We start from the raw sequence: 52,085 nt of genomic DNA, 5'->3' as shown, positions 1-52,085 counted from the left end.
CCGGGTAGGTGTAATCCTGATATTGTCCGGTCTGCGGATTTTTCAGCCGTTTGAAACGAACCATATTTTCAACAGCTAAGGCCGAATCGTGGTACAAATCAACCACGGGAAACTTTTCGGAGGTACCAATGTCTACGATGGTATTCGCTACCTGTTCCAGCGTTTGATCCATCTTGGGCTTGTACGATCCATACGCGTGATTCGAAGGATTATTGATATACACGAAATCTCCACGTTGCATGGGCGTAATAAGAATGATGCGGGCCTTTTTATTCAGGCTGCGGAATTTATCGATAATGGTTCGGAATGAGCCGTAAATCGTGCTATTTCCAGTCCTTTGTTGATAATCAGTTAAGGAGCCTACCCGCTTGCCCTGCCACCAGTCATTGGTTCCCAGAAAAACCGTGTACACATCTGCTTTGACCAACCCCAGCGATTCAATGCTTTCGGCGATTTTTACGGCAGTCCAGCCATTATGACCTTGATTGATGTACTCAACCTGGGGATAGCGTTCTTTGATTAAAGTTAGGTACCCCTTCGTAATCCGATTGCCCGTTTCGTTGGGATGATCATTCAAATACGTAATGGAATCGCCCAGAGCCAGCCAGGTAATCTTACGGGGAGCCGCACTTAGTAAAGTAATGAAGAGAACACACAGAATTAGAAATCTTTTCATAGGAATATGGAGGTTTTAGTAAAGACGGGTAATGAATTCTGAACACCCATTTTAGCCCTAAGAAAACAGATAATATAGCACAAATGCTATTAACGCCGAACCAGATTATAAAAAAAGACCTTTTCGTGAGAAAAGGTCTTTCGAAAACTAGTAACGACTTTATACACCCCTGATGAGTAGACAATCGGCCTATTCCTTACGCGATTACCTGCTGGTTTTTAAAAATGCTTTCAACGACGCAGGAGGAAGCCTCTTCGCAGAAATCCAGTCCTGAATAATCGGGATTATAGCCTCCGATGTACGGAACGGCCATGATATTAATGCGTTCGTTATAGGCCCCGTAAGCGTCCACTACCTGAAAATAATCGTTAATGGTAATGCCGTGTACCTTTAGGTAATACTCGCCGTCGGAGGCTTTATAAATATTTTCTTTATCCTTCTCCATCGCTTCCAGAGCCTTTTCCGCTGACTTAAATTTCAACCGGGCCGGACTAATCACGTGAGCTTCCTTCAAACTTTTAAATGGGAAAGCGGCATAGGGTAAATGGGGCTGTCCGACGCAGTTAACGAAGGTCTGGTAATACACACATTGTTCCTGACCGGCTTCGTCTGTGTAGGTGTAATTTGCCCCACCCTGCGGTTGTGGTTCTTCCTCGCCATCGGAACCTACTGTTACCATTTCGAGGCGGCCAGCGGCGTGTAAAACGAGTAACTCTTCGCAGGAACTTTGCGGTACGGCGGCAATGACAATGGAAATCAGGGGCATCAATACTTTCTGAAGCCGCATCATGTCTTCGGCGGAAAAGTATTTGGCTGGGTAATTCATGGCGAAACTCAGTTCAGCCAGCTTCTCTTTCCAATGAATGGATTTTCGTTCCTGAATGGATTGTTCGGCTTCCTTGTATTCCGCCAGAAATAACTCAAAAGGCTCACATTTTTCGCGGTAGCTCATCATGGTCTCCACGAATTCCTCCAGATTCATGTCTTTGATTTTGTCATAAAAAGCCGGATCTTTTTCAATAAAACTGGCTTTGAAATTGGAATCAAACACGTAATCCAGCGAAAGAAAACCATCATTAGTAGCCTTATTTTGCTCAACTTCCTGATCGCTCATTAACGAATCGCCGTTGACCTTGGGCTCTTCGAGGTGAAAACGGATGGCCGGCAACAGACCGTTACGTGAGTGCATAACGATTTTAAAATCAGGAGAATCTTCATTCACCTGATAACCGATAAGTTTGCCTTCCTCATTCGTCTGGAAACTTCCATTTTGTCGGGAAAGCGTTCGGATGGCGTCAATGGCCGTTAACGAAGCTCCCTTGATGGCTACGGCATGGTTCGCTTTGAACTGTAACTTTTTCGGCGGATAAGGCGAATCGTAATAGTTGGGAACAGAGCCTTCGTGTTTGATGGGCCATTGGTGCCCAGTGGTAATGATGACATGATCAAAAGACAGAATATCATTTGCTTCGGTCTTCACGCCTACTTCGCCCGTTTCCGGGTAATCAATCACATCCACCACCGTAGTGTTTAAGTGAAGCGTCGTCGGAAGTCCCAGGGCTTTGGCTTTATCGAGTAATAAATCAAATTGAGCGGAAAGATATTGTCCCAACAGCAAACGAGGGACTACTTTATATTCATTGAAAGCCTCCCGTTCAATAGCAAAGGTTCGTAAAGTATCGTCTGAAATAGTCTGAATCCATTCGCCAATGGATGTTACCAGATCGGGTACTTCAATGTCCGAAACATTACTGATGTGTTCCACATTGGCTCCGAGTTTGCTGTAAGGCATCCCTCCGCCTAACTGATATTGCGACTCAAAAATATCTATGGTGAAATCTATTCTTTCTAAATCAACCAAACGTTTGAATACGAATAATCCACTAGGGCCACCCCCTAAAATAGCTATGCGTTTATTAGTTTTTTCTGTCTTCATTTTGAGCTTTAGTAAGTAGCTCTGAATTAACAAGATTACTCCTGATTTGTTGTTAAAATAAAAAGGTCTGAGAAGAGTTTTCACTCTTTCCAGACCTTCGTCAATGGGTAACGGAAAAACGTCCAGTTTTACTTTACACTAGCATCAAAAACGCCCGTTAGTACTTTATTATTCCGCTTCACTTGAATCCAGATGCGGTAGTCACCACTTTGCGGAAAAGCGTAGGGAATGGAAAGATGATTATTCTCCTGACCGTGTTCCATTCCACCCATCGAAGCCATGTCCATGTTGGGCATGAGGAGATGATCGCGGGCGGCTTCTGGTAACTGAGCCAGCATCTGAATGACCTGATCGACACTGTCGCGGAATACCTTCGGAGGAGCAGGATTAGTGGCCAGACGTCTGGTTTCCGTAATGCGGTTTTCCAGAATCTGCTGAGAAGCACTGGAGAATGTTCCCGTAGGATGCAAGTGAATATATACCTGACCGTCATTTTTAAATACCGCCGCATGGCCCATCATACCGAGGTAGGGTTGCAGGGCGGCTGACTTACCGTTAGGATCGATGACGGAAAAATTCAGGGAATACACTTTGCCGGACTGAAAAGTCTGATTGGGCTGAGCTTCCCAAACAATGGTCGAGCCATCCTGAAGTTTGGTTTTAACGCCCGGTTTTCCACAAATCGTAATGTTCTGATCGCCTAGCAAAGGCTGCGTTTTGGTGATGGACGAAGTAACGGCAAAGGTATCTTCCGGGTCTGATTTTAGCGTTTTCGTTTGTGTTTTGGGTAAAACAGGAATCTCCAGCGTATCAGTTACTGTGTACGAAAATCCGTGGTAGCGAACCATATCCGCGTACAGCAGATACTTGCCGGGAGGTAAATCGGGCAGCGGAGCCTGGAATGTTAGAGAATCCAGTCGATTGGGATGGAGGTGTGCGAAGGCATCCATTGTTCCCTGACGAACCAGAAAAAGGTGCATCAGCTTTCCATGATCGGGCACCAGGTAACTCAGGGATCGTTGCTGAACGGAATTTGAATCAATTTGAAGGGTTAATACGGACTGACCCTCTTTCTGGTGAACGCTGGAGGTAGCCCGGTAAGGTTTATAGAGATAATCTTTATATTCATTCGCCCGGTCTTTCCACCAGTTATTACCGATGAAAATCAGCCCAAAACAGAACGTAGCTCCTACAATAGATCCGGTTACCCGTTTTCTTCGGGTTTGAGCCGTGTCAGCCTGTCCCGGTTTCATTAATCCATCACTAACGCTGGCCCCGAAAATGGTAATTAATAAGCCGATTAACAAGACCCCTAAACCTACCAGAACCCAGCCCGTAATCTCAGGCATCTGCCGGGTTGCGGTAGAAACGGCTACCATTGGAATCACGACGGTACCCGTACCTAAACTTCCCTTAATGGTTACCTGCACGCTGGCCGAACCCGTTTCCATAAACCACACCGAACCCTGAAACTGACCTGGCTCACCAGGAGCGGGCAAGGCGGGATCGGCCTGCGGAGAACCTTCGTCACCTGCCGAAAAATAAATGGGTTTGAGTTGAATGCTTTCAACCGTACCCTGTCCCACCATAACCGTCACCTGAGCTGTACCCGGAATAACGTCGGGGGGCTGAACAAAAACCTGTACGGGATACTTGCCCGCTTTACCTTCATAAACCACGCCCGAGCTACCTACGTGAGCATGGGTAATGATTGGAAAACTTAGGAAAAAAAAGAGATACTTGAGAAATTTCATGTTGGTTCTTTCGGAGAGTAAGGGTTATCGTACCACGCGTTGCATCCATTTGCCCCAAAGCAGAGCCAGTCGGGTAGTGGCTAGGGCGACCACAAGAGCAATGCCTAGTCCTTTAATCAAATCAGAGACTTTCTGGATGGATCGCGGACGGTATGCGTACCGGAACTCCCAGTTAGGATCGCTGCCGAAATACCAGGTATAACTGCCAAAAATTTTATTGCGGGCCAAGGGCGAAGTGAACAGAAATTCCGTGGCATACCATTGCGTCACAAAATAAACGAGCGAGAAAAGAAGCCCCAGAACCAGTGCCTGAATCCAGTCATTCCGGCCCTTGAGACGTGGACTAATCCAGTCGCAAACGAAAGAGGGAACGATTACCAAAACAGGGAAACCGTAGAACTGAAAATGGTCAACTGGATTGAGAATAGGACCGAGTAAGGGTTCGGCATGGAACTGTTGCATGATCCAATTCGTCACCAGCATGAAAGACATATACAGTCCGCTAATGATGGTACGCCCCCAGCGATGCCCCGATGCCCGGCCCGTGGAGAAGAGCAACAAAGGAAAAACAAAAGCGGAAATCTGGTAATAAAAGGAACGATGACCAGAGGAGTTGGATAAAAACTCTGAAGTAAATAAATGGACGAGTGAGATAAGCAGGCCCGCTGAAATCATGAATAGTAGGCGTAGCCGCTGGGTGCGACTTTCATTTTGTTCAGCCGTAAATCCGGGAATAACTTCTGCCCGATTGAGCATGGACATGACCACAAACATGGCACCTAATTGAATGGTGATTAGTCCCATTAACAAGACCGTATGGGGGGGCGTAAAAATCTCAACATCCAAACCGTAAGCGGCGTGCCACCAGTCGTCGAAAGGAGCGGAGGTAATAGCCGCCATGCTTCCCCAAATGCAAAAAAGCCCCCCTAGCGAACTATAAAAAAAGCCCCAGAAGTGAACGGATTTGCTTTTTTCCTGCGGTGTTCCCCAGAACGAGGTTTTTAAGCATTGGTAACCAGCAAAAGTTCCGGCAAAGACAGAGCCCAGATACATCAGCACGTGGGGAGCTGAAAATAACCCGTCGCGGCCAATGGTCATGTGCCAGGAGATATCCCAGAGTACGCCCACAAAAATATTGAGAGACGCAAACACGCAGATGTAAACGTAGAGGGGAATAGAGAGCAAAACCGACGTACGGCTCGGAGAAAACTCCCTGGCTTCAGGGATTGAAGCGAGACTTGACATAGAAAAACGTTAGAAGGAATGGAATAGCCAAGTTAAGGCTTTAATTCCGTTTAATTTTTGCCACTGTCAAGATTTTAGTTAGTGGTTAAATAATAGTATGTTAAGTTAGTTCTAAAGCTTAATCAGTTGAGCAAAAAGACCTTAAAGACTAAAGGCCAGGTAATAACCGCCCGGCTTATGTCCGTTTTTCGACCCTCCCACGGCCAATACGATGTATTGTTTCCCCTTCATTTGGTAAGTCATGGGAGTGGCAAAACCCCCGGCGGGTAACTGATATTCCCAGACTACTTTCCCCGTTTTTTTATCAAAAGCCCGAAATCGTTCGTCCTTGGTTGCAGCAATGAAGACCAGTCCCCCCGCTGTAACTAAAGGGCCACCGTAACTTTCGGTACCCGTTACGGGCATTCCCCGTTGAGTTAATGCCGGAAACTCGCCGAGCGGTACCCGCCAGAGGTATTCTCCCGTATTAAGATCGATGGCATTCAGCGTGCCCCAGGGGGGCTTGATGGCCGGGTAACCGTCAGGGTCAAGGAAGCGTTTCCAGCCCGTATTAACGTAGGGCGGCTCGTAGGGAAACGTACCGGGTTTTGGGGCTTTGGCAACGGGTTGGGCTGGGAGTTTGACTTTACTTTTCAGGTTCAGTAAATAGTCTGCAATGGCCTCACGGGTCTGGTCGGGAAGGTGCTGAAAAGAAGGCATTCGACCCCGCCCGGTTTTCATGATGTTTAGTAAATCCTGTTTCGTTAATCGGGAAGCGATGGCACTTAGATTAGGATATTCCGTGCCGGAGCCTTTTTTATCTCCACCGTGGCAAATGGAGCAGTTATCCAGGTAGAGAATTTCTGCTGAGGGCGGTCGATGGACCTGCTTTTTCCGCTCTTCCATCCCCAAATCCCAGATCATTTCGTTGGCATTCTGGTATAAAATACCGTTTTCGTCGATGGCACTGCCTCCCCATTCGGCTCCGCCGCCCATGCCATACATCAGCGTCCCTTCCTTACTAGGCGGGATGAACTTATTCCCCGAACGCGTTTCCCGAAAACGCTTCAGCACAAAGGCCCGGGCTTCCGGGGTTCGGTCGGTAATGTCCTCTTCCGTTAAAAATTGACGGGTTAGCGGAGCGGGTTTACTGGGGTAAAGTTGGGTGGGATAAGGTTTCTCGCCGGGCAAACCGTCGGTCGGAACGGCTCTTTCTTCAAGCGGGAAAAGAGATTCACCCGTATCCCGATTTAATACATAAACCAGCCCGTCTTTAGTGGTCTGTGTGACAACCTCCAGTTTTTTCCCTTGATGCGTAATTGTGGTCAGGTTGGGGGGGCAGGGAATATCCCGATCCCATAAATCGTGGTGAATGGTCTGGAAATGCCATTTTCGTTTTCCGGTTTCGGCATCTAAGGCCAGAATACAATCAGAGAATAAATTTTGACCTTCCCGAGCACCACCGTAGAAATCGCTGGAAGCCGAACCCGTACCCAGATAGACTACGCCCCGTTTTTCATCCAGCACCATACCGCCCCAATTGTTAGCTGCCCCAAAATACTTCCAGGCCTCTTTGGGCCAGGTATCGTAGCCAAACTCTCCCGGATGCGGAATGGTATGAAAAATCCAGGTCAGCTTTCCCGTTCTCACGTCAAAGCCACGAATGGAGCCGGGAGCGGCGTCGCCTCCTTCACCCACGCGGGAACCCAGCACCAGGGTATGTTTGTAGATGATACCCGGACTCGTGGCATCCACCGGTAAACCGTCTACATGATGGTCGAGGTGATCGCCTACGCCCACATGCAGATCAATGGACCCCCTTTCTCCGAATTCCTCCACGAGCTTTCCTGTTTCGGCTTCGAGAGCAAACAGTCTGGAGCCTGCGGTATAGAAAATGCGTTTCCCTTCGGGCCAGTAGGTAACGCCCCGGATGGGATGAAAAGTAGGAATCTGATTTTCGAAAGGATCAAATTTCCAGAGTTCCTCCCCCGTGTCCGCTTTTAGGGCAAATAACTTGAGCAGGGGAGTCGTGCCATATAAAATACCATTGACCATAATGGGCTGACACTGCATTTCAAAGGGATTTTCGCCCTTTGCGGCGTGGTAGGTCCAGGCTACTTTTAGCGAAGAAACGTTTTGTACATTGATTTCTCTTAACTCCGAATAGCGGTTGCCGGCAGCATTTCCTCCGTAAAAGGGCCATTCGGTAGTTTCGGTTTCTGAGGACTGATGGCAGTTACTAAGAAGGCACAAAAGGCCAAATAAGAGCAGGACAAATCTCAGCATAGGCGGCGAAGTCAGCAATCTGACCGAGCGAAGGTTGGATAAAGTAATAACGTCTGAACCTAGCTTTTTGATTAAAAAAGCGGATGAGTGTAGAATGAAATAAATTTCTAAAAGGCCTCTTGCTTCGCTTTAAACTAAAAAACGGAGGTGGCTTGGGATGTTTACTCCAGGCCACCTCCGTTCACTGAATGATCTACACTTAATAAATTCCACGCGGACTAGCCTTGCCGATGGCCGTGTCATGGGTATCTACAGGTTCTGATTTCCCTTTCCCATCGCTTTCCAGACGAGCGGCATCAATGCCAAAGTTTTTAGTTAGCGTCTGTTTCAATGCTTCGGCCCGACATGTGGACAAATCAAGGTTTTGCCGATTATAAACGGTCAAAATGTGGTTGGTAACGGAGATTTAAAGACTCATTCAGGCTCATTTAACAAAGAACTCATACTCAATTTTCCAGCTAAATTCCTGGCCGGGCTCTGCTTTGATCTGGATATAGGGTTCTGGACAAAGCGTATTTTTCTGGGACCAGTAAACGATTTTAGTAATAGGTTGATCGCCTTTGATCTGTACGCCTATCTGGTCATTTTCAACCCGGATGTTATAGTCTTTTGCCGAGTTACCAAAGCCTTTTAGAAAAGCCTGCGTACTGACTTTAGGCGGGACGGGTTGTTTATAAGTCCATTGGTTGCCCTTGATTGCTGCGATGTTGCCCAGACCTTCGGTGGGACCATCGGTGGTTAATTCAAAAGGAAACGTAACCCGATAGGAGGGCCCGGTTTCATGCTGATCGAATACAAAAAAATTATGGTCGTAGGCCTGCGTAAGAAGTGTTCGGGTTCCGGTGTTTTTCAGGCGATGTTCCAATACCAGGATGGGTTGGTCGGGTAAGAGACGAAGCGTTTTCTCGTATACGTAGGCATACCCCGAAGCATCCGTAAACGTGTGCGTGTAAATCGCCCGGTCTTTTTTTACTTCACTTTTCCAGATTCCTTTATTCACGTGTTCAAACGGTTCCCAGAAATGATAGGGTTGGTTACTGGTTTTCTTCAGCGTACCAACCCCTATTTTCAGAAAGGTTTCACCGGGTCGGGCTTCCGCGTAACCGATGGGCATAAATTCTTCTACGGGGCCGCTGATGCCATCATTACTTAAGGGATCGTGCGTTTCTCGCCAGGGACCGAAAAAAGAGTGACCTTTGTATTCAAGTTTGCCAATAACCCCCGACCAGTCAAATCGCTGAGCCCGGTAATACCCCTTTTCGGCATCGGGCAGATAAAGACTGGCTTTGATGAGGCCATTGGAAATTTCGGCTTTGGGAAAAGGAGTTTCCTGAAAACAAGTAATACCAGCCCAGGTCAGACTGAGGACAATCCAGGTTTTGATCATATGATAATCACAATTGAGTTCGTACGTTGAAAACCATAAAAAAGGGAGGTGAATCCTAAGATTTTGAAGGGATTAACTTCCTAATTCGGGGCAATTACGTCATGCTTTGGGGATTCTGCGAAAAACAAGATTTATTTTTCAACGTGCTCAGCTCAGGAAAAAGAGCTATACTTAACCTTTAAAACGATTAATAAAACGCTTTACAATGCCTACTAACGATGGCGTCCGACGTTATTTAGGAATTCATCCTGAAGAAACCCGTACCGTCTGGCTGTTTTTTCTCCACCATTTTTTACTTGGAATTGGTACGATTCAACTATACGTAGCAGCCAATGCCATTCTTCTTGAGAACGATCCCGAAGCCAATCTGCCCCTGGCTTACATCGCTTCGGCCATTGGAATGATTCTGGTTGGCAAAGTCTATGCTCACTATGAACATCACCTGGGCTTAAGCAAAGTGGCCGTTCGGGTGCTGGCAGTGGTAGCCGTAATGACCGTGCTGGTTATGCTGGTCGTCTGGCTCGGCCATTCCGTACTGGCAGCAATCGGAATCATGATTGGCTACCGGATTATTTACCTGCTGACCAGTCTGGAATTCTGGGGAGTTTCGGCTCTCGTTTTTGATACCCGGCAGGGCAAGCGTTTGTTCAGCATTATTAGCTCCGGCGATATGCCCGCTAAAGCTTTGGGGGCTGTCCTGGCAGCTTTGGTACACGCCCATGCCGATTTGCTTTCGTTACTGGGTGTTTCGCTGGCGGCTTTCTTAGGAGCACTGGCCACTTTACAATTAACCTTGCGTTCGCATGCCATTCGCACCAAAGAACGCCATTCGGCTCGCCGCCGGCCCCAGCCCCGCTTCATCCAGCAGCTTTTTGGAGGTAGCGAGCTGGTGTTTTTCATGTGTCTGAGTATTCTGCTGGTGGCTTGCTTTGCTACCAAAGTTGAATACAATTTCTTCATGGATGTCAAACACCGCTTCCATGATGAATCGGAATTGATCGCGTACGTAAGTTTCTGGTTAGCGGGTACTTATGTGCTGGCAATGCTGGTCAAATTGCTAATTTCCCGCCGCGCTCTGGATCGTCTGGGAATTAAAAATTCGTTATTACTATTGCCAATGGCCGCTCTGCTGGGCTTGTTGGGGTTAGCCATTGCCCGCACGGTTTCCCACGAAGAAACGACCTTTCTAATCGGAGCCTGTTTGTTGTACCTAACCATCGAGGTGATTCGTCGGTCTTTGTTTGATGCCGTTTTTCTAGTGTTATTTCAGCCCCTCACGCCTCATCAGCGACTAATGGGGCATACGCTGGCAAAAGGACTCTATGAACCGTTGGGCCTGGGACTGGCTGGCTTGTTCCTGTTTTTGAGTCGAGTATTAGCCATACCCGAAGCAACAGCCGTTTGGGGCTGGCTGGTTTTTCCAGTGCTGATGATTTTGTTCGTTTTACGGGCGTATCGATTCTATTTGCAGACCCTGGGAGAAGCTTTATCGCGACGGTTTTTACCCGGCGAAGAAGTAGCCTTACCCGGCGAAATTGCTCTGGCAGCCGAACAGGATTTATCAAGTCCTTTGGCTCCCCGCGTGGTAAAAGCTCTGGATTGGTTTAATGAGAACCAACCCGCCCAATTTGACGAAAAAGCACTTCCTCTATTACGTCATTCGGATGCCAGCGTTCGTTTGCACGTGCTGGAGTTATGGGCAAAACAATCAGCGTCGAAAGACCGGCCTCTAGAAAATTTATTGAATGATCCGCATCCGCAAATTCGGGAAAAAGCGGCTCAGTTGAAGGCTCGACAGGCTAGCTCTATTGCGGAATTACTGAACATTCAGGATCTGGAAATTCAAAAGGGAACCCTTCGCGGACGACTGGAAGTAGATCCTAAGGATGGGGCGGCTCGTCAGCAATTAGAGCAGTGGATGAATGTTCCCGCTACACAACCATTGGCTTTAGAATTGATAGAGACTTTAGCTCTGAAGGAGTATGATGCTTTCGTTGAAAAGAGCCTGAAAGCAGACGATTCGGAGACGGTGAAGGCTGCCATTCGGGCGGCGGGTTCTTTGCCTAGTCAGGTATTAACCCAACATTTGCTGGCGTTATTAGCCCATCGTCAGTACGGACGGGCTGCATTGCGAAGCCTGCGGGAACAGGGTGAAGTAACCTTAACTTCGCTACAGTCGCTGGCGAAAGTTACCCCGGAGCAGCAACGGTTGATGGCTCAGTTATTGGGCAGTATCCAAACGCCGCAAAGTGAGCAATTACTGGTGACGATGGCTCAACATCCCGACCGGGCTCTGCGGGAAACGGCCTTGTATGCCCTGAGACACTTCCCGGTTTCAGATAACCAGCGAGAGTTATTTGAAATACTATTAACCGATGATTTACGCTTAGCCGAACGAATTCAGGCGGGACAATACGCCGCGATGGATCCCGAATGGCGAACGGCAATGGGTTATGAAACGGATCGGGTTTTGAAGCGAATCCTGCGAATTTTAGGTCGGTTGTATGACCCTGAAATCATTACTCAGGTACAGAGTGGCTTGAATCATGCTTCGCAGGAACGGAGTGCCAATGCCCTGGAAATGCTGGAAAACCTGGTGCCCCGGCCCGTTTATACCTTATTCAGAAGCCAGTTGGAAGCGAAAACTTCCGTTTACTCGGAGTCTATGGCCGACTCAGTGGCCTTTATTCTGAAAGAAGGAACGTCAGTTTTTACGGAATGGACCGTTAGTGTAGCCCTGCGTCGCTGGAATTCCTGGGTAGGCGAACCTCAAATGGTAACGGCTTATGTCAATCATCCGGTATCCATTCTGGCTGAAAGTGCCCACTTAACGCTTACTTCGATTGAAAAAAATACACCCTTTATGCATACTCATGCTTCGTCTTCGCATTCGTCACTGGAGTTGGTGCAGATTTTGAAAAATACGCCTCTGTTTGCGAGTACGGCTGAAAACGTACTGGCCAGCATTATTCCCATCATGAAGCAGGTGCACGTCGCGGCGGGCGATGCCATCATCCGCAAAGGCGACCTGGGTGATAGCATGTTTGTGATTCTTTCGGGGGAAGTAGAGATTTACGACGAAGATACCTTACTGGCTGAAATGGGCCGTGGAGACATTTTCGGGGAGCTGGCCTTACTCGATGCCGAACCTCGTTCGGCGACGGTTGTTGCCCAGACTGCCGCCACGTTATTCCGAATCGATCAGGAAGATTTCTACGACTTAATGGAAGAACGCGGCGAAGTATTACGCAATGTCATGCGGGTATTATGTCAGCGAATTCGCCATCAGAATGAAGTAGTTACGGCTCAGTCGAAGTCGATTGCTGCTGAATAAGCAAATGAAGTTGCTCTTGCTTGGCGGGTTGCCGCTGGGCAAGAGCCGTCTGGGTCCAGTAATGGTGTTCCTGTAAAAAATCGATTTGCTTTTGTGTCCAGTTGTCTTCGGGTTTCATGAAATGCCAGGCGAGCAATTCCTGATGCAGGGTTTCCGAGATACTTTCAAAACCTGGCCGACCGAGGTAGTCCAGGTCAGCATCACACAGAATTTCTTCCAGATGATTTTGCGGTTGCTGAGGAACCTTCGTAGCCCGAATCATCCCGCAGATTTTTGCGATCTGTTCGGGTGAGTAGCCAAACGTAGGTAGGCATTGTTCCGCCACTTCGCAGCCCGCTTCTTCATGATTGAGATAGGTATACATAAAGCCGCAATCGTGAAAAAGAGCCGCTGTTTTCAATAACTCCAACGCTTCCTCATCCTTAATGCCTTCTTCCTTAGCCAGCCAGTTAGCAGCATTTACCACGTCCAGGGTGTGATGAAGACCATGGTAAAACAAATGTTGGGGTAACTGCTGGGCTAATAACCCAAGAATAAAGCGTTCTGCTTGCGTAACATTCATCGTTGAAAGAGGTTAAAAGTGGGCTTAGGCAATGACTTCAACAATCTGAACCGGCAGGGATTTGTTTTTCAGTGTTACCTCTCCCAATATTTTTCCCTGAAAGGATTCCTTTACGCGTTGATACACATCATCCGTAATCAGAATTTGTCCCGGTTTAGCAGCGGACTGTAGCCGTTGAGCAAGATTTACAGTATCACCGATGACAGTATAATCCAGCCGTCTCAGGGAAGCTGAGCCAATATTACCTGATACCATTTCACCGGAATTGATACCAATGGCTACCTGAGGCAGGAAGGTCTGATCGGGCAAACTTTCTTCTATATCTGATAACTGCGTACGCACCGCCAGCGAAGCTTCAATGGCCCGATCCAGGTGAAACTCTCCCCGAAAAACGGCCATGACGGCATCGCCAATAAATTTGTCGACATAGCCCCCCTGAGCAATGATTGCTTTTACGATGACATCAAAATAAGAGTTAATCATCTGGACCACCACATCGGCTGGCTCTCGTTCGGTAATCGCCGTGAAGCCGCAAATGTCCACGAAAACCACGCTTCCCTCAATCGTTTCGTTGGCCGTTAGGGAAGATTCAAACTCGGAACGGGTCATGAACTGAAGAACCGTTTCATCGACGTACATCCGAAGAATATCATTTTCTTTGATGGCCTTCAGGGTCTGTCGTAACTGCTCCACATGCCGTAGCGTTTTCTGCATGGTTACTTCCAGATCCTCAAAATCAACGGGTTTGCAAAGGAAATCGAAGGCACCCCGATTCATCGCGACGCGGATATTTTCCATATCGCCATAGGCTGATACAATGACGGCTTTGACCAATGGATTAGCTTCATTCAGCTTTACCAGCAATGTCAAACCGTCCATTTCAGGCATGTTGATATCGCTCAGCACAATATCAATGTCCGCGTTTTCCTGTAACTTTTGCAGGGCTGTAATGCCATTTTCGGCGAAAAGAAATTCATATTTCCCTTCGCGAATCTGACGGCGGAATTTCTGCTTGATTAATACTTCCAGATCGGCTTCGTCGTCCACTACCAAGATCTTTGCCTTCATAACGTCTCTTTGAGTTTAACCTTTAACTCCCCAAAATTTAAGGGCTTCGTAAGGAAATCATTTGCTCCGAGTTTCAGAGCCTGAGCGTGGGTTTCTTCGTCACCGTAAGCGGTAATCATCATGACTACTGGCGGTGAGCTAGGGTGCGTATGGCGAATGGATTGCAGTAAATCCAGCCCGCTCATGCCGGGCATGTTAATATCCGAAAGGATTAATACAATTTCGGAATCCTCTTTTTCGAGACAAGTCAGGGCTTCTTCGCCCGAGAAGCTGAAAAAAAAGCGAAAATCCCCGTTTTTAATTTCCCGGCGAAACCGTTGTTCAAACAAAGCCTGAACGTCTCTCTCGTCATCAACGACTAATATATTCATGGGTAAAAATTTTCTGCCGGTTACCGAGGCAGGCGAATAATAAATTCCGTAAAAGCACCTTCCTGAGTAATCACTTCCAGCGAACCGCCGTGGCCTTTGGTAATGATGTCATAACTCAGAGAAAGCCCCAGTCCCGTGCCCTGTCCGGTGGGTTTAGTAGTAAAAAAGGGCTGAAAAATCTTTTGTTTGACGCTATCTGGCATCCCCGTTCCATTGTCCCGAACCCGAATGATTACCTGATTAGGGCGGCTTTGGGTAACGATCCAGACCGTAGGTTCATAGCCTTGCGGTTGCTGGCGTTTTTTATCGGAAACTGCGTAAAAGGCATTGGTTAGCATGTTCAGCAATACCCGACCCAAATCCTGCGGTAATACATGGACCTTGCCTAACGTTGGGTCCAGTTCCGTGACCATTTTGGCGTTGAAGGTCTTGTCTTTCGCCCGTAATCCGTGGTAAGCCAGGCGTAGGTATTCCTCGGCCATTGCGTTAAGGTCGATGTCTTCTTTCTGTCCCGAAGAAGTACGGGAATGTTGAAGCATACCCTTTACGATACTATCGGCCCGCTTGCCGTGGTGCTGAATCTTCTGGAGATTTTGTTCAATATCCGTCAATAATTCAATGATTAACTCGGTATCCTGTTCCGGCTTCTGTGACTCTTCGCGGAGCTCGTCTACCAGTTCAATGCTAACTTCCGAGAAGTTATTGACGAAGTTTAAAGGATTTTGAATCTCATGGGCAATACCCGCCGTTAACTCCCCGAGGGAAGCCATTTTTTCAGCGTGAATAAGTTGGTTTTGAGTCGATTTTAAATGACTGAGAGCCTTTTCTAATTCTTCTTTTTGTAGACGTAATTCTGCCGTTCGTTCCGCGACTAATACTTCGAGCTGATCGCGTTGAGCTTCCGTAACCCGGCCTAACTCTTCCTGTTTCTCCAGTTTTAATCGTTCGGCTTCAAGGGCTTTTTCCTGTTTGCGGTTGTTGAGCCATAGAATGAAAACCCATACGAAGGCAAAAAACTTACCCGCTTCAAAAAAACCATCGAACTGGTTATAAAAATCTTTGGAAACAAACTTGACTAGCTCTCCAAAAATGCTGATAAACGCATAGGGAAGGATGGAAAGTGAAGTCGATTGAACGGGTTGCAGTTCTTCCTTTTTATGAGTTAGCCATACCAGCAATAATAGGTAGCAGGGCCCGATTAACCGGAGAATAAAGATCTCATGGAAGAGAAACTGCATCCCCCAGAGACCGACCGTCAGATAACGGGCCGAAACAATAAGCCGATCCAGTTCTGGGTATTTGCTTTCCGATTGTATGGCCTTTCGTACATAATTAATGAAAAAGAAGGCAATCAGAAATGAGGTGGTAGACATAAAGAATTCAGAAAAGAGGCTGCTACTCTTGAGAAATGAATGGACTAAAATACGGTTTTGAAAGGGCTTTTCAAGCGAAAGCACTGGGTTTTCAGAGAAATAATGGCTTATTCATGAAAAGAACTTGGCTACTTTTCGTAAAAAATAGCCATAGGTAGGCCCCTGGTTATTACTCATCTTGAGCATAGGCACGATATTATAGAAAAATAGAATTAGGGAATTACCCATAAATAGTGGATATTGATATTGATAAAAGTTAATTTGATCTGAATTTTTAAGGAGTTCAATCCCTTAACGTTATACTTTTTGAACTTATGAGTGTAGTTTTGTTAGAAAACAAATACTGTATTCCATTATTTAGCACAACCCTTTGCCAACTTATTCGAAGCCGCTGGTCATTTTAGTCGTCGAGGACGACGAAGATGATCGAGAATTATTACAGATTGCCTTTAACGAGGGAGATTATAAAGGAGAATTGTTCTTTGCTAATGACGGAGAACATGCCTGGCAGTTACTAAATGATGGTAGTGTAGAACCCTCGTTGCTGTTACTGGATATTAATATGCCCCGCCTGAATGGAATGGAATTATTAGAGAAACTGAAATCAACACTTCGGTTTAAAGCATTGCCCGTACTCATGTTTACGACTTCTTCTAATGAAGGAATGGTGAGAAAGGCGTATGAACTTGGAGCTAATAGTTATGTAGTGAAGCCACAGAACTTTCAGCGACTTTCAGAAATATGGGATCAGGTGTACTCCTATTGGACTCAAATGATTCAGTTACCCTCAAGGGATTAGTGGTGGAGACAGGTTTTATTTTTAAATGAATTGAAATGGCAGAAAAACCTTTGTTGATGGTGGTTGAGGACGACCCTGAACAGCGTTTTATCATGAACTGGAGTTACCAGAAAAGTACTCAGCTCTGTAATTTGCTATTTGCCGAAAATGCAGAACAAGCTCTGCTATATCTGGATGACTTACCAACCTATCCGAGTTTGATGCTATTGGATTATCGACTTCCCGGCATCAACGGAATGGAATTAGTGAAGCATATCAGACAATCTGAAAAATGGAAATACTTACCAGTAGTTATGTTTTCTCAATTTTCTGGAAAAACATTGATTGAAGATGCTTACGATAACGGCGTAAATGCGTTTGTAGTAAAGCCGGAAAACCGTAATGATTTTCTCAATATCTGGAATACGGTTTTTGACTTCTGGAATGCACATTCTCAATTACCCAAAGCAACCGACGATACACGTCGGTAATAGTTCTGAACTTACTCTTCTGCGTATGGTATAAATCACGGGTCGCTGTGTTTATCCAACGTTTATTTAAGCGAAGTCTATTTGCATACTAAGGTTTTACTTCTTCTTTTAAAATATACGCTTATCAGATATATCTATTCCCGCAGTCGCTCGGCTTTATAACCCAAATTTTGTGTTTTGAAGGGGTAGAGACGCGACTTTATCGCGTCTGGGTAAGAGGCGGTTTTGTGTTGCCTTTGTACTACTTTCATCTCCCGACCAGACGCGATAAAGTCGCGTCTCTACTTGGGAATTTGTGATGTAGGGTCTGCCTGGAGGCTTTTGGTTTAAAACGTGGAGACTACGCCATGATTGGTGGGACACCAACTACTGTTTGCGTACAAATGGCTGGTGGGACACCAGCCATGGCGGAGAATCTCGCACCCGTGGGTCGAAGTTCGTCTCTACTGGGATTCGCGGTTTAATCAAGGATTTTGGTTTAACTAAACTAAGACCAACGGGTGCGAGATTCCCTCGCGTTCCTAAAGAAAAGACAGGTTCCACTTGCCGTTATCCCAAGCCTGTTACCCCTAACAAAACAAAGGATCAGATTTCCGATTCGCATGAAGTCTTCGATTCTAAATGTTAGATCGCTTTGTAGAGTGTATACTGCTTTCTAGTATAAGGTAAGGGAGCTGAGTGAGTATTTAGTGGACGTGCGGACGATCAATTGACCCGAATGTGTACTAGGTAACTTCCGTACATTGTTCCCGATTTTCTGATGAAGAGAACTCATGTAGAGATGTTAAGAAGGATTGATCTCTTAAAGGGAAATCATAATTCTACCCATCACCTCATAGCTTCTGCTTTCATTTACTGAGTGGAAAATAATAGAATTGAATTAAATCATTAACAGCGTTCGAACGGCCATCCAGCCCATAATGAGCATAACTACCACACCGATGAGCGTTAATAAAATCGGGTGTTTGTAACTGCCAGCCAAGGCGGGTTTATGAACTACTACTAGCATAATCAGCAGAGATAGCGGTAAAATCATTCCATTTACCGCCCCGGCAACCACCAATAAGGTAACCGGATTTCCAGCGATCAGAAAGATTACCGAAGAAAGAATAATGAAGCCCAGTGTGAGGGCAGTGGTTCGGTGAGTGAAGGAAGGATGTAAGGTTCGGATGAAGGAAACGGAGGTATACGCCGAACCCGTTACGGAGGTAATCGCTGCACACCACATCACTAGTCCAAACAACTTGTACCCTAATGTACCCGCGGCCTGCTGAAACATGGATGCTGGCGGATTGGACGGATCAATACTTAAGCCCTGCATGACCACTCCTAAGGCAGCCAGGAATAATAAAATTCGCATGATAGAAGCAATGCTAATGCCCGTTACGGCCCCACGGTCGGTTTCAGGTAAAGCTTCCGATCCTTTCAAACCCGCATCCAGCAACCGGTGAGCTCCGGCGAAAGTAATGTATCCTCCCACGGTTCCCCCTACGAGGGTAATGATGGCGGTAGTGTCCAGAATATCGGGGTTTATGGTTTTTTGAAAGGCCAGACCCAGGGGGGGATGAGCCGTGAAAACGACATAAAAGGTTAAGGCAATCATTAACACTCCCAGCCATTTGGAAAACGAATCCATGGCGAGAAGGGCATCTTTTCTCACAAAAAGGACAAGGGCAATGAGGGCACTGATGACGGCACCGACTTCAACGGGAATGCCCAGTAATACATTAAGGCCAAGTCCGGCTCCGGCAATATTACCGATGTTAAACACTAGTCCGCCGAGCCCGATCATAATGGATAACAAATGACCCAGACCGGGGAATAGGGCGTTGGCCAGATCGGGAGCTTTCTGTCCGCAGGCGATGACAATCCGCCAGATATTGAGCTGAACCCCAATGTCAAGTAAAATGGAAAGCAGAATAACAAAACCAAAACTGGCCTGTAACTTTACCGTAAAAAGGGTGGTCTGAGTCAGAAAGCCCGGTCCGATGGCTGATGTAGCCATTAAAAAAGCAGCTCCTAATAGGGTAGAAGCCAGCGAAGTAGATTTGGGGGTCATAAGATGAGGTTAATCAGGACGAAGCATACGAACGCCCGCCTGTTGCAAATGAGTATGTAAGGTTTGAGCAAAAGCAAGGGCCTGTGAACCATCGCCGTGAATGCAGACCGTTTCAGTTTTTCGTTCTGGATCATTCATAAGCCGCATAACCTGGGCAACAGCTTCGGCTGGATCTGTCAGGTGAGCATCGGGCTGATTCCGGGGGGTTAAGGTGCCGTCGGCCTGGTATTTTCGATCAGCAAAAATTTCACTACAAGTGTTAAGTCCCAATTGCTCTGCTTCTGAAATGAGGTAACTTCCGGCTAGTCCGTACAGAAACAGGCTCGCATCAAAATCATGTACGGCCTGAGCAATGGCCCGGGCCATTGCCGCATCTTTGGCCGCCATGTTATACAAAGCTCCGTGTGGTTTCACGTGTTGAAGACGGGTTCCTGCTGCCCGAACAAACCCGGCCAAAGCTCCGACCTGATACAAAACCAGCTCATAAACCTCAGCGGGACTGAGCTGCATATTTCTGCGTCCGAAGCCTTGTAAATCGGCGAAGCCCGGATGAGCCCCAATGGCCACGTTATGTTCCAGACATTTTTCAACGGTATACCGCATTACGCCTGGGTCGCCCGCGTGAAAACCACAGGCTACGTTGGCGGAGGTAATCAAGGGTAAGATAGCCTCATCCTGGCCGATGGTATAAGCCCCAAAACTTTCGCCTAAATCGCAGTTTATGTCAATTCGCATACAATCGCTGAAAAATGCTTTGCTTCAAAAGCTGTAAATGTTGATGGGAAGATACGTAGATTTCTTCGGCCTCGGCTGCACTGATGCGTACAAAACGAACCTCGTTACCCGTCGTAAGCTGGGCACAAATGCATAAATCGGCTTCGATCACCTGGGCTATCCGGGGGTAACCACCCGTGGCTGGAGCGTCGTTCATCAGTAATACCAGATTTCCGTCGGGTAATACCTGAAGCGTACCCGGACTTACGGCGGTGGACAATAATTCCCCGGTGTGGCTACGTTCCAAAGCGGCTTTGAGCCGATACCCCATTCGATTGCTCTGGGGTAACACGGAATGATTCTCTTCGAGCCAGTGCCTTTGGCTTTCTTGCGTAAACCAATCCCATTCCGGTCCTTCGATGACTCGAACCTTAGGGTTTGAAGAATACTCAGGTAAAGCCGAGGAAGCAATGGACCAGGAAGCTTGGGGAGATGGCTTGGGGGTAAAGGCTATCTGATCTCCTTTTCGTAAAGCTCTTCCCCGAAATCCGCCCCATCCGGCCGAAGCATAGGTACTGTAACTTCCGAGTACTTCAGAAATCTGCCAGCCGCCAGCCACGGCGAGGTAACTGCGGCAACCGTACCCGGCATACATTACCTTCAGGCGATCCCTGGGCTGAACAGCGGTACTTTTCCAGCAATCCATCGGCGATTGATTTAAGAAGGCCCGCACGCCAAAACCACCCAGAGCAATGAGGGCAGGTTCATGAAAAACGATTTCCAAGCCACCCATGGTTATTTCAAGGGTGGGCTGATTTTCGTCGTTACCTACCAGCCAGTTTGCAACCCGGTGAGCAAAACCATCCATAGCTCCACTCAGCACTACCCCCTGAGCCCGATAGCCGGATCGGCCCAAATCCTGTAATGTAGTTAATACACCTGCCTGAATGATTTCTATGGCCATCTTAAAGGGAATATACGGGGATAAACCTGATTTCATCCCCCGCCTGAAGCAAAGCCGGAGGAGTGTGGCTGATGTGAAAAAGTGGTAAAGCCGTTCGGCCAATGATCTGCCAGCCGCCGGGAATCGTCATGGGGTAAATGCCCGTTTGAGCTCCTGCAATTCCAACGGAACCCGCTGCTACCTGAGCTCGGGGAGTCATTTTTCTGGGAGTATGCAGGCTTTCAGGCAAGCCACCCATGTAGGCAAAACCGGGTACAAAACCGAGCATATACACCTGGTATACAGCCTGACTATGCTGCTCGATGACGGCTTCGGGCGAAAGTCCGCAGTGGTGAGCAACTTCCGCTAAATCGGGCCCCAGGTCACCTCCGTAACAAACCGGAATGTCCACTCGTCGGGGCTTGACAGCAGCCAGATCCTGGGCTAGCGTGTGCATTTGTTGCCTGAGCCAGTTCTCCACCCAGCTTGTAGCCGTTTGACCGGGGTGATTTTTACGAATGAGTACGGGATCGTAGAAAACGGTTAATGAGGCGTAGGCAGGCACTACCTCCGTCAAACCCGGAAATGGCTGAGCCAGAATTTCGCGTTGTACCCTTCGCACCTGAGCCGAAATGTCGGGATCGATGCGAGTTTCCCAGGCCAGAGTAAGGGCTTTTTCCGAGAGTTGATAGATACGCTGGGGCAGAAGCATAACGGATGAATTTTGCCGAAGATAAGACCCGAAATGAAATCCGCTTATTGCAAAATTGATTCGGGTACGAAATTTATGGAATTAATTTACCTGGTATTGCTTACTTCAAAAGATAACATCGACTGCTATACGTATGCCTTCAATCATTCCATCCATTCTTGACAACGACTTTTATAAGTTTACCATGCAACAAGGCGTTATTCGCCTTTTTCCTAACGCTCAGGCCCGTTACGCATTTATTAATCGTGGAAAGCATTCTTTTCCGCCGGGTTTTGCCGAGGCATTGCGGCAAGCTGTTGATGAACTGGCGGGGCTGAAATTAACCCGTGAAGAAAAAGTTTTTTTTGCCAGAACCTGCCCTTATCTCGATCCGGTATATCTGGATTTTCTGGAAGGGTATCGCTATCAGCCCCAGGAAGTGCACATCGAACAGAACGGCGATCAGCTAAAGGTAGAAGTGCAAGGACACTGGTACCGGACTATTCTTTGGGAAGTTCCGTTGATGTCTCTGATTTGTGAGTTGTATTATCGGCTTAAGGGTTTACAGCGAATTAGTAACAAGGAAGTACGGGAGGTAACGCGTAAGAAAATTGAAAACTATCGTCAACTAGGGGTTACAGTAGCCGAATTTGGAACCCGCCGCCGTCATTCTTATGAAGTACAGAATCAGGTAGTGGATGCTTTGAAAACCTATGGAGATGGCTCTTTCGTAGGGACCAGTAACGTTCATTTGGCCATGCTTAAGCAAACCCGACCCATTGGAACGCACGCTCACGAATGGTTCATGTTTCACGCCGCTCGCTATGGCTTCAAAATGGCTAACGCCATGGCTCTGCAACATTGGGTAGAGGTGTATCGCGGCGATTTAGGAATCGCTTTATCAGATACGTACACTACGAACGTATTCTTTCAGCAATTTGATAAAATGTTCTCTAAGTTATTTGATGGCGTGCGTCACGACAGTGGTGATCCCTTGCATTTTGCCGATCAGGTTATTGCTCATTACCAGCAAATGGGGATTGATCCTTTAAGTAAAACCATTACGTTTTCGGACGGTCTTAACTATGAAAAAGTAGCAAAAATTGCAGATTACTGCCGGGGACGAATCGGGATGTCTTTTGGCATTGGAACCAGCCTAACCAACGACGTAGGATTACCAGCCATGAATATTGTTTTGAAAATGACGGAAGCCAATCCCGGAAATGAAGAATGGACAGAAGTGGTTAAGCTTTCGGATGAACATGGAAAATATACTGGCAACCCTGAAATGATACAGTTAGCTAAAACTATATTGAATATTCACGAATAAACCACAATAATTCACTTATAATGAGTGATTTATTGTATAAAAAAGACGTTATAAAAAGAGTTTATTTTAAAGTTTTTTATAACGTCTTTTTTAGTTGACTTCGAGTAATAGATACCCTCTGAAAAAGACATTTTAGCTAAATCGAATATCTCCGCGATTTGTCCCGGACGAGCATCGCAATATGTTATTGTTACCCATAACGTTACTCCTCCTTCGGTCATCTAAAGTGAAGGAGCTTATTAGTATTATAAAAAGTTTCTTTGGTGAATGTTGCTTCCCCGGATGAAATCCGGGGACACTGTTGGCTTTTATAACTATCTCATACCTGAGGGATAATTACTATCAGCGTCTGTCATCCAGAGCGAAGCGAAGGATCTTATGGTCTTTTTCGAGCTGGTTGTGTCATACGGTAACGTGAATGAATCAACCCGCCCCATTCCTCAAAAGGTCTCTCTCTTCGTTCGAGAGTACCATCCGACAATTATAAATTTTAGAAGGTCTGTTCGTATGAGTCTAAATTTTCGTAACTTATTCATCGATAAAAGTAAGTACAAATTACTCATGAACTAATTAATTTTTTAGGGTGGGTGCCTACCTGAAAATAACTTATTCGGTGTAATTTACGCTGCCATTCGAATCATAAAATGCCAAAGCCAACAGTTTAAGTAATAAACGTAAGTGCAACGACCCTTGGGAAGGCAAGATTTGTTATTGACTCGTCGATTTATCCATACGTCTCATACATTGCTTTACTTATTTCTATGAAACTTTTCGAGAATCTGGTTGCTTACAATAACTATATGGGGGGGCCACCGCCGCTCGATAAAGACTTCGATGTGAGTGAATTAGAAGTATTTCAGCGACATTGGGAAAAGGGAGAAATGCCGCTCATTCGGCATGATTTCTATTCCATTCGCTTAGTAGAGGAATTAAAAACAGATTTAAATCCTGGCCATCACACCACAAGGCCCGAAGTTCCTTTTCTGCTCTTCAAATCTCCTTTTCAGGTACTATCCTGGCAAACGCAGCCTGGCTTTAAGAAAGGATGGCATCTCACCTTTACCGATGCGTTTCTTCAGGAGCGTCCGCAGATTAGTAACATCATTCAGGAATTTCCTTTTCTGCATTTAGAAAAAGCTATTCCTTTTACTGTGTCGGCTTATGACCGGGATGCACTCGTAAAAGTCTTTCATAAAATGCAGGAAGCGTATCAATCGGATAGTTTAGATCGATTTGCCCTGATTGCTTCTTATTTGCATATTATGTTGTTCCGAATCAAAGGATTATATGCAAAAGCAGCTTCGGCCGATCCCACGCTGGGAATGATGGTTAGGGAAAGTGACGATGCTTTGTATGATGATTTCATAAATTTGATTGACTCGCCCGAGCATAGGACGCATCAATCAGTGACTGACTTTGCCAGAGAGCTGGACGTTACCCCAGGTTACCTGAATGCCGTTACCTCCCGGATAACGGGAGAGGACGTTCGTGCTCAGATTCACGACCGAATCATTACGCAAGCGAAAGATTTATTACTAAATTCTGGCCTAGGTCTAGAAGAGCTGGCCCGGAAGCTGGAGTTCAGGCAACTTACGGATTTTAACGCTTTTTTTGAAAAATACGTGGGACTTAGTCCCTTACAATTTCAGCAAAAATCTCGTTAATTAACGCCTTAGATCACCCTATCCGAAGAGGAACGGAACCGTCCTCTTCCGGGGTTTCGTTTTCGGTTTTTGGAGGGAAAAGAGCCCTACTTTTCAACTCATTTCTAGCGAAGTACAGATAAATCAACCAGACAGTAACCATGCTCGCCAGGGCTACCCAGATCTCTTCCACCAGCACAGTTATACCCCAGCATACGAGTAATAGGGCCATTGTAAATAGTAGATACCTGAATCGGTACGGCTGTTTGATTTTAGGCAGTGTAGTTAAACACAATGACCCCGCGTATAGAGACATGCCGAGCGTTAATAACCATCGCTGCGAATCTTCCTGAGCTACGGCTCCACTAACGGCCAGAGCCAGCGTTCCGGTACCCAGGTATAAAGGCATATGCCCGAAGGAATGACGTAATCCGTCGTTTTGAATCCGGCCAATGATGAATTCTTCCTGGTGAAAAAAATACCACCACCAGATTGTAACTACCAACACTAACCCACAAAAGGCAGAAATAAGCATGGAGTCGTCCCACAGTCTTTCGGTAAGGCTATTGGATAGATTCATTACGTTCTGTTCGACTACAATCAGCGTAAAAACGCCCAGCCGTTGCGGAAAATGTTCTTTCGTGGGAGCTACTTTCCTAAGTTCGTCCCGAGCGATCCAGGGCGTAGCAAGGTCAATCACTAACCCAGCTATTTTCAGGTAAATGCCATAATCAGTCCAGAAAGCTCCGAGAATCCAGAGGCTAAGTCCACCGCTAAACCCTATCAGCAGATGCCTGGCGGGTCGGCGAACGTCGGAATCGTTGATGATTGTATAAACGTAAAGTACCAGCAGTATAAACCGGGCAGCAATGTAAGACCACGTGAACCCTGCTATCTTATCATTAAACGTTTGCGGGGCCGTAACTGATAACAAAACGATAGGAATCAGGCTGATTAACAAAGCCGATTGCTGGAAAATGGAATTGCGGTCAAAACGATCAAAGTAAAAAGAAAAGCCCGTCCACAGCCACCAGGTTGGTAAAAAGAGCCAGCAATACTGAAGATATTCATCACCAGAGACCGGGCTACTTAACAGACTTGATAACTGTCCAATCACGGTACCGATTACTAAGTCATAAAAGGGCTCAATCCAGCGATCTGCTCGGGTCTGGCCCCGATCGTCTGTGTTGTTCTGGTTGGATGAGTGCTGATTCAAATTTCGAACGTGTGGGTTTTGTAGATTTTCTGTTTTTACAAGTCTAGACGGCCTTACCTGCCTAGCTATACAACAGACAAAATTATTCATGAAAAAGAGGTGCCACGGTTGGTGGAAGCGTAACTCCAACCGTAAAGACTAACATTTTCCAGCCTTCAAGGTTATGTTTATAACGATATGCCTTTAATCACGTCTGGTCTCTATGCACGCTCTTCAAAAACCCGCCCGTTTTCTCTGGTTTTGTTTTCTATTATTTGCTGGATTGTATTTTTCGAAAACGGTTCTGGTTCCCCTGACGATTGCGGGCTTGCTGGCGATGCTGGTATTACCACTCGCCACCTGGTTCGAAAAAAAGGGAATAAAGCGAGGCCTTGCGGCGGTTTTATGCCTTATGGTAATGCTCATCGCTATTGCACTGCTGTTGTTTGTTCTACAATGGCAATTTTCTGGGTTACTGGAAGATTTAAGTGGGATTGAACAACGGATCACGCAACTTGTTAGCGATCTTAAACAATGGATTAGCAGTAACCTGGGCGTGAGTCCAAAGAAACAGAATGAATTAATAAAAGAGCAGCAATCCTCAACTTCGGGGCAGCTTTCATCGGTCGTAACGGCAGTAATGAATTCATTAATGTCGGTAGCCGTCGATCTCATTTTAGTGTTAGTGTATATTTTTCTGCTGTTATTCTTCAGAAGTCACCTGAAAGCATTTGTACTGAAATTGACCCCGCCGGAAGATCACCTGAAAGCACGACAGGTCATTCAGAAAAGCAGCGAAGTAGCTCAGAGCTACCTCGGTGGTTTGGGCGGAATGATTGTTACCCTTTGGGTCTTATACGGCGTAGGTTTCAGCATTGTAGGAGTAGAACATGCCATCTTTCTGGGTATCCTGTGCGGACTTTTTGAGATCATCCCTTTCATAGGAAACCTGACCGGAACGGGATTAACCGTACTGATAACCATCGCTCAGGGCGGCGACAGCTCCATGATTATTGGCATTATTCTGGTATATGGGTTGGTTCAATTTGTTCAGACGTATGTACTTGAACCCTTAATTGTAGGTTCAGGAGTAAACATTAACCCTTTATTTACCATTCTCGGCATCGTGATTGGCGAAACCATTTGGGGTATTCCGGGAATGATTTTAGCCTTACCACTAATCGGAATTATTAAAATTATCTGCGACCACGTAGAAGCCTTACAACCCTACGGTTTCCTGATTGGAGAAAATAAAAAGAAAGATGATACCAGTATTATGGATAAGATTAAAGGACTTTTTGGGAAGTCGTAGAAAGGCATGATAGAGGGGGGGCGTTACACTGGCGACAGGAGGGTAAAGTTATTCATGTGATTTCGTGACCTTTAGATTAATTATCATTTCCCAGTCAGACGCGATGAAGCCGCGTTTCTACGTTATAATGGTAATTAAGCTAAGCTGTAGAAAAGTAAAGTTCTTCGTCTTAATCAGAAAGACATTTGTAGTAAACGCTTGCACAAGAAGTGCTCAAACACTAAAACGACCCCTACTTTTTCAGTGAAAGTAGTCCATTAAGCAATTCTTCATTAAACTCGCCAATGGTTGTCTGTTGTAAAACCTGATGAATCTGATCTCGTATAGACTTGAACTGATCGTGCAACGGGCAGGGGTTAACTTCCGAGCATTGGCTCAGCCCCAGGGCACAGCCGTAAAATAGGCTATTGCCATCCACTGCTTCTACAACCTCGCTTAAAGGTTTCTTGAGCGAAGATTCCTGCATGTAAAAACCGCCGTTAGGGCCTTTCGTTGAACTGATGATGCCTTGCCGGCTTAAATTCTGGAGAATTTTTGCCAGATAAAGCTCGGGGGAATCGATCCCGGCTGCAATATCCTTGATACCCGTTTTATGCCCCGTCGTGGATTTATGAGCGATGTAGAATACCGCTCGAATCGCGTATTCACAAGTTTTAGAAAAAATAGCCATGACTGCTGTGTGAAAGGACAAAACTAATAAAAGATATTTTTGTCCTTTATAAAATTACCGATATGTTTGCAAAATCAATAAAGGATAAAAAGGTATTAATATCATTTATAACATGACAAACGATCAGAAAGCTTTAATTCGAGCGACAGTTCCGGTATTAAGAGAGCACGGCGTAGCCCTGACCACTTACTTTTACAACCGATTGCTAACGCATAATCCCGAATTGAAAAACGTGTTCAATAGTGCCAATCAGCGGACGGGAGCCCAACCAACGGCACTGGCGATGTCGGTTCTAGCCTATGCCGAACACATTGATAACCCTGAAGTACTTTCCCAGGCCATTAACCGTATTGCTCATAAGCACGTCAGTCTGGACATTCGACCAGAGCAGTATGCCGTTGTAGGTAAGCACTTACTGGCTTCCATCAGTGAGGTATTAGGTGAGGCGGCTACCTCTGAATTACTCGAAGCATGGGGTTTGGCATATCAGCAACTGGCTCAAGTCATGAGTAATGTCGAGGCCAATCTGTACAGCAATACCGTTGCGAAAGCAGGAGGCTGGAGCAGTTGGCGACCCTTTGTGGTTCAGAAGAAAATTCGTGAATCAGAAGAAATTACTTCTTTTTATCTGTATCCTTCGGATGGCGGTAACGTAGCCGACTTTTTACCAGGACAATTCATTACAGTTCGTCTTTTCGTTCCTGAACTTCAGGTGCTTCAGCCCCGTCAGTATAGCATTTCCTGTGCACCCAACGGCAATTACTACCGAATTTCGGTGAAGAAAGAACGAGGCAGTGTTGAAGGCCCAGCGGGCTTCGTCAGTAACTTGCTGCATGATAAAATTCAGGAAGGGGATATACTGGAAGTCGCTCCACCAGCGGGCGATTTTATACTGGATGTAACGACAAATAATCCCATTGTTTTCATCAGCGGTGGGGTAGGATTAACCCCGTTTATGAGTATGCTGGAGTACCTGATTCAGACCGGGAAAGATCGTGCTATTACCTGGATTCACGGGTGTCGAGGGTATGAAGTACATGCGTTCAAAGACTCGGTAAGCGAACTTGGAGGCCGCCACCAGCAAATGGCAATTCATACCTTTTATGACAAACTGGATGACCATCCGCAGGAGTTCTACTACGAAGGTTTTGTCGATCTCACTAAGGTAAAGGAAGCCATCGTCCCACAAGCCGATTATTACATCTGTGGCCCTGCGGTATTCATCAAAAAACACGTGGAATACTTACGAAGTCAGGGTGTTAATTCTCAGTTTATTCACTTTGAAGAATTCGGTCCGGCTATTTTAGTCGTTTGATAGGGAAGCCCGTTCAGGGTCTTTTATGTGAAGTATGGCTTTGTTTTAGGAGGCATAAGAGGCTGTCTAAAATGACATTTCAACTAGAATTAAGTATTTTCTTTCGTTCTGGAGGGTGTCATCTACTCCTCCCACCCTGTCATCCAGAGTGGAGCAACTGCGGGAAGCAGGCTTCGTTTAAAGCCATTTCTTGAAGTTGCCAGTTAATGCTTGTAAACAAATATAGTTTTTCCTTAAGTAGAGACGCGACTTTATTGCGTCTGGGTAGAGGCGATTTTTGTTACTCCCGTCCCCTGGCTGGTGTCCTCACCAGCCCTTACTAAGAGCCTAATGGTTGGTGAAGACACCAACCCTGGCGGAAATTTCCCTTAAGTAGAGACGCGACTTTATCGCGTCTGGGTAGAGGCGGTTTTACTACATTGGTTGATGAAAAGGCATTTTTGTTATTCCTATGTTATCCTCATCTCCCGGCCAGACGCGATGAAGTCGCGTCTCTACATTATAATGGATAATTGTAATGGTATTAAGCAGTAGAAAAGTGAGTGTTGGGCAGGAAAATGACGCTTTTCTCAAACATCCGCTATACAGTTGCGGACGAGCAGCGGGTACATTTATGAAAAGCTAAAAAAATCCATAGAGGCGTTTTTTAGAATTATTCTATACAAATAGAACGCCTATAACTTATCTTTGAAACCTGATTTTTACTGAAATAAGTTATTATTCTACGAAGTAACGATTCAATCGTTCATGATTATCCGTATATCAGGAGTCTTACTCCTTTGCTTATTTTTTCTTTCTTCCCAGGCTCAGGTAATCATTAAAGGACGTGTCAGAGAGGCTCAGGCCCCTCAGCGAGCTTTGTCGGGAGCCAGCGTCCAAATAACCGCAACCCAGCAGGGCACGGTGACCAACGAGGACGGTTACTTCGAAATTCAAGCTACCACGCCCGTTTCCAGTCTTACCATCAGCCACGTAGGCTACCAAAGTCAGCGAATCGTATGGACGAGTGATACTTCCTTTATTGAAGTAAGCCTGGTTATGGCTGACGGGCAGGGTTTAAAGGAAGTAACGGTAACGTCGAAATATTATAAACCCTACCACCTGAGTACGGTTTCGAGTGCTCTTCGTTTACAAACGCCGCTGATTCACCTTTCCCAGAACATTCAGGAAGTCAGTGCGGATGTCATCTACGATCAGGGGAGTTTTAATATGACTGACGGCGTAGCCCGGAATGTAAGCGGCGTTATTCGGCAGGAGGTTTCCAATAACCTGGGCCCCTACATGTTTATGCGGGGCGGCCAGATTTCCACGCTTCGCAATGGCATTGACCTCACCCCGATTTATCGTGGACCCGTCCCCGAAGATGCGGCTATTATCGACCGGGTAGAATTCATGAAAGGCCCCTCGCTGTTCATGAATAACATTGGCGATCCCGCTGGAACGTTTAACGTGGTAACTAAACAGCCTACCGGCACGCCCCATTATTCGGCTACGGCCATGGGGGGGAGCTGGAATTTCTACCGATTGGCCGTCGATCTAGATGACGTGCTGGACGCGAAGAAAAAACTTCAGTATCGGCTGAACGTCATGGGTATGACCAGTAAGTCCTTCGTTACCTATGATTTTAATCGCCGATTACTAGTAGCTCCGGTGCTGAAGTATCAATTTAGCGACCGGACTTCCCTGACTGCCGAGTACAATTATCAACAATTTGGGTATGCCCTGATGAGTCCCATCGTCATGACGCCGAATGGCTTTGCAACCTTACCGAGGGATTTTACCATTCACGAACCCAACCTCCCCCCTTACCACGTTCGGGATCAAACGGCCTTTCTGACTTTCTCGCATGCCTTTAGTAAAAACTGGTCGGTAACGGCTCGGGGGGCTTTGATGCAGAATGATTATGAAGGTATTTACATGTGGGTGACGGGCGTAAATACTGCCAATCCGAATGTATTGCTGCGAAATCCCAAATACGATCTGGCCCGTACGCAGGTTTATTCCCAGCAGGCTTTTGTGAATGGAAAAATCAAAACAGCGGGGTTAACTCAGCAAATTCTGGCGGGAATTGATGTGAATCAGAAAAGATTTCGGGCGGATAGTTACGTAACGTATGATACCTACACCGACGCAGCCGGAAAAATGCAACCCCGCTATTATCCACTGAATATCAATGCTCCTGAATACCATATTGAAATGCCAACCTATCAGACACCGGGCGGTTTTTCCAAGGGTAACACGAATCAGTCCATTCGTTATTACTCGCTTTATGCCCTGGATGAACTGACTTTTCTCAAAGATAAACTTCGCCTAACCCTGGGCGGTCGTTTTACTTCCGTGGAAACCCGGAACAACGTCTCTGCTGTGATTACCTCCTCAAAAGATCAGGTTTTTACGCCGCGGGTAGGCGTAAATTATAGCGTTCTGCCCTCGTTTTCAGTCTATGCTTTACTCGACCAAACGCTGATTCCGCAGGCGGGCCTCATGAGTAATGGAGAAGCCATTCGACCGTTGGAAGGATTAAACCGCGAGATTGGATTAAAGAAAGACTGGCTCGAAGGACGCTGGAATACGACGCTTTCCTTCTATTCCATCAAACGAAATAACATAGTTGCCACCGATCCGAATAATGCACTGTACCGATTGCAGGTAGGGAAAACACACGCCAGGGGCATCGAACTGGATGTGGTTGGGGAACTAGCACCGGGTTTAAATGCAGTGATTAACTACGCTTACAATGATTCCAAAATTGATGCGGATGTAAACCCAGCATTGGTGGGTGCCCGCCCGCCCATGTACGTCAAACACGTGCAGAATACCTGGTTAAATTATCAGTTACCTGGTCGGGTGCTATCGGCTTTTTCCGTATCGGCGGGGTATCAATATCAGGGCGGACGGGGCGAACGTTATGCAACGGCTGTTGTACACTCCACCCCGGATTTCTTCCGGCTGGACGGTGGACTGGGTTGGCACCATAAACGATTGAAAGCTAATTTGTTAATTAATAATATTTTGAATAAAAACCTGATTGCCACACCCTGGTTTCGCAATGGGTTATACTATTGGGTTCCGCAGGCTCCGATCAATGCCCGCCTGAGTGTTCATTACGTAATTTAGTCCCACTTCCCATGTTGAAAGCAGTAAATCTAACCAAAGCGTACGGCTCGCATATTGCTCTGCATCAGCTCAATCTGGACATCCAGCCGGGAGAGATCTATTGTTTGCTGGGCTCGAATGGTGCGGGTAAATCCACGACGATTAACCTTTTTCTGGGGTTTATTCCTGCCTCCAGCGGTCAGGCGTTTATCAATGGCATTGAGGTATCGGTGAATAATCAGGCTACGCGAGATATGGTGGCGTACATTCCTGAAATTGTAAACCTGTATCCGACGCTTTCGGGCATGGAAAATCTGGAGTTTTTCAGTGGACTTTCAGGTTTCAGTTATACCAAAGACGAACTTGGTCAGTTTATGCAGGTGGCTGGTTTACAGACTTCCGCTTTTCATAAACGGGTGTCGTCGTATTCGAAAGGCATGCGGCAGAAAGTGGGCATTGCTATTGCATTGGTCAAAAAAGCAAAAGTCTTGTTTCTGGACGAACCTACCTCTGGACTGGACCCGCACGCCAGCAATGAATTTTCCGAGATCATTACCCGCCTTAGTCAGCAGGGCGTGAGCACCTTAATGGCTACGCACGATTTACTTATGGCCAAAAACCTCGGTCACCGCATCGGCATCATGCATCAGGGCAAACTCTGCCAGGAGCTAATCTCCAGCCAGGTAACCCACGCCGACCTCACGCGGATTTATATTGATTTGGTGAAAGAAATGTAGTTGGGCGTTTAGAGTTTGGGGTTTAGAGTTTTGAGTTGAACCTCTAAACTCTAAACCCCAAACTCTAAACCCTAAACTCCCAACTCTAAACAAAGCTCATGATTCAACTAATCATACAAAAAGAACTTCGGGAGATATTTCGGACTGCTAAGGTGGTTTGGTTATGGGTCGGAGTGCTGATACTGATGGGATTGGCTTTGTATAATGGCTATTCTTATTATAGGTCGCACAGTCAGTTGTTACGAGAGTCGCAGCAGGTTACCTATCAGCAGTTTATTTCGCAGGGGGATAAAAACCCGCACCTGGGTGCTCATTTCGGCTTTTACGCCTACAAACCCACGGCCGATCTGGCCATGATTGACAATGGCATCGAAGATTATACGGGAAATTCCTTTTACCTCGAACCCCACAAACGCGGCGTCGTTCGTTTTCGGGAGGTGACGGATGCCACGGGTATTCGAAGTTTTGGTTTCTTTAATGTGGGGTATTTCGCCCAGTTTATATTACCCCTTTTCATCTTTTTAATGGCCCATAATATCTTCTCTAAAGAATGGGAAAACGGCACGATCAAGATGATTCTCAGCTCAAAAGCCAGTACAACGCAGATTTTTACGGGTAAATTACTCGCCTGTCTCATCCTGGTTTTTTCTATATTAATAATCCTGGGCCTGAGTTCTCTCGCCCTTCTCAGACTGGGCCAGGAAACCGTAAACTGGACTTCATTGCTGGAAGCATATGCCTGTTACTGGCTTGGATTAGCCTTGTTTTCGGTGTTAATCACCATCATTGGTGTTTCCGTTTCTTTACTGACCCGCAACTCGTCGCTTTCGCTCGTCAGTTTATCAGGCTTCTGGTTACTGGGCGTTTTTCTCATTCCGCGTTTGGCCAGTGAACTTTCCAAACGCATGTATCCCTCCATCACTTCACTGGAATTTGAAAATACAACCTTTCACGAAAAAGAATACGGCGTAAATGGCGAAGGGACCAAAGACGAGCGACGTGCCATCCTGGAAAAAGAAACATTGAAAAAATATAGTGTAACCCGGCTGGAAGATCTGCCCGTTTTTTACATTCCTATTACCATCGAATTTTTTGAAGAGTCCGATGGGAAAGTAATGGATCGGGCGTATGAGGCAGTGGATAAAAATGAAAGTCGGCAAAACGCTCTGGTGCAGGCTTCGGCGGTATTATCGCCTTTTCTGGCTTTCCGTGATTTCTCGATGCGAATCACGGCAACGGACATGAAAACGCACAATGATTTTGCCGAAAAAGCGGAATTACACCGTCGGAAAGTAGGAGTTATTGTGGATGATTTCTATCAGAAAAATACGGTTGCGGGTAACGATTTCTGGAAAACGGTACCCCAGTTTACCTACCACGCTCCGGGCATCGCCTGGCGATTAACCTCAGCGGCTCCTTCCATTCTGATCTTATTCGGCTGGACACTCGGGTCTATTTTATTAATGCTTTTTTCCTACCGCAAGATGACCGTGTAGGAACAGAGGCATAGCACAAACGCATGAAATTATCCATTGCTAGGGTCGTATTAGACCTTGAACTGAAAATATTATCGCGGAATAAAGTGCTGCTGGCTCTCTTTGCCATTATGCTTGTGATGCTACTTTCGGCCCTGTGGATCGGGAATAGTATGTACCGGAAACAGGAACAGACGATTGGTAAAATCAAGGCTCACGAGGCAGAAATGCTGGACAGTCTTAAAACCCGGATTCGCCGGATTGAGGCCAACCACAGGGTCTATCCGGGCTTCATCTGGGACGATCCTACCTTTGCGTATAACACCGCCCGTAACGAAGGTCCCAAATTTGCCGTTAAGAAACCTTTTGTTTTACAGGCCATTAACGTCGGACAAAGTGATATTCAGCCATTTTACTATAAGGTCTATATTAACAAGAAACAGTATCTGACTTACGAAGGAGAAATCGATAATAGCTTCCTGCAATTCATCGGTAATTTTGACTTTGCCTTTGTGGTCATTTACTTATTTCCGCTGCTGATCATTGTCTTTACGTATAATGTACTCTCCATTGAAAAAGAGCAGGGCACCTGGGTACTATTAAAGACCAGTAATCAGTCAATTGCCAACCTGATTCGATTGCGGGTGAGCATTCGTTACCTGCTCTTTACCAGTCTTTTCTGGCTGCTAGTTATTCCTATGATGGTATTGCTGCTGGGGAGTAGTTTTCTGCTAACCTCAAACTGGTGGTGGACCTTCGTTCTCGTTTCGATGTACTTCGGTTTTTGGTTTGCGTTATCCTTTTTGGTGAACAGCTTTTCAATGCCCTCGACGGTTAACGCCATGGTTTTGATTTTCCTCTGGCTTTTTACAGGCATCCTCATTCCAAACGTATTACAAATTGGGCTCAGTCAGGCTTACCCCATTCCCAGCCGGATCTCCCAAACCAACGAAGAGCGAAAAGCAGTGAATACATACTTCGAAAAAGACGGTCAGTTATTAACGAAAGAAGTTTTTAGCAACCCCCGAACCCAAATTCGTCAGGCCTCGATTGTCACGCCCGGCATGGTGTATGGGTATGGGGTTATTGTCTATAAAAGTCAGGAAATTAAAGACGCGGCGGCTGAAATAGCCGAGCAGCAATTATACGGACAAATTAAAAAGCAACAGGCCGCCATTCGGGCCTTTCAGCTCATCAGTCCGGCTTTGATGATGCAGGAAGAGCTTTCGGCTTTGTCTGGCACGCACTGGTACCAGTTCAATACCTTCAGTCGGGACGTAGACCAGTTCCGTAAGCGAACCCAGCAGTTTTATTACCCCAAAATGGCCCACGAATCAACCTATCGTACCTTTAACGTAAAAGATGCCGAAGCCATCCCAACTTTCCAGCCACGGGAATACAAGGATTATCGTTGGAGTAATACCTGGCTTTCATTCCTGAGTTACCTAGCCCTTATCGGGCTGTTGGGCTGGGTAGGTTACCGAAAGCTACTCGATGCTCAGCGGTAGTTAATAAGCCCTTATGCGGCGGCTCCCCAACGAATAGAAATTATTTATTTCGGTGCTGTTTATGTCGAATGCGGCTCAGGGTTTCGCGGGAGACGCCCAGGTAAGTAGCTACCAGATGCAGAGGAATCCTTCGGAATATCTCAGGATGGGTCTTCATGAAGTCTTCGTATTTTTCCTCGGCGGTATAACTCAGGTTCATGTAAATCCGTTGCACGCTATCGTTCATACTTTTCTCCCGTAACCGATCAGAAAACGACCTGAAAACGGGCATGGCCTCAAATAACTCTTCCATCGTTTCCCGCGTCCAGATCAATACTTGTGAATCTTCCAGAGCCTCAATTCTGTAATGGGAAGATAGCTGACTCATATAACTTTCATGGTCAATGATCCAGTCGTTTTCCGCTGCAAACCGCATCGTGGACTCCGTGCCATCTGCCCGCACCCGATACATTCTTAACAAGCCTTTTAATACAAATATTTTGTGCCGACAAATGTCACCTTCCCGCAATAATAATTGGTGCCTTCGTAACTGAAGTAGGCTGGAGCAAGCCGTAATCTTCTCAATTTCAAGGTCCTGTAGTTGCTCAAATGAGCGTATGTATTGTTCAAAATTAGCGGATGTCTGTCTCATAAACGGGTACCTATACGAATGACCAATAAATCGTAGGAAATGGCTTACTGGTGAAATTTGTGTCAAATGACCTCGTTTTGGGGGGAGTGATTAGGCCACCTTTGCTGAGGTAAACGAGAGTATTCAATTCTAATACGAACTAAAGGAATTATGCGAGTTTTTGTTACAGGAGCTTCCGGTTTTATTGGCTCCGCCATCGTTCAGGAATTAATAGAAACAGGACATCAGGTCGTAGGACTGGCCCGTTCTGAAAGCTCAGCTCAGGCGTTGCTTCATGCCGGGGCTGAAGTCGTACGGGGAAGTCTTGAAGACCTCGATAGTCTGAAAAAAGGGGCTGCTGAAGCCGATGGTGTCATTCACACCGCCTTTATTCATGACTTTTCCCAGTACCTTGCTGCCGCCGAAACGGATAAACGTGCCATCGAGGCCATCGGTTCCGTGCTGATGGGGTCTAATCGTCCGTTTATTGTTACCGGAGGAATTTTAGGGCTCCGAACCGACGGAAATCTGACTACCGAAGCTGATGCTTCTTCGGGATTTCCCCGGGCTTCTGAAGTAGCGGCCCTGAGTTTAACGGAGAAGGGCGTAAACGTCTCGGTTATTCGTCTACCCCCCTCCGTTCATGATGCTGGCGATCAGGGATTTATTCCTTTCATTATTCAAACCGCCCGACGAACAGGTGTTTCAGCGTATGTGGGAGAGGGCACCAATCGTTGGCCAGCCGTGCACCGGCGGGATGCGGCTCAGCTTTACCGACTTATCCTTGAAAAAGGAAAAGGAAGCCGTCGGTATAATGCCATTGGCGATGAGGGCATTCCGCTCCGACAAATTGCCGAAGTTATTGGGAATGAGTTAAATCTTCCGGTAGTCTCCATAACCCCGGAAGAGGCTTCTAGTCATTTTGATTGGATGAGCCGATTCATTACCTATGATAACCCTGCTTCGGCGGAGCAAACCAAGATGGAATTGGGCTGGAACCCTACGCACCTGGGTTTATTAGAAGACTTGCAATTGGGGCATTACTTTAACAAGTAGTGGTGAATCATACATACCCGGATTAGTTTCCGGGTATGTGTTTTGTTAATGGTAAAATGAATGTTTTCTTAATTGATTATTCTAAATAAAAAGGGTAAGTAAATCATTAATGTATATAGTATGTTTGTTGCATATAGTCGAATTTATATAAAATGGCAAGATGAAAAATCCCAGTTGGCAAAGAGATGAGTTAATTCTTGCTCTTAATTTGTATTTTACGATAGATTATAATCAATTAAGTAGTAAGCATCCAGAAATTGTTAAGCTAAGTATTTTAATTAATAAGCTTCCCATTTTTTCGCCGGAACAAAGAACACATACTTTCAGAAATTCTCAAGGAGTTTATATGAAACTTGGAAACTTTGTAAGTATTGATCCTAATGATACTAGAAGAGGATTGCCCGGATTCGGCAAACTAGATAAAGAAGTATTCTTTGAATTTTTTAATAAAAAGGATGAATTGTTAAGTATTGCTACAACAATTATAAATTCAATCAATAACGAGAAATTGATAGGCCAAATCAATGATTATCAAAAACTTATCGATCACGATTTTACAGTAAGAGAAGGTAAAGTAATGTATGGCCTTCATTCTTTTCGAGAAAGAAATTCAGCCATAATTAAGAAAAAAAAAGAATATGTTTTTAAAAAAGAAAATAAACTGCAATGCGAGGTCTGTGAGTTTGATTTCGTAAAAGCTTATGGAGAGTTAGGAGTTGGCTTTATAGAATGCCATCATATTAAGCCATTAAGTAGTCTACAAGAAGAAAGTATTACTGCAGTCGAAGATTTAGCTTTAGTTTGTGCTAATTGTCATCGAATGCTTCATAGAGATTTAAGTTTGACAATAGAAGAACTGAGAATGCGAATGAATGTAAAATAATAATTGTTAATTTATTAGAGGTATATATTTATAAATTATTGCAAATTCTTAGCGTAATCTGGAATCCAACGAAAGCAGCCTTTTTCGCACTACTTTAACTTCGGCGTAGGCGGGATGTTGGGGATGTAACAATAGATTATAAGATTCGGGCATGATAACCGAAGGGACGGCTAGGGCCAGACTAAAAGGCGAGAATAACCATTCCTTGAGAATCGTTTGCGTGGAAGACAAAGGCCCGGAACTCCAATAGCTGGGTAGTTTAGAGGGATCCATCCAGAAGATGCTTTCTGAAATTTGGGGTAATTCGATGGTGCTTAGCCACAGCTGGGGTACTTCGCTCAGTGTTAGGGCCGGAAGGTGCACCAGCGTTTCGAGCAATGCCAATTCTGGAGTTTTGCTTGTATAAAGTATACCCACACCCTTTGGATTCCAGCGGCCTCCGTAGCGGTAACTGCCCACGGTTGAAAGCGGATCGACGTGATAAGGCTCTTTGTTGATTCGAAACACCTGCATTGGTCTATCCTAAAATACCCCACTCAATTCTGCCTAAAACATCTTCTGCGAGCGAAAATCCTGAGACGGTATCTAAAATCGCCAGCGGGGATTGAGGGACGTCATCCGAAGTTTTTTCGGTGGGAGTATAGGTCGTTGAGGGCTGCTGAAAAGAACCCATAGCTTGTAGCGGGGATGCTTCACTTACCCGTTCTTCGGAATAAGATAACTCCGCCAGAGGCGTATGTAACCAGCGATTGACCAATTCTGCCCGGCCATCAAAGGTATGCAAGGCATGATTGATGAGGCGTTCCAGTAGTAATAGCCGTTCGCTGGCGGCCAGACTCAGGCGTTCGGAATCCATTTTTCCGTGTAGGCTCCGAACGGACATGTTCAGGATGTGAGCCATTTCTTTATCACTCAAGCCAATCAGACGAGCAATTTCATCCACTCGCCGCCGTAATACCCCGTGCCGGGCTTGCTGGATGAGATGAGTAACGGGAGTGGAGACTTGCATGAGCTTGTTTTTAATGATGGTAAATATACATTCTTATAAGTGAAAAATTGCCATAATCGTTCACTTATTACCAGAGCGTTTAGAAAACATAAAAAGCCAACGTCTCCGATGGCTCTATTTTCAGGCGTAGGATTAATGAAAAATCGTCGGTAAAAGTGGATTCATTTTTACCGACGATTTTTGAAAACTAGACCATTACTGATAATTCACTCGATAAATAACCCCATTAGTATCATCCGAAACTAATAAAGATCCGTCTTTGTGAACCGCTACACCCACAGGGCGGGCAAAATGCGAACGGTTATTATCTACCAGAAAACCAGTCAGGAAGTCGTCGAAACGGGTGGGTTTGCCATTTTCAAAGTGCATCCGAACCACTTTATAACCCGAAGGCTGACTGCGATTCCAGCTTCCTCGCATGGCTACAAAGGCATCTCCCTGGTATTCCTGAGGGAATTTAGTACCGGTATAAAATGCCATCTGCATGGGAGCCGCGTGAGCCTGGTACACTAAGCCGGGTAAGGTGGAAAGTTGCAGGTATTGCTGATACGTCGTGTCGGCTGGTGGACGGGTGCCGGGGTTGTATTTTCCTTCGCCGTAAATGTAAGGCCATCCATAGTGAGCGGATTCTTTGATCAGGTTGACTTCTTCTTTCTGATCGTTATCGCCCAGCCAGTCAATGCCGTGATCCATACCCCAGAACTCCTGGGTTTGAGGGTGCCAGCCAAAGCCAATGGTATTACGCAGCCCTTTCGCAAAAATCTTCATGTTTGAACCGTCTGCGTTCATTTGTACCATCGTGGCATTCATGGTGTTGGGCTCGGGACAAGAGTTACACGTGCTACCAATGGAAAGGTAAAGTTTGCCATCTGGACCGAACGCCAGCGTCCGGTTCGGGTGCTGACCGCCGTCTGGCAAGTTATCCTTAATGAGCTTCGGCTCACTCAGTCCACCATCAGCGGCAATATCCGATACGAATACTTGCGTAACGGTGGCAATGTACATTTTTGAACCATTAATAGCCAGACCGTGAGCCTGTTTTAGCGTAGCCACGGTTCGTTTTAGATCAGCCACACCGTCGTTGTTTGAATCGGTTAGCAACATGACTACACCCGCCTGCCGATCGGAAGCGTAAACGTGACCGTTATTATCCACGGCCAGAATTCGGGGCATGCCTAAATCCTGTGCAAATACATTCACCGAAAAACCGGAAGGAACTTTCAACTGCTGAACACGTTCAGGCGAAGCCGACACCAGAGCCGGACGAAACACATAGCCAGTGATTTGGGCAGAAGTCGGATCTTCGTCCGTTTCGGGAATCATGGCATCCCAAAAACCGCCACCTCGGTTGCAACCCGATACCAGCACGGATACCAAGGCAGCACCAGCCAAAAGGGTAAGACTTTTTTTCATAGAGCGTTTACGTGAGTGAGAAAGGATTAATCAATTAAAAAAAAGTATTAAGCCGGAATAACCACCCGTTTGCCGGTTTCCATGGCCTCGTAAATGGCATTAATAATCTTCACATCCTGCCGACCCATTTCTCCGGGTACAGGCGTGGGACGTTTGTCAATGATAGATTGGGCGAAATTATCCATTTGCAAAGCCTGCTGATTGACTTTGGGAAAATCCATTTTACCTTGCGAAGTCTCGCCTTTTTGGCCGGAGTAAGGATACGCAGGCGATAGTTCAAACCAGCCTTTTTCCGCGTCGGCTCTCAGCAAATTCATGTCTTCTTCGTAACTGCTTTTGCAATGAGCGATCACTCCACCGGGCATTTCCATTTGCCAACTCAGCGAAGCTTCTACCTCTTTAAACATTTCCTTATCCTTTTTGGGGCCTTCCTGAGCTCGTACGGCGATGGGTTCCATGCCAGTCGTGTACCGGATACCCTGGATGCAGTAAACGCCTACATCGGGAAGGGGGCCGCCACCCGCCAGCTTTTTATCAAGCCGCCAGCCTTCGGTTCCATTCATGCCATTTTCGGCCTTCAGCGACTTGATTGATCCGAAAGGTTTATCCGCTCCCAATCGCATCATTTCTACGTTATAAGGCTCAAAATGAAGTCGATAACCAATGGATAACATTTTACCCGCTTTCTTGCTGGCCGCAATCATGCGATCGCACTCCTCAACAGTTAAAGCCATGGGTTTTTCGCAGATAACGTGCTTTCCGGCGGCGAAGGCACGCTCCGTATACTCGGCGTGCATGCTGTTGGGAAGTACTACGTAAATGATGTCAATGTCCGGGTTATCTTTGATCGAATCGAAGTTGTCGTAGCTGTAAATATTTTTATCAGGAATGTCGTATTTGCGTTTCCATTTATCGATTTTATCCGGCGTACCCGTCACGATTCCAGCCAGGTAACAGTTTTGGGTTTCTTTCAGAGCCGGAGCTAGTTGTTCTTCACTGTATTTCCCCAGGCCCACCAAAGCAATGCCCAGTTTACCTTTGTTCTTCTCACTATCTTTTTCAGCCTGTTTCTTTTCTTCTTTAGAAGCCGAATTTCCACAACTAGATAAGGTATAAAGTCCATTAGCCGCCAGCACTGAATAGGCTACCTGTTGAGAAACGGTTTGAATAAAGGTTCGACGATTGTACATAAACTTCTCGGGGTTAAATTGACGCATCGGTCAATCGGTTATAGTGAATAGGCACGAAATCAGATTTGGGAAAGGGAGTAAAGCAGGAAGGCGGCTTTAAAAATTCCTGTTTCTAAAACTGAGAGGTAAAAAAAGGTGCCTAAGTAGTTAGCGTGAAGGCTGGGGTAATTGAGTTACGATATAAATATTTACTCAGGGCTTTTTATAGGTATTGATGAATTCTGGGTAATGGCAAGTTTCGTTAGATTAAAGTAGTTTCTAGTTACATCAAACTTCTAAAGCTGGTATGGTATTTATGCAAAAGTTGAACAGACTTACGCTATAAATCAGTAACCTTTCATGACAGAATCTACCATTGCCGGCCTTACCAGTCTTGAACCCGTCCTTATTCACGCCGCCCGACTGGGTGAAATGGCGGTTATTCAGGAATTAATTGATCGTAATACCAATGTTAATGCTCAGGATTCCAAGGGTTATACGCCTTTGATTATTGCCTGTTATAACCACCAGTTTGAAGCCGCTCGTTTATTAATTCAGGCGGGAGCCGATGTTAATGCTCAAGACTTTGGGGGTAATACAGCCTTGATGGGGGTGAGCTTTAAAGGGTATGCAGATCTGGCGGAGTTACTGATTGCTCAGGGAGCGGACTTGAACCTGCAACACGGCAATGGCGGAACCGCCCTGATGTTTGCGGCCATGTTCGGTCGTAATGAAATCGTAAAGTTATTACTTCACTACGGAGCTGATAAAAACATCCGGGATGTAAGAGGATTAACCGTGCTTGATCTGGCTTTACAGCAGAATAATCAGGAAGCGGTAGAGTTACTACAGGCCCAAGAGGCATAACTAGGAGGACCATACATCGGTCTTTACTCTTCACAACCATCGTTATTCCGCAACACACTGTATAGTTGCGGAATAATACGAGGGTTCGTTTATACTCCGATCCCGTCATCCAGAGCAAAGCGAAGGATCTTGTTGTTCTTGCAAATGTCTTTGTTAATGGGTATTGCTTCCCCGGATGAAATCCGGGGCCGTTCGTGTTTAACCCCTCCGGGGTTTAATATAAGTAGCCTAGGCTGTCATGCAAAGTGAGAGAACCCTCAAAGTCGCCTCATTTTATGGAAGAATTACTTGAGAAGATATTGAAGCAACAAGGCCCCGCACGATTATTTTCGTGCGGGGCCTTAGGGTTACTCTAGGGATTAGGCTGGAATTTTTCTTGGTTTTTCTCGCTCCCAGAAACGATGCTGAGCAATGGCTTTTGTAAACAAATCGGCCAGTTGCTTTGCGTCATCACTTACTACCAAACCTTCCCGCAAGACCGTTTCTTCCGAGAAATCGGCGGGTAGTTTTTTGGCAAAATAGGTGGATTCCAACACCTGAAGAGCGGAGGCATGAGCCGCAATGGGCTTACAGTGCTTAAAGGCTTCATTCAAAAAATGAATCGCATCCGCATCCGCTTCTACCGTAGCCACGCTATTCGTTCCACCGGGTACGTAAACGGCATCATATAGCACGGAAGCAGCCGTTAGGAAGCTATGATCTACTGGAATTTCCGTATTTGCGGAAGACAAGATGAAATTAAGTCGTGGAGCAATGACTTCTACTACCGCACCTTCTGCTTCCAGTTTGCTTTTAACGATTTGCAGAGAGGCTTCATCCACCCCATCAGCGGCCAGGAAGGCAATTTTACGGGTTTTGATGCTGTCTTTAACGGTATGAGCCATACTCAGGGCGGCCGATGTCGTCAGTGAACCTTCGACCATAACGGAATCGTAATCAGCAGGATCGGCATCTGCCGGAATGCTGTGATTCACGGGTAATGCAGGATCTTGCGGAACCGGAATGCGTAAAGCAAAGGCCACTTCAGCGGCTAAATTTTTATCGATCAATGATAAGATGCCTACCATTCGTTCGCGAATCGCAACCGTTTTTACCTTCCCTAACTCGAAACTCAGGGCATCGATAATATGATTTTTTTCGGGTTCGGACTGACTATTGAAGAACAGCCGGGCCTGACTGAAATGATCCAGGAAGCTTTTGCTGCGGGCCCGTACTTTCCGGGCTTCAATGCGTTCGGGATAACTTGAAAAGCCACCTTCCGCCGATGAAGCCTGTTCGGGGTAACCACCGCCCAAGGAGTTAGGATGGTAACTCGTTTTTCCCTTGTTAATGGTTTGACGCATATGACCGTCCCGCTGATTATTATGAACAGCATTGATCGGGCGGTTAATGGGAATTTCCTGAAAATTAGGGCCGCCTAATCGCAGTAACTGCGTATCCGTGTACGAAAACAAACGTCCCTGTAACAGGGGATCATTCGTAAAATCAATACCTGGTACCACATGACCTAAGTGGAAAGCCACCTGCTCGGTCTCAGCAAAGAAGTTATCGGGATTACGGTTTAGGGTCAGTTTCCCAATTCGCTGCACCGGTACTAACTCTTCGGGAATGATTTTGGTTGAATCAAGTAGATCAAAATCAAATTTGAATTCATCCTCTTCCGCCACAATCTGAACGCCCAGTTCCCATTCGGGGAAATGACCGCTCTCAATGGCCTCCCACAAGTCACGGCGGTGGAAATCAGGATCTTTTCCGGAAATATTCTGAGCCTCGTCCCAGGCAACGGAATGAACGCCTAACAAAGGTTTCCAATGAAATTTAACAAAACTGGATACGCCTTCAGCGTTGACGAAGCGGAAGGTGTGTACACCAAAGCCTTCCATCATGCGGTAACTGCGGGGAATGGCCCGGTCACTCATGGCCCACATAACCATATGGGCTGATTCGGGCATGAGCGAAATAAAATCCCAGAAGGTGTCGTGGGCAGAAGCGGCCTGGGGAATTTCATTGTCAGGCTCCGGCTTCACTGCGTGAATCAGATCGGGAAATTTAATGGCATCCTGAATAAAGAAAACAGGCATGTTATTGCCTACCAGATCAAAGTTACCTTCCTGCGTATAGAACTTTACGGCGAATCCACGGACATCGCGAGCGAGATCCGTAGATCCCCGCGAACCGGCTACCGTTGAAAAACGAACGAAAACGGGCGTTTCCAGCGAAGGATCATTCAGGAATTGGGCTTTCGTCAGGTGAGCCATGGACTCATACACTTTGAAAACACCGTGAGCTCCCGAACCACGGGCGTGTACCACCCGCTCAGGAATCCGTTCGTGATCAAAATGGGTAATTTTTTCGCGTAAAATGAAGTCTTCCAGCAGTGAAGGACCCCGGTCGCCCGCTTTTAAAGAGTTATTGTCGTCACTGATTTTCAGACCCGTATTGGTCGTCATTTTTTCACCTGACGATTGTTCAGTATGAGGAGCCAGATTATCGATTTTATCGTTTCCTGGCTGGTTATTCTTATTGGTCATTTGGCTCGTTGTGTAATAAAAGGGAGTAGGGAGTTAGGCTTCCTGAGAAGCTTTGTAGTTCACGTCGCTTTCGGCTACTTCGGTTAATAAAGCATCGGCTTTCTTTTCTTCTTCCAGCGTCTGGTTTAATAAAGTAGAAACTTCGTCGAAACCCAGCGTTTGAGCTAGTTGAGCTAAGCCACCGTACGTAGCAATCTCGTAATGTTCAACTTTTTGCGAAGCCAGAATGATTCCCACATCCCGAGTGGCTGTTCCTTCATCGGTGCTTTCAATGATACCTTCGCCTTCTTTGGTAAGCCCTTCCATCGCGTCGCACTTTTTGGCAATGGCTTTTTCACCCAGTAACTCAAAAGCTTGTTCCAGACGACTCACGTGGGTTTCTGTCTGAGTTAAGTGTTCTTCAATGGCTTTTTTTAACTGGGCAGAAGTAGCCGAAGCAATCATCTTTGGTAAGCTTTGAACCAGGTGGTTTTCAGCCCAGTAAATATCCCGTAAACCATCTACAAAAAGTTCTTGTAAAGCTGGTTCTGCGGAGGGAGATGTTTTTGTTTTGAAGGTAGGTTCAGCACCTGTCGTATTTTTCATGAGAATGATGAGTTAGATAAGCTAATCCATCGTATACAAAACTCATACCATCTTTTAGGTGGGGAGGAAAGAGGTAAAAAATGCTATACTATTGACTAAAAAAGGGATAAACTAATGGCACATTGATCTTAGCGTAGAAAAAATGTCTTTTGATAGGAATGCTCACATATAACCTAAAGATGTCTGCGAAAAGGTAGTTGATTGACTTAGGCAATGCGTAGATTATCACTTAACCTTTGCAGGTAGATCGTTAAGGCGATAGGTCGGCTTTTCGTCAAGACCTGATCGAAAGAAGGAGGTGCGGCACTCTTCTTTTAAAGGTATTTCATTCAAATAGAATCTTCATTTTCATGCCATCTATCTCTGTTTTAACCTTAGTCAAAGGAAGAAAAAATGCGTTGTTACAGTTTATTCGTGGGTTAAGAAACAGTGAAATTCCTCCGGCTGAACTAGTGATTGTTCATATGAATGAAAGTGCTTATGCGGAAGATTTTCCAGTTACGTCCTTTCCTATACGTTATGTAGAACTTCGTTCGGAAGAAACCTTGCCTCTGGCTAAAGCCCGGAATTATGCATTCTCCCTCGCCCAACATGACCATTGTGTATTGGTTGATGTAGATTGCATCGTTAGTCCATCCTTATTGGGCATGTATGCCGATGCCTTTGAAAAAAAAGATACGGTATTATACGCGGGAAAAGTTCGTTATCTAACTCAGGCGAATACCGAAAAACCAGACGTTTTAGAACATCTGGAGAGCTATAGCCAAGCCGATCCCATACGGAGTAGATTTGATCAGTTCCCCTATGAACTATTCTGGTCCCTGAATTTTGGATGCAGTCGGAAGGTGTTTTATGCCATTGGTGGTTTTGACGAAAGTTTTACGGGTTACGGGGCCGAGGACACCGATTTTTCTTTCACTGCCCGACACCGGGGTATTGAGTTAATAACCCTTCCGGCTACGGCCTATCACCAGTATCATCCCAGCTATTCGCCTCCCTTAAATCATCTCGAATCCATCGTTTCGAATGCCCGTCAATTTTATCAAAAGTGGAAGCTCTGGCCCATGGAAGGTTGGCTGACTGCTTTTCAAAAACGGGGTTACATAACCTGGTCCGAAGATCAGATTTCGGTTGAGAAATTACCTTCAATCACTGAAATTCAAGAGGCTTTAAAGTCATAAGCGTACATGAGATTCCACTGCTCTTTTATGGCTAAAGCGAGGTCTGTTAAGGCACCGGGGTTGATGGTGCCCTGCCAGTTTACCGGATTCAATTCCTGAGCTTCTGCCAGTACGGTAGGCCAGTGAGTAGTGGGTAAATCTGCTGCCGAGAGAGTGATAGCCAGTGATTTTGCCCGTAGAAATGAAGCCTTGTGTTGCTGTTCGGCGAAAGGACGTTCTTCGGCAATACAGATGAATTTTTTCTCTAAATCAGCCATTTCCATGACGGTATTATGCCCTGCATTTCCAATCACGATTTCAGAACGCATTAATACGGGTAATGGATGATCTATCCGCCCGTGAAAGACTAGATTTTGCTTATCCGTGGCTTCTTCATATGGCAATATTCCCAATACATGAAATTGATACTCAGGGCATTGATCAGCCAGTTTCAGAAGGATAGATTCGTTAAAAGAATTCCCTCCCTGACCAAGCAGAACGGCGACTTGCCGAGGAATAACCTCTTTAGTCAAGGGTTTGGCTAGGGAAGTAAATCGGGAGAATCCTCCCGAGTAAAAGGTTTTCTTCTCCATCCATGTTTCCTGCGGATCAGACATCCAATCTGGATAGGGAGCAATTAATAGCTGGGCACTTTCGTAAGCCGTTCGGTGAGCTAAGTCGGTGCGGTAGCCGTGCTGACGAATAACTAGTGTAGGAATCCCCAGTAATCGAGCTAGTAACGTAACTTCCACGGAAACATCTACAACCAGTATCAGGGGCTCACTCGAAACCAGAAACTGCGTGAGCATGGCCATCCGTTTGCTTAGCCCGCTAACGGCCAGAGGAGCATAATGCAAACATCCAACTTCTGGGCCGGGCTGGTAATGAATGTCTTTAGTCTGGGCAGTATCCATCGGTAAATCAATCCATTGAATACCAGAGGGAATAAGCGACTGATGTTTTCTTAAATGACTGCCTAAAAAAGTCACGGAGCAGTCTGTTAACTGCTCAGCAATGGCGATAGATCGCATGAGATGTCCTGCTCCGTGATGGTGAATGTAAAAGGCTACGTTACACGGCATACGGAATGGTTTGATGCTGGGCAATCATTTCCAGAAAAGTTTCTTCGTAAGCATCGACCATGCGTTCGACATCAAAAAAACTTTCGGCCCGCTGCCGACAGGCCTGACGGTCTAACTGAGCGGCTTCCCGAATACAAGCGGCTAAACTCTCGGGGTTCGTGGAGAAAGATAGACAACCCGTTTGTGGACTTAACAACGTAGGTAATGCCCCACGGGAAATTCCGGCTACGGGTGTTCCGCAAGCCAGCGATTCGGCCACAACCAGTCCGAAAGGTTCATCCCAGCAGGGAGTAATGAGACATACTTCTGCGTTGCCAATCAGCATATTAAGCTCTTCAGGTGTGCAATGACCTACCATTTCTGTGGTATCGTCAAGCAAGGGCTTTACCCAATCCTCAAAATAGTTGGCATCACTAATTGTACCCGCGATTTTCAGGCGTTTACCGGCGGCTTTGGCGGCCAGAATCGCCAGGTGTAATCCTTTATCGGGATGTATACGTCCAAACCATAAAATGTATTCTTTCTGATTTTCAGGGTAAAATTGCCAGGTAGAAAGGTCAATGCCATTGTTGATTACCTGACAGGAATGGACATACTCTGACCACGAACGGGCATTTTTTTCGGATACTGAAACGTAACGAATCTTCCCACTCGACTGCTCGCGACTGACGGCTTTTTTCATTTCGAAAATTGGCGGCGTATGCAGAACTGTTAGCATGGGCGTACGCACGACCGAAGCCATCATAATGGGTACGTAATTCAGGCTATTATTGAAGATAATATCCAATTCATCAAAGTCGATGTCCTGCATAAGCTCAACGTAAGCGTGGTGCGTGGTAATAAAATCCTGACAAAGTTCGTGGGAAGTAAACCGGGTTCCGGTAAGGTGATTATAAGCGTTGTCCTCCAGAATGGGCTTCACGATGGTGGCGGCGTCAGAGCCGGAACTTGCGTAAAGAATTACCTCATGACCTCGCTTTTCCAGTCGTTTGCAGATGTCATAGGTAAATGCTTCAAGCCCTCCCATGAACGGTTTCCGTATGGGATGCTTCAAATGGGCAATTATGCCAATTTTCATAAAATTTTCGTTTGTGGCGTTGGTTTTCTTAAGATAAGGCTAAAAGAAGCATTCCTAATGGCATAGGGGAATATAGGCCTCGAATCAGGTAGACACGCTTTGGTAAAGCACTTAAAGGGTAACGGGCCTATGTATGGGGAGGTGTTTGAGAAGTAAACCGATGATTCGTACGGTAGCCAACGGCATCAATTATCAATGCAATTACTTAAGGGCGGTGTTTTACTAGTCAAATACTAATTCAGTAATCATACGCCGGAAATAGAAAAGGGTTATCTGGGTTGGGAACCCCTTTTCTGTTCGGATCCTGTAAAGGGTATGAGTTTAGTCAGAACGCAGTAGGGCGGCAGAACGCTAACGTAAGGGCTGAGTAATCAATCCCTGTAATGAACTATCAATCGTAAGAAGAGCTTACCTGAAAGTCATGAAGAATTTTTACAAAAACTATAAAGGCATTATCTGGCTGTTAACCGGCATTAGCTGCGGTAGCATCGCCGGACTTTTGCTGGGGAAGCAAGTAGCGGTACTCAAACCCATCGGTGACATTTTTTTGAATCTGTTGTTTACCGCGGTAATCCCACTCGTATTTTTTGCGATAACCTCGGCCATCGCAGGCTTACAACCCGGTAAGAAACTGGGCCGGGTCATGGGTGTAATGGTGATGGTGTTTTTAGGAACAGTACTGGTCGCCGCCTGCTTAACCATGGGGGCCGTCTGGCTGTTTCCCATCCAGGAGCAGCTAACCAGTGCCCCTTTAACCGAAGCGATAAATCAACAGCCCATAGCCGATCAGATTACCCAATTATTTACAACCAGCGAATTCTACCAGCTACTATCCAGGCGAAGCATGCTGGCTCTGATTATCTTTTCGGTGATTATTGGCTTTGGGGCTTTGCAGAGTGGAGAGAAAGGAGCCGCTTTTACACGTTTCCTACAGTCGGCCAACGAAGTTTTCACGCAGGTTTTCGTTATTATCATGAAAATGGGGCCCGTTGGCCTGGGGGCTTACTTTGCGTATCAGGTGGGCGTATTCGGGCCTCAATTATTCGGAGCTTATGCCCGGTCGCTGGGGTTATATTACGGGGTAGGAGCGTTTTATTTTGTAGTTGGGTTCAGTGCTTACGCTTTTCTAGCCGGAGGATTAAAGGGGTTCAAAACGTTCTGGATCAATAACTTGATTCCTTCGGCTACCGCCGTCGGTACCTGTAGCAGCATAGCCACGATACCCGCTAATATGGACGCAGCCCGGAAAATAGGCATCCCCGCCGTGATTGCCAATGTCACTATCCCGCTGGGAGCTACGTTGCATAAAGACGGTTCAAGTATATCATCGATCATCAAAATGGCTGTGGTCTTTGCCCTGTTTGGTCGAGGCTTTGACGGGATTGATGTGATTCTGCTGGCTCTGGGGATGACGGTGTTGGTCAGTTTGGTGGAGGGCGGTATTCCCAATGGAGGGTATGTGGGGGAGCTCCTCTTCATTGCCACTTATGGCTTCCCGGCGGAGGCTCTGCCCCCGGCCATGATTATCGGAACGCTCGTTGATCCGATGGCTACCCTGTTAAATGCCACGGGCGACACGGTGGCAGCCATGCTCATTGCCCGTTTTACCGAAGGAAAAAACTGGATGACGAAAGAAGAAAAGTCAGGCTCTTAAATGAAGCACGTTGGTAATAGAGGGTTTATGTTGGGGTGTTTAAAGCAGTTCCCGCAGTCGCTCGGCTCCAGCCGAGTGACTGCGGGCGATGGAATCTCACACTAGCAGGTAGATTCCCTGTAATCTAACAATTACGAAACATAAGTAAGGTCCTTCGCTTGACCCTGGATGACAGGTTCGGAAGGAATAAGGGCAGGTGGGGAACCTGTGAATGATCACAAATTTCAGATTGTAACTTAATCTACACCTACCATTTGCCCGAACAGCAGTAAATCATTTACTGCTGTTCGGGCAAATACATGCCTTACTAATGCAAAAAGTAAGTATTACATTTCATTTAAAATCAGCGTAAAGCCGCCCCGAGGCAAGCACTCTACTTCCAGAGCATCTCCTTCTTTCACAGTTGTATATTTGACGTTGAAACCTGAGTCATACTCACCATCGGCAATAAGTTCAGCCCGATAGGTTTTGCCTTTAGTCAGGAAATGAAAGGGGATGGAAATTTTTTTCGATCGATCTTCTCCGTTAATGCCTGCCACATACCAAAGGCCTGCTTTTCTTCGGGCCATGACAACTTCTTTTCCGGGGTACCCGGCCAGAAATTGCGTTTCGTCCCAGGCATTGGGCACTTCTTTGAGCATAAATTTTGCGGGATCCGGTAACTGATCAAAGCCCTGTGGACGATCCGCCAAATGCTGTATGCCCGATTCGAATAGCACCGCAAGGGCCAGTTCGTGGGAGTAAGTAGTCGTATGAGCATGCTGGGAATTGGTAAAAGCGACGGGCGTATAATCCATCGGACCGATGACATTACGAGTGAAGGGCAATAGGGTATTATGCCAGGCTCCTTTCGTAGTCATATATTCCTGATTGTTATACTGCTCGCCTCCATAAACGGCTTCCATACTCATTAAATGTGGGTAGGTCCGGCTCCAGCCCCTGGGAACCGTGCTGCCGTGAAAGTTGACCATTAATTCATAGCGTGCCGCATCTTCCAGAATATCCAGGTAATACCGCATCATATCCTGCTTGTCGCTTTCAAAAAAATCTACTTTTACTC

The 52,085-nt window shown here is 46.2% G+C and carries 43 protein-coding genes (1 of these 43 running past the window's edge); 16 read left to right on the top strand and 27 right to left on the bottom strand.

The annotated features are described in order from the left end of the window. From QE390_RS22615 to QE390_RS22585, 7 genes are all read right to left on the bottom strand, one after another. Positions 1–676, bottom strand: a 676-nt coding sequence (locus QE390_RS22615) for an SGNH/GDSL hydrolase family protein (RefSeq protein WP_307144007.1), incomplete at its 3' end; no start/stop codon positions are given. 196 nt (positions 677–872) lie between these two features. Continuing rightward, on the bottom strand, positions 873–2,612 hold the full coding sequence (locus QE390_RS22610; RefSeq protein ID WP_307144006.1) for an FAD/NAD(P)-binding protein: 1,740 nt from the start codon (positions 2,610–2,612) through the stop codon (positions 873–875). Between the two features lie 128 nt (positions 2,613–2,740). Next, complete coding sequence (locus QE390_RS22605; RefSeq protein ID WP_307144005.1) at positions 2,741–4,366, bottom strand: hypothetical protein; 1,626 nt, start codon at positions 4,364–4,366, stop codon at positions 2,741–2,743. A gap of 24 nt (positions 4,367–4,390) precedes the next feature. Beyond that, positions 4,391–5,611 (bottom strand): hypothetical protein, encoded by a 1,221-nt coding sequence (locus tag QE390_RS22600; RefSeq protein WP_307144004.1) that lies wholly within the window; start codon positions 5,609–5,611, stop codon positions 4,391–4,393. Between the two features lie 141 nt (positions 5,612–5,752). Beyond that, positions 5,753–7,876, bottom strand: a complete 2,124-nt coding sequence (locus QE390_RS22595) for a PQQ-binding-like beta-propeller repeat protein (protein ID WP_307144003.1) — start codon at positions 7,874–7,876, stop codon at positions 5,753–5,755. Positions 7,877–8,075: 199 nt separating this feature from the next. Next, the gene (locus tag QE390_RS22590) at positions 8,076–8,261 is read right to left on the bottom strand and encodes an OmpA family protein (RefSeq protein ID WP_307144002.1); all 186 of its coding nucleotides are present in this window, start codon (positions 8,259–8,261) and stop codon (positions 8,076–8,078) included. 39 nt (positions 8,262–8,300) lie between these two features. Further along, a complete protein-coding gene (locus QE390_RS22585; protein WP_307144001.1) occupies positions 8,301–9,263 on the bottom strand; it encodes a hypothetical protein in 963 nt (320 codons plus the stop codon). Between the two features lie 205 nt (positions 9,264–9,468). Between QE390_RS22585 and QE390_RS22580 the strand changes: the two genes are divergently transcribed. Further along, positions 9,469–12,597: a cyclic nucleotide-binding domain-containing protein gene (locus QE390_RS22580; protein ID WP_307144000.1), complete on the top strand. Its 3,129-nt coding sequence runs from the start codon at positions 9,469–9,471 to the stop codon at positions 12,595–12,597. Here the strand turns inward: QE390_RS22580 and QE390_RS22575 are convergent. Genes QE390_RS22575 through QE390_RS22560 form a run of 4 tightly spaced genes read right to left on the bottom strand, consistent with a single transcriptional unit; the run spans position 12,563 to position 15,971 of the window. After that, positions 12,563–13,159 (bottom strand): HD domain-containing protein, encoded by a 597-nt coding sequence (locus QE390_RS22575; RefSeq protein WP_307143999.1) that lies wholly within the window; start codon positions 13,157–13,159, stop codon positions 12,563–12,565. The genes QE390_RS22580 and QE390_RS22575 overlap by 35 nt on opposite strands. A gap of 24 nt (positions 13,160–13,183) precedes the next feature. Continuing rightward, entirely contained in the window at positions 13,184–14,227 is a 1,044-nt protein-coding gene (locus QE390_RS22570) for an adenylate/guanylate cyclase domain-containing protein (protein ID WP_307143998.1), read from the bottom strand. Beyond that, complete coding sequence (locus QE390_RS22565) at positions 14,224–14,598, bottom strand: response regulator (RefSeq protein WP_307143997.1); 375 nt, start codon at positions 14,596–14,598, stop codon at positions 14,224–14,226. The genes QE390_RS22570 and QE390_RS22565 overlap by 4 nt, the downstream gene beginning before the upstream one ends. A gap of 20 nt (positions 14,599–14,618) precedes the next feature. Then, on the bottom strand, positions 14,619–15,971 hold the full coding sequence (locus tag QE390_RS22560) for a sensor histidine kinase (protein WP_307143996.1): 1,353 nt from the start codon (positions 15,969–15,971) through the stop codon (positions 14,619–14,621). A gap of 370 nt (positions 15,972–16,341) precedes the next feature. Here QE390_RS22560 and QE390_RS22555 point away from each other — a divergent pair, with 370 nt between their 5' ends. Together QE390_RS22555 and QE390_RS22550 are read left to right on the top strand one after the other, a co-directional pair. Next, positions 16,342–16,770 carry a response regulator gene (locus tag QE390_RS22555; protein ID WP_307143995.1) on the top strand — a complete coding sequence of 143 codons (429 nt, stop codon included), beginning with the start codon at positions 16,342–16,344 and terminating at the stop codon, positions 16,768–16,770. Between the two features lie 35 nt (positions 16,771–16,805). Then, on the top strand, positions 16,806–17,240 hold the full coding sequence (locus QE390_RS22550; RefSeq protein WP_307143994.1) for a response regulator: 435 nt from the start codon (positions 16,806–16,808) through the stop codon (positions 17,238–17,240). Positions 17,241–18,120: 880 nt separating this feature from the next. Here QE390_RS22550 and QE390_RS22545 read toward each other — a convergent pair. The 4 genes from QE390_RS22545 to pxpB are packed head-to-tail and all read right to left on the bottom strand — an operon-like array spanning position 18,121 to position 21,668. After that, positions 18,121–19,299 (bottom strand): NRAMP family divalent metal transporter, encoded by a 1,179-nt coding sequence (locus tag QE390_RS22545; protein ID WP_307143993.1) that lies wholly within the window; start codon positions 19,297–19,299, stop codon positions 18,121–18,123. Between the two features lie 9 nt (positions 19,300–19,308). Next, a complete protein-coding gene (locus QE390_RS22540) occupies positions 19,309–20,034 on the bottom strand; it encodes a LamB/YcsF family protein (protein ID WP_307143992.1) in 726 nt (241 codons plus the stop codon). Beyond that, on the bottom strand, positions 20,024–20,977 hold the full coding sequence (locus tag QE390_RS22535) for a biotin-dependent carboxyltransferase family protein (protein WP_307143991.1): 954 nt from the start codon (positions 20,975–20,977) through the stop codon (positions 20,024–20,026). The genes QE390_RS22540 and QE390_RS22535 overlap by 11 nt, the downstream gene beginning before the upstream one ends. Before the next feature lies 1 nt (position 20,978). Beyond that, entirely contained in the window at positions 20,979–21,668 is a 690-nt protein-coding gene (pxpB, locus tag QE390_RS22530; protein ID WP_307143990.1) for a 5-oxoprolinase subunit PxpB, read from the bottom strand. 133 nt (positions 21,669–21,801) lie between these two features. On the opposite strand from pxpB, the gene pncB reads away from it, so the two are divergent. Both pncB and QE390_RS22520 read left to right on the top strand, forming a co-directional pair. Further along, the gene (gene pncB, locus QE390_RS22525) at positions 21,802–22,977 is read left to right on the top strand and encodes a nicotinate phosphoribosyltransferase (RefSeq protein ID WP_307143989.1); all 1,176 of its coding nucleotides are present in this window, start codon (positions 21,802–21,804) and stop codon (positions 22,975–22,977) included. Positions 22,978–23,738: 761 nt separating this feature from the next. Then, positions 23,739–24,641: an AraC family transcriptional regulator gene (locus QE390_RS22520; protein ID WP_307143988.1), complete on the top strand. Its 903-nt coding sequence runs from the start codon at positions 23,739–23,741 to the stop codon at positions 24,639–24,641. Between the two features lie 13 nt (positions 24,642–24,654). On the opposite strand, the gene QE390_RS22515 is transcribed toward QE390_RS22520, so the two are convergent. Then, positions 24,655–25,836 carry a low temperature requirement protein A gene (locus QE390_RS22515; protein ID WP_307143987.1) on the bottom strand — a complete coding sequence of 394 codons (1,182 nt, stop codon included), beginning with the start codon at positions 25,834–25,836 and terminating at the stop codon, positions 24,655–24,657. Between the two features lie 202 nt (positions 25,837–26,038). On the opposite strand from QE390_RS22515, the gene QE390_RS22510 reads away from it, so the two are divergent. Beyond that, positions 26,039–27,127, top strand: coding sequence for an AI-2E family transporter (locus tag QE390_RS22510; protein WP_307143986.1), 1,089 nt, complete (start codon positions 26,039–26,041; stop codon positions 27,125–27,127). A gap of 232 nt (positions 27,128–27,359) precedes the next feature. Here QE390_RS22510 and QE390_RS22505 read toward each other — a convergent pair whose 3' ends face one another. Continuing rightward, positions 27,360–27,797 carry an Rrf2 family transcriptional regulator gene (locus QE390_RS22505; RefSeq protein WP_307143985.1) on the bottom strand — a complete coding sequence of 146 codons (438 nt, stop codon included), beginning with the start codon at positions 27,795–27,797 and terminating at the stop codon, positions 27,360–27,362. A gap of 112 nt (positions 27,798–27,909) precedes the next feature. Between QE390_RS22505 and hmpA the strand changes: the two genes are divergently transcribed. From hmpA to QE390_RS22480, 5 genes are all read left to right on the top strand, one after another. Continuing rightward, complete coding sequence (hmpA, locus tag QE390_RS22500) at positions 27,910–29,112, top strand: NO-inducible flavohemoprotein (protein ID WP_307143984.1); 1,203 nt, start codon at positions 27,910–27,912, stop codon at positions 29,110–29,112. A 747-nt stretch (positions 29,113–29,859) separates the two neighbouring features. Continuing rightward, the gene (locus QE390_RS22495) at positions 29,860–32,229 is read left to right on the top strand and encodes a TonB-dependent receptor (RefSeq protein ID WP_307143983.1); all 2,370 of its coding nucleotides are present in this window, start codon (positions 29,860–29,862) and stop codon (positions 32,227–32,229) included. A gap of 11 nt (positions 32,230–32,240) precedes the next feature. After that, on the top strand, positions 32,241–32,945 hold the full coding sequence (locus QE390_RS22490; RefSeq protein ID WP_307143982.1) for an ABC transporter ATP-binding protein: 705 nt from the start codon (positions 32,241–32,243) through the stop codon (positions 32,943–32,945). A 98-nt stretch (positions 32,946–33,043) separates the two neighbouring features. Next, positions 33,044–34,441 (top strand): DUF3526 domain-containing protein, encoded by a 1,398-nt coding sequence (locus tag QE390_RS22485; RefSeq protein WP_307143981.1) that lies wholly within the window; start codon positions 33,044–33,046, stop codon positions 34,439–34,441. Positions 34,442–34,464: 23 nt separating this feature from the next. Continuing rightward, positions 34,465–35,928, top strand: a complete 1,464-nt coding sequence (locus tag QE390_RS22480; protein ID WP_307143980.1) for a DUF3526 domain-containing protein — start codon at positions 34,465–34,467, stop codon at positions 35,926–35,928. A gap of 40 nt (positions 35,929–35,968) precedes the next feature. On the opposite strand, the gene QE390_RS22475 is transcribed toward QE390_RS22480, so the two are convergent. Beyond that, on the bottom strand, positions 35,969–36,559 hold the full coding sequence (locus tag QE390_RS22475; protein ID WP_307143979.1) for a Crp/Fnr family transcriptional regulator: 591 nt from the start codon (positions 36,557–36,559) through the stop codon (positions 35,969–35,971). Positions 36,560–36,709: 150 nt separating this feature from the next. Here QE390_RS22475 and QE390_RS22470 point away from each other — a divergent pair, with 150 nt between their 5' ends. Further along, a complete protein-coding gene (locus tag QE390_RS22470; protein WP_307143978.1) occupies positions 36,710–37,594 on the top strand; it encodes an SDR family oxidoreductase in 885 nt (294 codons plus the stop codon). A 160-nt stretch (positions 37,595–37,754) separates the two neighbouring features. Continuing rightward, positions 37,755–38,477, top strand: coding sequence for an HNH endonuclease (locus tag QE390_RS22465; protein ID WP_307143977.1), 723 nt, complete (start codon positions 37,755–37,757; stop codon positions 38,475–38,477). Between the two features lie 48 nt (positions 38,478–38,525). Here the strand turns inward: QE390_RS22465 and QE390_RS22460 are convergent, their stop codons facing one another. The 4 genes from QE390_RS22460 to QE390_RS22445 all read right to left on the bottom strand — a co-directional run bounded on the left by QE390_RS22460 (position 38,526) and on the right by QE390_RS22445 (position 42,089). Beyond that, positions 38,526–38,990, bottom strand: coding sequence for an RES family NAD+ phosphorylase (locus tag QE390_RS22460; RefSeq protein WP_307143976.1), 465 nt, complete (start codon positions 38,988–38,990; stop codon positions 38,526–38,528). Between the two features lie 4 nt (positions 38,991–38,994). After that, a complete protein-coding gene (locus tag QE390_RS22455; RefSeq protein ID WP_307143975.1) occupies positions 38,995–39,486 on the bottom strand; it encodes an antitoxin Xre-like helix-turn-helix domain-containing protein in 492 nt (163 codons plus the stop codon). 195 nt (positions 39,487–39,681) lie between these two features. Further along, positions 39,682–40,899 (bottom strand): sorbosone dehydrogenase family protein, encoded by a 1,218-nt coding sequence (locus QE390_RS22450; protein ID WP_307143974.1) that lies wholly within the window; start codon positions 40,897–40,899, stop codon positions 39,682–39,684. Positions 40,900–40,946: 47 nt separating this feature from the next. Continuing rightward, positions 40,947–42,089, bottom strand: coding sequence for a Gfo/Idh/MocA family protein (locus QE390_RS22445; RefSeq protein ID WP_307143973.1), 1,143 nt, complete (start codon positions 42,087–42,089; stop codon positions 40,947–40,949). A 339-nt stretch (positions 42,090–42,428) separates the two neighbouring features. On the opposite strand from QE390_RS22445, the gene QE390_RS22440 reads away from it, so the two are divergent. Further along, the gene (locus tag QE390_RS22440) at positions 42,429–42,935 is read left to right on the top strand and encodes an ankyrin repeat domain-containing protein (protein ID WP_307143972.1); all 507 of its coding nucleotides are present in this window, start codon (positions 42,429–42,431) and stop codon (positions 42,933–42,935) included. A 359-nt stretch (positions 42,936–43,294) separates the two neighbouring features. Here the strand turns inward: QE390_RS22440 and QE390_RS22435 are convergent, their stop codons facing one another. Further along, complete coding sequence (locus QE390_RS22435; RefSeq protein ID WP_307143971.1) at positions 43,295–45,466, bottom strand: catalase; 2,172 nt, start codon at positions 45,464–45,466, stop codon at positions 43,295–43,297. 33 nt (positions 45,467–45,499) lie between these two features. Next, a complete protein-coding gene (locus QE390_RS22430) occupies positions 45,500–46,051 on the bottom strand; it encodes a ferritin-like domain-containing protein (RefSeq protein ID WP_307143970.1) in 552 nt (183 codons plus the stop codon). 350 nt (positions 46,052–46,401) lie between these two features. Between QE390_RS22430 and QE390_RS22425 the strand changes: the two genes are divergently transcribed. After that, positions 46,402–47,232: a glycosyltransferase family 2 protein gene (locus QE390_RS22425; protein ID WP_307143969.1), complete on the top strand. Its 831-nt coding sequence runs from the start codon at positions 46,402–46,404 to the stop codon at positions 47,230–47,232. Here QE390_RS22425 and QE390_RS22420 read toward each other — a convergent pair. After that, entirely contained in the window at positions 47,211–48,293 is a 1,083-nt protein-coding gene (locus QE390_RS22420) for a glycosyltransferase (protein ID WP_307143968.1), read from the bottom strand. The genes QE390_RS22425 and QE390_RS22420 overlap by 22 nt on opposite strands. Further along, positions 48,283–49,371: a glycosyltransferase family 4 protein gene (locus tag QE390_RS22415; protein WP_307143967.1), complete on the bottom strand. Its 1,089-nt coding sequence runs from the start codon at positions 49,369–49,371 to the stop codon at positions 48,283–48,285. Before QE390_RS22415 ends, QE390_RS22420 begins: the two co-directional genes overlap by 11 nt. Positions 49,372–49,792: 421 nt before the next feature. Here QE390_RS22415 and QE390_RS22410 point away from each other — a divergent pair, with 421 nt between their 5' ends. Then, entirely contained in the window at positions 49,793–51,025 is a 1,233-nt protein-coding gene (locus tag QE390_RS22410; RefSeq protein WP_307143966.1) for a dicarboxylate/amino acid:cation symporter, read from the top strand. 326 nt (positions 51,026–51,351) lie between these two features. Here the strand turns inward: QE390_RS22410 and QE390_RS22405 are convergent, their stop codons facing one another. Further along, positions 51,352–52,085: the final stretch of a glycoside hydrolase family 97 protein gene (locus QE390_RS22405; RefSeq protein ID WP_307143965.1), read on the bottom strand. It continues 1,189 nt past the right edge of the window; 734 of the gene's 1,923 nt are visible here — the last part of the coding sequence; its start codon lies beyond the right edge, outside the window — the gene reads right to left on this strand; it ends in the stop codon at positions 51,352–51,354.

The organism is Siphonobacter sp. SORGH_AS_1065, from assembly GCF_030818595.1.
Taxonomy (GTDB): Bacteria; Bacteroidota; Bacteroidia; order Cytophagales; family Spirosomataceae; genus Siphonobacter.
This window is presented reverse-complemented; position numbering and strand designations above follow the sequence as displayed.

What these genes read in the sequence shown, in the direction of transcription:
- QE390_RS22610 (WP_307144006.1), bottom strand. Translation starts at nt 2,612, where the DNA reads ATGAAGACAGAAAAAACTAATAAACGCATAGCTATTTTAGGGGGTGGC.
- QE390_RS22605 (WP_307144005.1), bottom strand. Translation starts at nt 4,366, where the DNA reads ATGAAATTTCTCAAGTATCTCTTTTTTTTCCTAAGTTTTCCAATCATT.
- QE390_RS22600 (WP_307144004.1), bottom strand. Translation starts at nt 5,611, where the DNA reads ATGTCAAGTCTCGCTTCAATCCCTGAAGCCAGGGAGTTTTCTCCGAGC.
- QE390_RS22595 (WP_307144003.1), bottom strand. Translation starts at nt 7,876, where the DNA reads ATGCTGAGATTTGTCCTGCTCTTATTTGGCCTTTTGTGCCTTCTTAGT.
- QE390_RS22585 (WP_307144001.1), bottom strand. Translation starts at nt 9,263, where the DNA reads ATGATCAAAACCTGGATTGTCCTCAGTCTGACCTGGGCTGGTATTACT.
- QE390_RS22580 (WP_307144000.1), top strand. Translation starts at nt 9,469, where the DNA reads ATGCCTACTAACGATGGCGTCCGACGTTATTTAGGAATTCATCCTGAA.
- QE390_RS22575 (WP_307143999.1), bottom strand. Translation starts at nt 13,159, where the DNA reads ATGAATGTTACGCAAGCAGAACGCTTTATTCTTGGGTTATTAGCCCAG.
- QE390_RS22570 (WP_307143998.1), bottom strand. Translation starts at nt 14,227, where the DNA reads ATGAAGGCAAAGATCTTGGTAGTGGACGACGAAGCCGATCTGGAAGTA.
- QE390_RS22565 (WP_307143997.1), bottom strand. Translation starts at nt 14,598, where the DNA reads ATGAATATATTAGTCGTTGATGACGAGAGAGACGTTCAGGCTTTGTTT.
- QE390_RS22560 (WP_307143996.1), bottom strand. Translation starts at nt 15,971, where the DNA reads ATGTCTACCACCTCATTTCTGATTGCCTTCTTTTTCATTAATTATGTA.
- QE390_RS22550 (WP_307143994.1), top strand. Translation starts at nt 16,806, where the DNA reads ATGGCAGAAAAACCTTTGTTGATGGTGGTTGAGGACGACCCTGAACAG.
- QE390_RS22545 (WP_307143993.1), bottom strand. Translation starts at nt 19,299, where the DNA reads ATGACCCCCAAATCTACTTCGCTGGCTTCTACCCTATTAGGAGCTGCT.
- QE390_RS22540 (WP_307143992.1), bottom strand. Translation starts at nt 20,034, where the DNA reads ATGCGAATTGACATAAACTGCGATTTAGGCGAAAGTTTTGGGGCTTAT.
- QE390_RS22535 (WP_307143991.1), bottom strand. Translation starts at nt 20,977, where the DNA reads ATGGCCATAGAAATCATTCAGGCAGGTGTATTAACTACATTACAGGAT.
- pxpB (WP_307143990.1), bottom strand. Translation starts at nt 21,668, where the DNA reads ATGCTTCTGCCCCAGCGTATCTATCAACTCTCGGAAAAAGCCCTTACT.
- pncB (WP_307143989.1), top strand. Translation starts at nt 21,802, where the DNA reads ATGCCTTCAATCATTCCATCCATTCTTGACAACGACTTTTATAAGTTT.
- QE390_RS22520 (WP_307143988.1), top strand. Translation starts at nt 23,739, where the DNA reads ATGAAACTTTTCGAGAATCTGGTTGCTTACAATAACTATATGGGGGGG.
- QE390_RS22510 (WP_307143986.1), top strand. Translation starts at nt 26,039, where the DNA reads ATGCACGCTCTTCAAAAACCCGCCCGTTTTCTCTGGTTTTGTTTTCTA.
- QE390_RS22505 (WP_307143985.1), bottom strand. Translation starts at nt 27,797, where the DNA reads ATGGCTATTTTTTCTAAAACTTGTGAATACGCGATTCGAGCGGTATTC.
- hmpA (WP_307143984.1), top strand. Translation starts at nt 27,910, where the DNA reads ATGACAAACGATCAGAAAGCTTTAATTCGAGCGACAGTTCCGGTATTA.
- QE390_RS22495 (WP_307143983.1), top strand. Translation starts at nt 29,860, where the DNA reads ATGATTATCCGTATATCAGGAGTCTTACTCCTTTGCTTATTTTTTCTT.
- QE390_RS22490 (WP_307143982.1), top strand. Translation starts at nt 32,241, where the DNA reads ATGTTGAAAGCAGTAAATCTAACCAAAGCGTACGGCTCGCATATTGCT.
- QE390_RS22485 (WP_307143981.1), top strand. Translation starts at nt 33,044, where the DNA reads ATGATTCAACTAATCATACAAAAAGAACTTCGGGAGATATTTCGGACT.
- QE390_RS22480 (WP_307143980.1), top strand. Translation starts at nt 34,465, where the DNA reads ATGAAATTATCCATTGCTAGGGTCGTATTAGACCTTGAACTGAAAATA.
- QE390_RS22475 (WP_307143979.1), bottom strand. Translation starts at nt 36,559, where the DNA reads ATGAGACAGACATCCGCTAATTTTGAACAATACATACGCTCATTTGAG.
- QE390_RS22470 (WP_307143978.1), top strand. Translation starts at nt 36,710, where the DNA reads ATGCGAGTTTTTGTTACAGGAGCTTCCGGTTTTATTGGCTCCGCCATC.
- QE390_RS22465 (WP_307143977.1), top strand. Translation starts at nt 37,755, where the DNA reads ATGAAAAATCCCAGTTGGCAAAGAGATGAGTTAATTCTTGCTCTTAAT.
- QE390_RS22460 (WP_307143976.1), bottom strand. Translation starts at nt 38,990, where the DNA reads ATGCAGGTGTTTCGAATCAACAAAGAGCCTTATCACGTCGATCCGCTT.
- QE390_RS22455 (WP_307143975.1), bottom strand. Translation starts at nt 39,486, where the DNA reads ATGCAAGTCTCCACTCCCGTTACTCATCTCATCCAGCAAGCCCGGCAC.
- QE390_RS22450 (WP_307143974.1), bottom strand. Translation starts at nt 40,899, where the DNA reads ATGAAAAAAAGTCTTACCCTTTTGGCTGGTGCTGCCTTGGTATCCGTG.
- QE390_RS22445 (WP_307143973.1), bottom strand. Translation starts at nt 42,089, where the DNA reads ATGTACAATCGTCGAACCTTTATTCAAACCGTTTCTCAACAGGTAGCC.
- QE390_RS22440 (WP_307143972.1), top strand. Translation starts at nt 42,429, where the DNA reads ATGACAGAATCTACCATTGCCGGCCTTACCAGTCTTGAACCCGTCCTT.
- QE390_RS22435 (WP_307143971.1), bottom strand. Translation starts at nt 45,466, where the DNA reads ATGACCAATAAGAATAACCAGCCAGGAAACGATAAAATCGATAATCTG.
- QE390_RS22430 (WP_307143970.1), bottom strand. Translation starts at nt 46,051, where the DNA reads ATGAAAAATACGACAGGTGCTGAACCTACCTTCAAAACAAAAACATCT.
- QE390_RS22425 (WP_307143969.1), top strand. Translation starts at nt 46,402, where the DNA reads ATGCCATCTATCTCTGTTTTAACCTTAGTCAAAGGAAGAAAAAATGCG.
- QE390_RS22420 (WP_307143968.1), bottom strand. Translation starts at nt 48,293, where the DNA reads ATGCCGTGTAACGTAGCCTTTTACATTCACCATCACGGAGCAGGACAT.
- QE390_RS22415 (WP_307143967.1), bottom strand. Translation starts at nt 49,371, where the DNA reads ATGAAAATTGGCATAATTGCCCATTTGAAGCATCCCATACGGAAACCG.
- QE390_RS22410 (WP_307143966.1), top strand. Translation starts at nt 49,793, where the DNA reads ATGAAGAATTTTTACAAAAACTATAAAGGCATTATCTGGCTGTTAACC.